Source organism: Aromatoleum diolicum (assembly GCF_012910955.1).
In the GTDB taxonomy this organism is placed as follows: Bacteria; Pseudomonadota; Gammaproteobacteria; order Burkholderiales; family Rhodocyclaceae; genus Aromatoleum; species Aromatoleum diolicum.
In genome coordinates this window covers 1-48,681 of the sequence record NZ_WTVQ01000036.1, presented here as the reverse complement: position 1 = coordinate 48,681, position 48,681 = coordinate 1, and the positions used below count along the sequence as shown (strand labels likewise).

General features: G+C 63.3%; 42 protein-coding genes and 1 tRNA gene. 18 read left to right on the top strand and 25 right to left on the bottom strand.

The window, feature by feature from the left end; translation table 11 throughout:
• Positions 1-242: 242 nt before the first annotated feature.
• The 4 genes from aceA to clpS form a co-directional block, all read right to left on the bottom strand.
• Positions 243-1,544 (bottom strand): isocitrate lyase, encoded by a 1,302-nt coding sequence (gene aceA, locus GPA25_RS17940; protein WP_169261781.1) that lies wholly within the window; start codon positions 1,542-1,544, stop codon positions 243-245.
• Positions 1,545-1,952: 408 nt separating this feature from the next.
• Positions 1,953-2,432, bottom strand: a complete 480-nt coding sequence (gene rraA, locus GPA25_RS17935; protein ID WP_169261780.1) for a ribonuclease E activity regulator RraA — start codon at positions 2,430-2,432, stop codon at positions 1,953-1,955.
• A 168-nt stretch (positions 2,433-2,600) separates the two neighbouring features.
• A complete protein-coding gene (gene clpA, locus GPA25_RS17930) occupies positions 2,601-4,877 on the bottom strand; it encodes an ATP-dependent Clp protease ATP-binding subunit ClpA (protein ID WP_169261779.1) in 2,277 nt (758 codons plus the stop codon).
• A 2-nt stretch (positions 4,878-4,879) separates the two neighbouring features.
• Complete coding sequence (gene clpS / locus GPA25_RS17925) at positions 4,880-5,188, bottom strand: ATP-dependent Clp protease adapter ClpS (RefSeq protein ID WP_169261783.1); 309 nt, start codon at positions 5,186-5,188, stop codon at positions 4,880-4,882.
• A gap of 29 nt (positions 5,189-5,217) precedes the next feature.
• Here clpS and GPA25_RS17920 point away from each other — a divergent pair, with 29 nt between their 5' ends.
• Together GPA25_RS17920 and GPA25_RS17915 are read left to right on the top strand one after the other, a co-directional pair.
• Positions 5,218-5,418 carry a hypothetical protein gene (locus GPA25_RS17920; protein ID WP_169261778.1) on the top strand — a complete coding sequence of 67 codons (201 nt, stop codon included), beginning with the start codon at positions 5,218-5,220 and terminating at the stop codon, positions 5,416-5,418.
• 172 nt (positions 5,419-5,590) lie between these two features.
• The gene (locus GPA25_RS17915; RefSeq protein ID WP_169261777.1) at positions 5,591-5,794 is read left to right on the top strand and encodes a cold-shock protein; all 204 of its coding nucleotides are present in this window, start codon (positions 5,591-5,593) and stop codon (positions 5,792-5,794) included.
• A 135-nt stretch (positions 5,795-5,929) separates the two neighbouring features.
• Here the strand turns inward: GPA25_RS17915 and rpmG are convergent, their stop codons facing one another.
• The 3 genes from rpmG to radC form a co-directional block, all read right to left on the bottom strand.
• A complete protein-coding gene (gene rpmG, locus GPA25_RS17910; protein ID WP_169261776.1) occupies positions 5,930-6,097 on the bottom strand; it encodes a 50S ribosomal protein L33 in 168 nt (55 codons plus the stop codon).
• A gap of 41 nt (positions 6,098-6,138) precedes the next feature.
• Positions 6,139-6,375 carry a 50S ribosomal protein L28 gene (gene rpmB / locus GPA25_RS17905; RefSeq protein ID WP_015434856.1) on the bottom strand — a complete coding sequence of 79 codons (237 nt, stop codon included), beginning with the start codon at positions 6,373-6,375 and terminating at the stop codon, positions 6,139-6,141.
• 121 nt (positions 6,376-6,496) lie between these two features.
• On the bottom strand, positions 6,497-7,174 hold the full coding sequence (gene radC / locus GPA25_RS17900) for a RadC family protein (RefSeq protein WP_169261775.1): 678 nt from the start codon (positions 7,172-7,174) through the stop codon (positions 6,497-6,499).
• Between the two features lie 48 nt (positions 7,175-7,222).
• Here radC and coaBC point away from each other — a divergent pair, with 48 nt between their 5' ends.
• The 3 genes from coaBC to GPA25_RS17885 are packed head-to-tail and all read left to right on the top strand — an operon-like array spanning position 7,223 to position 9,296.
• On the top strand, positions 7,223-8,437 hold the full coding sequence (gene coaBC, locus GPA25_RS17895; RefSeq protein ID WP_169261774.1) for a bifunctional phosphopantothenoylcysteine decarboxylase/phosphopantothenate--cysteine ligase CoaBC: 1,215 nt from the start codon (positions 7,223-7,225) through the stop codon (positions 8,435-8,437).
• On the top strand, positions 8,424-8,873 hold the full coding sequence (dut, locus tag GPA25_RS17890) for a dUTP diphosphatase (protein WP_169261773.1): 450 nt from the start codon (positions 8,424-8,426) through the stop codon (positions 8,871-8,873). Before coaBC ends, dut begins: the two co-directional genes overlap by 14 nt.
• On the top strand, positions 8,874-9,296 hold the full coding sequence (locus tag GPA25_RS17885; protein ID WP_169261772.1) for an NUDIX hydrolase: 423 nt from the start codon (positions 8,874-8,876) through the stop codon (positions 9,294-9,296).
• Between the two features lie 15 nt (positions 9,297-9,311).
• On the opposite strand, the gene GPA25_RS17880 is transcribed toward GPA25_RS17885, so the two are convergent.
• Both GPA25_RS17880 and GPA25_RS17875 read right to left on the bottom strand, forming a co-directional pair.
• Positions 9,312-10,589 carry an NAD(P)/FAD-dependent oxidoreductase gene (locus tag GPA25_RS17880; RefSeq protein WP_169261771.1) on the bottom strand — a complete coding sequence of 426 codons (1,278 nt, stop codon included), beginning with the start codon at positions 10,587-10,589 and terminating at the stop codon, positions 9,312-9,314.
• Positions 10,590-10,605: 16 nt separating this feature from the next.
• The gene (locus GPA25_RS17875; protein WP_169261770.1) at positions 10,606-10,914 is read right to left on the bottom strand and encodes a c-type cytochrome; all 309 of its coding nucleotides are present in this window, start codon (positions 10,912-10,914) and stop codon (positions 10,606-10,608) included.
• A 213-nt stretch (positions 10,915-11,127) separates the two neighbouring features.
• Here GPA25_RS17875 and soxY point away from each other — a divergent pair, with 213 nt between their 5' ends.
• Positions 11,128-11,595: a thiosulfate oxidation carrier protein SoxY gene (gene soxY / locus GPA25_RS17870; RefSeq protein WP_169261769.1), complete on the top strand. Its 468-nt coding sequence runs from the start codon at positions 11,128-11,130 to the stop codon at positions 11,593-11,595.
• 28 nt (positions 11,596-11,623) lie between these two features.
• Positions 11,624-11,935, top strand: a complete 312-nt coding sequence (soxZ, locus tag GPA25_RS17865) for a thiosulfate oxidation carrier complex protein SoxZ (protein WP_169261768.1) — start codon at positions 11,624-11,626, stop codon at positions 11,933-11,935.
• 6 nt (positions 11,936-11,941) lie between these two features.
• Here the strand turns inward: soxZ and aceK are convergent, their stop codons facing one another.
• Positions 11,942-13,717, bottom strand: coding sequence for a bifunctional isocitrate dehydrogenase kinase/phosphatase (aceK, locus tag GPA25_RS17860; protein WP_169261767.1), 1,776 nt, complete (start codon positions 13,715-13,717; stop codon positions 11,942-11,944).
• Positions 13,718-14,042: 325 nt separating this feature from the next.
• On the opposite strand from aceK, the gene GPA25_RS17855 reads away from it, so the two are divergent.
• Both GPA25_RS17855 and icd read left to right on the top strand, forming a co-directional pair.
• A complete protein-coding gene (locus tag GPA25_RS17855; RefSeq protein ID WP_169261766.1) occupies positions 14,043-16,280 on the top strand; it encodes an NADP-dependent isocitrate dehydrogenase in 2,238 nt (745 codons plus the stop codon).
• 334 nt (positions 16,281-16,614) lie between these two features.
• Positions 16,615-17,859: an NADP-dependent isocitrate dehydrogenase gene (gene icd / locus GPA25_RS17850; RefSeq protein ID WP_169261765.1), complete on the top strand. Its 1,245-nt coding sequence runs from the start codon at positions 16,615-16,617 to the stop codon at positions 17,857-17,859.
• A 102-nt stretch (positions 17,860-17,961) separates the two neighbouring features.
• On the opposite strand, the gene GPA25_RS17845 is transcribed toward icd, so the two are convergent.
• The 5 genes from GPA25_RS17845 to GPA25_RS17825 all read right to left on the bottom strand — a co-directional run bounded on the left by GPA25_RS17845 (position 17,962) and on the right by GPA25_RS17825 (position 23,148).
• The gene (locus tag GPA25_RS17845; protein ID WP_169261764.1) at positions 17,962-18,222 is read right to left on the bottom strand and encodes a DUF4212 domain-containing protein; all 261 of its coding nucleotides are present in this window, start codon (positions 18,220-18,222) and stop codon (positions 17,962-17,964) included.
• 24 nt (positions 18,223-18,246) lie between these two features.
• Positions 18,247-20,298, bottom strand: a complete 2,052-nt coding sequence (gene fusA, locus GPA25_RS17840; protein WP_169261763.1) for an elongation factor G — start codon at positions 20,296-20,298, stop codon at positions 18,247-18,249.
• A gap of 76 nt (positions 20,299-20,374) precedes the next feature.
• Entirely contained in the window at positions 20,375-22,000 is a 1,626-nt protein-coding gene (locus tag GPA25_RS17835) for an MFS transporter (protein WP_169261762.1), read from the bottom strand.
• Positions 22,001-22,060: 60 nt separating this feature from the next.
• The gene (locus GPA25_RS17830; RefSeq protein WP_169261761.1) at positions 22,061-22,792 is read right to left on the bottom strand and encodes an LrgB family protein; all 732 of its coding nucleotides are present in this window, start codon (positions 22,790-22,792) and stop codon (positions 22,061-22,063) included.
• Entirely contained in the window at positions 22,789-23,148 is a 360-nt protein-coding gene (locus GPA25_RS17825; protein ID WP_169261760.1) for a CidA/LrgA family protein, read from the bottom strand. The genes GPA25_RS17830 and GPA25_RS17825 overlap by 4 nt, the downstream gene beginning before the upstream one ends.
• Before the next feature lie 390 nt (positions 23,149-23,538).
• Between GPA25_RS17825 and GPA25_RS17820 the strand changes: the two genes are divergently transcribed.
• Positions 23,539-25,614: a TonB-dependent receptor plug domain-containing protein gene (locus tag GPA25_RS17820; protein ID WP_343034992.1), complete on the top strand. Its 2,076-nt coding sequence runs from the start codon at positions 23,539-23,541 to the stop codon at positions 25,612-25,614.
• Positions 25,615-25,904: 290 nt separating this feature from the next.
• Positions 25,905-27,989 (top strand): TonB-dependent receptor plug domain-containing protein, encoded by a 2,085-nt coding sequence (locus GPA25_RS17815; RefSeq protein ID WP_169261758.1) that lies wholly within the window; start codon positions 25,905-25,907, stop codon positions 27,987-27,989.
• Between the two features lie 45 nt (positions 27,990-28,034).
• Here the strand turns inward: GPA25_RS17815 and GPA25_RS17810 are convergent, their stop codons facing one another.
• Positions 28,035-28,973 carry a nucleoside recognition domain-containing protein gene (locus GPA25_RS17810; protein ID WP_169261757.1) on the bottom strand — a complete coding sequence of 313 codons (939 nt, stop codon included), beginning with the start codon at positions 28,971-28,973 and terminating at the stop codon, positions 28,035-28,037.
• A gap of 139 nt (positions 28,974-29,112) precedes the next feature.
• Between GPA25_RS17810 and GPA25_RS17805 the strand changes: the two genes are divergently transcribed.
• A complete protein-coding gene (locus GPA25_RS17805; RefSeq protein ID WP_169261756.1) occupies positions 29,113-29,538 on the top strand; it encodes an acyl-CoA thioesterase in 426 nt (141 codons plus the stop codon).
• 106 nt (positions 29,539-29,644) lie between these two features.
• Here the strand turns inward: GPA25_RS17805 and GPA25_RS17800 are convergent, their stop codons facing one another.
• The 3 genes from GPA25_RS17800 to GPA25_RS17790 are packed head-to-tail and all read right to left on the bottom strand — an operon-like array spanning position 29,645 to position 33,316.
• Positions 29,645-31,822 carry a malate synthase G gene (locus tag GPA25_RS17800; RefSeq protein ID WP_169261755.1) on the bottom strand — a complete coding sequence of 726 codons (2,178 nt, stop codon included), beginning with the start codon at positions 31,820-31,822 and terminating at the stop codon, positions 29,645-29,647.
• A gap of 13 nt (positions 31,823-31,835) precedes the next feature.
• Positions 31,836-32,612, bottom strand: coding sequence for a sulfite exporter TauE/SafE family protein (locus tag GPA25_RS17795; RefSeq protein WP_169261782.1), 777 nt, complete (start codon positions 32,610-32,612; stop codon positions 31,836-31,838).
• Entirely contained in the window at positions 32,609-33,316 is a 708-nt protein-coding gene (locus tag GPA25_RS17790) for a haloacid dehalogenase type II (RefSeq protein ID WP_169261754.1), read from the bottom strand. The genes GPA25_RS17795 and GPA25_RS17790 overlap by 4 nt, the downstream gene beginning before the upstream one ends.
• Positions 33,317-33,487: 171 nt before the next feature.
• On the opposite strand from GPA25_RS17790, the gene GPA25_RS17785 reads away from it, so the two are divergent.
• Entirely contained in the window at positions 33,488-34,393 is a 906-nt protein-coding gene (locus GPA25_RS17785) for a LysR family transcriptional regulator (RefSeq protein WP_169261753.1), read from the top strand.
• Positions 34,394-34,423: 30 nt separating this feature from the next.
• On the opposite strand, the gene GPA25_RS17780 is transcribed toward GPA25_RS17785, so the two are convergent.
• Positions 34,424-36,037, bottom strand: coding sequence for a bacteriohemerythrin (locus tag GPA25_RS17780; RefSeq protein ID WP_169261752.1), 1,614 nt, complete (start codon positions 36,035-36,037; stop codon positions 34,424-34,426).
• A gap of 241 nt (positions 36,038-36,278) precedes the next feature.
• Between GPA25_RS17780 and GPA25_RS17775 the strand changes: the two genes are divergently transcribed.
• Together GPA25_RS17775 and GPA25_RS17770 are read left to right on the top strand one after the other, a co-directional pair.
• Positions 36,279-36,354, top strand: a tRNA-Thr gene (locus tag GPA25_RS17775).
• Between the two features lie 269 nt (positions 36,355-36,623).
• Entirely contained in the window at positions 36,624-37,106 is a 483-nt protein-coding gene (locus tag GPA25_RS17770) for a YbaK/EbsC family protein (RefSeq protein WP_169261751.1), read from the top strand.
• 22 nt (positions 37,107-37,128) lie between these two features.
• On the opposite strand, the gene GPA25_RS17765 is transcribed toward GPA25_RS17770, so the two are convergent.
• Positions 37,129-39,987, bottom strand: a complete 2,859-nt coding sequence (locus GPA25_RS17765; RefSeq protein WP_169261750.1) for an nSTAND1 domain-containing NTPase — start codon at positions 39,985-39,987, stop codon at positions 37,129-37,131.
• A complete protein-coding gene (locus GPA25_RS17760) occupies positions 39,984-41,462 on the bottom strand; it encodes a TIR domain-containing protein (protein WP_169261749.1) in 1,479 nt (492 codons plus the stop codon). The genes GPA25_RS17765 and GPA25_RS17760 overlap by 4 nt, the downstream gene beginning before the upstream one ends.
• Positions 41,463-42,182: 720 nt before the next feature.
• On the opposite strand from GPA25_RS17760, the gene GPA25_RS17755 reads away from it, so the two are divergent.
• Genes GPA25_RS17755 through GPA25_RS17745 form a run of 3 tightly spaced genes read left to right on the top strand, consistent with a single transcriptional unit; the run spans position 42,183 to position 46,146 of the window.
• A complete protein-coding gene (locus tag GPA25_RS17755) occupies positions 42,183-44,588 on the top strand; it encodes a putative bifunctional diguanylate cyclase/phosphodiesterase (protein ID WP_169261748.1) in 2,406 nt (801 codons plus the stop codon).
• The gene (locus GPA25_RS17750) at positions 44,585-45,457 is read left to right on the top strand and encodes a hypothetical protein (RefSeq protein ID WP_169261747.1); all 873 of its coding nucleotides are present in this window, start codon (positions 44,585-44,587) and stop codon (positions 45,455-45,457) included. The genes GPA25_RS17755 and GPA25_RS17750 overlap by 4 nt, the downstream gene beginning before the upstream one ends.
• Before the next feature lie 38 nt (positions 45,458-45,495).
• Complete coding sequence (locus tag GPA25_RS17745) at positions 45,496-46,146, top strand: hypothetical protein (protein WP_246265822.1); 651 nt, start codon at positions 45,496-45,498, stop codon at positions 46,144-46,146.
• A 182-nt stretch (positions 46,147-46,328) separates the two neighbouring features.
• On the opposite strand, the gene GPA25_RS17740 is transcribed toward GPA25_RS17745, so the two are convergent.
• The 3 genes from GPA25_RS17740 to GPA25_RS17730 all read right to left on the bottom strand — a co-directional run bounded on the left by GPA25_RS17740 (position 46,329) and on the right by GPA25_RS17730 (position 48,446).
• On the bottom strand, positions 46,329-46,715 hold the full coding sequence (locus GPA25_RS17740; protein WP_169261745.1) for a hypothetical protein: 387 nt from the start codon (positions 46,713-46,715) through the stop codon (positions 46,329-46,331).
• Between the two features lie 235 nt (positions 46,716-46,950).
• The gene (locus GPA25_RS17735; RefSeq protein ID WP_169261744.1) at positions 46,951-47,757 is read right to left on the bottom strand and encodes a hypothetical protein; all 807 of its coding nucleotides are present in this window, start codon (positions 47,755-47,757) and stop codon (positions 46,951-46,953) included.
• The gene (locus tag GPA25_RS17730; protein WP_169261743.1) at positions 47,754-48,446 is read right to left on the bottom strand and encodes a hypothetical protein; all 693 of its coding nucleotides are present in this window, start codon (positions 48,444-48,446) and stop codon (positions 47,754-47,756) included. The genes GPA25_RS17735 and GPA25_RS17730 overlap by 4 nt, the downstream gene beginning before the upstream one ends.
• Positions 48,447-48,681 lie beyond the last annotated feature (235 nt).

Here is a 48,681-nt window from a genome sequence, read left to right as displayed (position 1 = left end):
GGACGCGGCGGCAAGGGGCCCGACCGCATGGAGCGCGGGATGAAGCCCGGCGCCACCAGCTGAGTCCGCGGCACGACAACTACGAAGGACGGGCCGCTGGCTTCCGTGGCTTGCCCCGCAGCGTAACTGTCGAATGAGGATGCCGCGGTTCCCTGCGTTGGTACCATGAAAAAGGCCGCGCCTTGTGGGCGCGGCCTTTTGCTTTGGGGGGGCCTGATGGCGGCCCGCCCAATTCAACGTGGTCAGTGGAACTGTTCTTCTTCGGTCGAACCCGTCAGAGCGGTCACGCTGGACACGCCACCCTGAATCACGGTGGTGACATCGTCGAAGTAACCGGTGCCGACTTCCTGCTGGTGCGACACGAAGGTGTAGCCACGGTCGCGCGCAGCGAACTCGGGCTCCTGGACCTTCTCGACATAGGCCGACATGCCACGGGCAACGTAGTCCTGCGCCAGATCGAACATGTTGTACCACATCGAATGGATACCGGCGAGGGTGATGAACTGGTACTTGTAGCCCATCGCGCCCAGCTCACGCTGGAACTTGGCGATGGTCGCGTCGTCGAGGTTCTTCTTCCAGTTGAACGACGGCGAGCAGTTGTAGGCCAGCATCTTGCCCGGGTGCTTGGCATGCACGGCGTCGGCGAACTTGCGTGCGAACTCCAGATCCGGCGTGCCGGTCTCGCACCACACCAGGTCGGCGTACTCGGCGTAGGCCACCGCGCGGGAGATCGCCTGCTCGAGACCCTTCTTGGTCTTGTAGAAACCTTCGGCGGTGCGCTCACCGGTCAGGAAGGGCTTGTCGTTTTCGTCATAGTCGCTGGTCAGCAGATCGGCGGCTTCGGCGTCCGTACGAGCAATCACAAGGGTCGGCACGCCGCACACATCGGCTGCCAGACGTGCCGCGATCAGCTTCTGCACGGCTTCGGCAGTCGGCACCAGCACTTTGCCGCCCATGTGGCCGCACTTCTTCACGGAAGCCAGCTGGTCCTCCCAATGCACGCCGGCTGCACCGGCGCGGATCATCGCCTTCATCAGCTCATAGGCGTTCAGCACGCCACCAAAACCAGCTTCGGCATCGGCAACGATCGGCGCGAAGTAATCCACGTAGCCCTTGTCACCCGGATTGACGTTCTTCGACCACTGGATCTGGTCAGCGCGCTGGAAGGTGTTGTTGATGCGCTCGACCACCGTCGGCACCGAGTTCACCGGGTACAGCGACTGGTCCGGGTACATCGCGGCGTAGGAGTTGTTGTCGGCGGCAACCTGCCAGCCCGACAGGTAGATCGCCTTCACGCCGGCCTTGACCTGCTGCATCGCCTGACCGCCCGTGAGCGCGCCGAGGCAGTTCACGTACGGCTCGTTGTTCACCAGGTTCCACAGCTTCTCGGCGCCGGCACGGGCCAGCGAGTTCTCGGGCTGGATCGAACCACGCAGACGGACGACATCGGCAGCCGAGTAGGTGCGCTTGATGCCTTTCCAGCGGGGGTTTTCGGCCCAGTCTTTTTCGATGGCGGCAATTTGCTGTTCGCGGGTCAGGGTCATGGCAAGTTCCTTTTTGGCTGACAATATATAAGCGTGAATCAACGCATTTTCTCGCCCGGCCGTGCTTGCAGGGGCCGGGTCGAATCTCTCGCTTTCGATGCGCGCCGTGTGATGAAGACGAGCTCGAATGGGAAAGAGTATAGGAAGGTTTTCGCTCTGCAGCAATAAGTCTTATATAAGATATAAGAAATTATTTGAAGCAATAAAATCAGTTAGTTACGATTTTTATTTCACTATACAAAATAGCAATTGGCTTTGTGAAATGAAAAACTGTTGCGCTGCGCAAGGCGTGCCCCCGTTTCTTCGCTTCCTGGAGCACGCGTTGCCGCAGGCACGGGACTTGGTGGCTGACGACGGTCGGGGGGTGTCTCCGCCGGCGCTACGCGGTCGATGCGATGGCAAGCAGCGTTACAGCAGTGCAGTCTCGGAAACAACGACGCCGTCCTCGTCCGCATAGACGTACTGTCCGGGCGCGAAGGTGACCGCACCGAAGCTCACCGCGATATTCGCATCGCCGGCCCCCTTCTTTATGCTTTTCTGCGGATGTGTGCCGAGCGCGAAAACCCCAAGATCCATCGTGCCGATCGCCTTGGAGTCTCGGATGCAGCCGTACACGATCACTCCCGCCCAGCCGTTCTTCACACCCAGCAGTGCGAGTTGGTCGCCGACCAGGGCGCAGCGCATCGAACCGCCGCCGTCCACCACCAGCACTTTGTCGTGACCGGGGCTTTCGAGCGCCGTACGCACCAGCGAGTTGTCCTCGAATACTTTCAATGTCGCGATCTGCCCGCCAAAGGCGGTGCGTCCGCCATAGCTGCGGAACATCGGGCTGACAACGCGGAGTTTTCCCTCGTGAGCGTCGCAGAGGTCGGCGGTCTGGATTTCCATGCTTTGCTTCCTTTTGTCTGAATTTGAACGCGAGATGAAAAACTTACGGCCCTCGGCGATCGTCGCGATACCGCCGGACCGGAAGGAGGCAGGGACAATAAACCAGCCGACGATACAAAAAAAGGCAGCCCACAGGCTGCCCCTTTGTATCGACTTGATCCGCGTGCGTCAGACCGTGGCCGTTTCCATCTGGTCGAACACCAGCTTGACCTTGCCATCCTCTCCCAGGTCGATGGTCACTTTGCCGCCATGCGCGAGTCGCCCGAATAGCAACTCGTCGGCAAGCGCCGAGCGGATGGTGTCCTGGATCAGCCGTGCCATCGGGCGTGCTCCCATCAGCGGATCGAAACCTTCCGCCGCCAGCCAGCCCTTCAGCTCGTCGGTGAAATGCGCTTCGACCTTCTTCTCATGCAACTGTGCTTCAAGTTGCATCAGGAACTTGTCGACCACGCGCAGGATGATCTCGTTGTCGAGCGCCTTGAACGAAATGGTCGCGTCCAGCCGGTTGCGGAACTCGGGCGAGAACATCCGCTTGATCTCGGCCATCTCGTCGCCGGCCTCGCGTTTTGCCGAAAAACCCATCACCGATTTGTTTATCGTCTCGGCGCCCGCGTTTGTCGTCATGATGATGATGACGTTGCGGAAGTCCGCCTGACGGCCGTTATTGTCAGTGAGCGTCCCGTGGTCCATCACCTGCAGCAGGATGTTGAAGATGTCCGGATGCGCCTTCTCGATCTCATCGAGCAGCAGGACGCAGTGCGGCTTCTTCGTGATCGCTTCGGTCAGCAAGCCGCCCTGATCGAACCCGACATATCCTGGCGGCGCGCCGATCAGGCGGCTTACCGCATGGCGCTCCATGTATTCCGACATGTCGAAACGCACCAGTTCGATGCCCATGATAAAGGCCAGTTGCCGTGCGACCTCCGTTTTGCCGACGCCGGTGGGGCCGGAGAAGAGGAAGCTGCCGATCGGCTTCGCCGGATTGCCGAGGCCGGAGCGCGACATCTTGATCGCCTTCGCCAGCGCATCGATAGCGGCTTCCTGGCCAAAGACCACATTCTTCAGATCGCGTTCGAGGTTCTTCAGCGCGGTCTTGTCGTCATTGGACACAGTACGCGGCGGAATGCGTGCAATTTTCGCGACGATATCCTCGATCTCGGTCTTGCCGATCGTCTTGCGCTGCTTCGACTTCGGCAGAATGCGCTGTGCGGCGCCTGCTTCGTCGATGACGTCGATGGCTTTGTCGGGCAACTGCCGGTCATTGATGTAGCGTGCCGAAAGCTCCGCAGCCGAGGTCAGCGCGGCAGTCGAATACTTGACGCCGTGATGCTCCTCGAAGCGGCTCTTCAGTCCTTTCAGGATCTCTACCGTTTCGGCCACCGAGGGCTCTGTGACGTCGACCTTCTGGAAGCGCCGCGACAAGGCGTGGTCCTTCTCGAAAATCTGGCGGAATTCAGAGTAGGTCGTGGCACCGATGCACTTCAACTGCCCCGAGGACAGTGCCGGCTTTAGCAGGTTCGATGCATCCAGCGTACCGCCCGACGCGGCACCAGCGCCGATCAGCGTATGGATTTCATCGATGAACAGGATCGCATTGCGCGTCTCGCGCAGCTGTTTCAGCACCGCCTTGAGTCGTTGCTCGAAATCGCCCCGGTACTTCGTGCCGGCAAGCAGTGCGCCCATGTCCAATGCATATACCTGGGCGCCATCCAGAATTTCCGGAATCCGGCCTTCGACAATGCAGCGCGCCAGACCTTCGGCGATCGCGGTTTTGCCCACACCGGCTTCGCCCACTAGCAGCGGGTTGTTCTTGCGTCGCCGGCACAGGGTCTGGATCACCCGCTCGAGTTCGCGTTCGCGCCCGATCAAGGGGTCGATCTTGCCGATCAGGGCCTGCTGGTTGAGGTTCTGAGTGTAGTTCTCGAGTGCGCCATTGGCCTGCGCGCTTTCCGATTCCTGTTCGCCCTGCTCGGATTCGCTCTTGCTCGCGGGCGGTGTCGGGCCTTGCTGCGGCGCCTTCGAAATCCCGTGCGAAATAAAATTCACCACATCCAGGCGCGAAATGTTCTGGCGCTGCAGGAAATAGACTGCGTGCGAGTCCTTTTCGCCGAAGATCGCGACCAGTACGTTCGCGCCGGTGACTTCTTTCTTGCCCGACGACTGAACGTGCAGGATCGCGCGCTGGATCACGCGCTGGAAGCCCAGAGTCGGCTGAGTGTCGATCTCGTCCGTGCCTTCGACCTTGGGGGTGTGCTCGTTGATGAAATTGGTTAGTTCCCGCCGCAACTCGTCCACGTTGGCCGCGCAAGCGCGCAGGACTTCGGCTGCCGACGGGTTGTCGAGCAGGGCCAGCAGCAGGTGTTCAACGGTAATGAACTCGTGCCGCTTCTGTCGTGCTTCGACAAAGGCCATGTGCAGGCTGACTTCAAGCTCTTGCGCGATCATTCTCAATTTTCCTCCATCACGCATGCCAGCGGGTGCTGGTGCTGACGGGCGAAGGACACGACCAGTTCCACCTTGGTCGCCGCGACGTCCTTTGCGAAGACGCCACATACCCCCATGCCCTCTCTGTGGACTTGGAGCATGACCCGTGTAGCCCGTTCGCGGTCCATGCCAAAAAATTTCTGCAGCACGACGATGACGAAGTCCATGGGCGTGAAATCGTCGTTCAGCAAAAGCACCTTGTATAGTGGCGGGGGCTTGGTGCGAGAGCGCTCCGCCTCGAGTATGTACTCGCCCTGCTTTTGTGTGGCCATGAGTTTCATTCTAATGAAGTCGAAGCAGAGTGCAACAGCAGCAAGGGGTTTGGCTTCCGTTGATTCTGGTGCGCAAAAACAACGGCGCGAATATTGCGCTGCAAACCGAGGTCTGGCGGTGTATGTGCCTTGGATTTATTTGCATGGTGCAGCAGGGCGCTACGCCGCAGTGGAATTGGTTGTTGCAATGCGGCATTCATGAGAAAACGAAAATGTTGACGCTGTGCTGACAAATGCGTAAAAGCAAAACCGTGCGAAATGCAAAGTTCAACGCGCTGGTCCTGGAGTCTTGGCTGCGCCTGTGGTCTGGCTTGGCAGTACTGGTAACGCTTCGCTCGGCATGGATGCACTGAAGGGGGAAACCCCGCATCGTTTTAAGTAATCTTCAAGGATTAAGGCAACATGGCAACTGGTACCGTTAAGTGGTTCAATGACTCGAAGGGCTTTGGCTTCATTACTCCGGACGACGGTAGCGAAGATCTGTTCGCTCACTTCTCCGCGATCACCATGAGCGGGTTCAAGACTCTGAAAGAAGGCGAGAAGGTCTCCTTCGATGTTACTCAGGGTCCGAAGGGTAAACAGGCCTCTAACATCCAGAAGGCTTGATGTCCCTTTAATCCGGATTGCCGCTTCGCGTCAGCGGAATGGCTTCCGGAAAAACAAGAGGCCGCCGGATCACTCCGGCGGCCTCTTGTTTTGGGTGTTGCGTCCCTGGAGCAGGCCGAAGCCTGCAGGCGGGGATTACTTCAGTTTGATTTCCTTGTACAGAACGTGCTTGCGCGCGACCGGATCGTACTTGTTGAACTCAAGCTTGTTCGGGGTGGTGCGCTTGTTCTTCGAGGTCGTGTAGAAGTGACCGGTACCTGCGGTCGACTCCAGTTTGATTTTTTCGCGGCCGCCTTTAGCCATTTGAATCTCCGTTCAGTTGCTGCGCGCTTGTGGCGCAGTGCTTAGATCTTCTCGCCGCGGGCGCGCAGCTCGGACACGACCACGTCGATGCCCTTCTTGTCGATGGTGCGCAGGGCTGCATTGGATACGCGCAGGCGGATCCAGCGGTTTTCGGATTCGCTCCAGAACCGGCGGTTTTGCAGGTTCGGGAGGAAACGACGCTTGGTTTTGTTGTTAGCGTGGGAAACGTTGTTTCCCACCATCGGTGCTTTACCGGTCACTTGACAGACGCGAGCCATACGATGCTCCAGGGAATTCGGATTGCGGAAAACCGTGGATGATAGCGCAGACATACGTCGATGGGCAAGACAAGCTTGCGTTTTTCCGATGATTTTCCGCGGTTTGTTGTTCGTGCAAAGCTTAAAGCAGTCCGCGCTCGGCGAACGACAGCGGGCGGGCGTGGGCGGTGACGATGAAATGGTCCAGAATCCGCACATCCACGAGATCGAGCGCCTGCTTGAGGTTGCGCGTGAGTAGCTCATCGGCGGTGCTTGGTTCACTGGCGCCGGAGGGGTGATTGTGGGCGAGAATCACCGCGGCGGCGTTGCGCGTGAGTGCGAGCTTGACGACCTCGCGCGGGTATACGCTGGTCTGTGTCAGGGTGCCGCGGAACAGCTCGACAGCTTCGATCAGGCGATTGCGTGCGTCGAGCAGGAGCACGCAGAAGACTTCGTGCGGCAGGCTGCCGATGCGTAGTCGCAGCCAGTCGCGCACGGCCGAAGGGGAATCGAATACGTCGGTGGTCGTCATCTGCTCGGTGAGCGCGCGCCGCGCCAGTTCCATCACTGCCTGCAGTTGGGCATACTTCGCCAGCCCCATGCCCGGGATTGCGGCAAACTCGTTTGCCGGAGCGGCGCACAGGCGCGTGAGCGAGCCGAAGCACGCGAGCAGGTCGCGGGCGAGATCTACCGCGCTTTTCCCGCGGATGCCCACGCGCAGGAATAGCGCCAGGAGCTCTGCGTCGGAAAGGGCTTCGGCGCCGCGGCCGAGCAGTTTCTCGCGCGGTCGCTCGTCTGCCGGCCAGTCTGTGATTGCCATATCGGGAGGTGCTCGTGAGATGAATCATTTAATTGTAAGGCATATGTCATGCGCGAATTGAAGGGACGCAAGCTGGTGCTCGGGGTGACCGGCGGAGTCGCCGCGTACAAGTCGGCGGAACTGGTGCGCTTGCTCGGCAAGGCGGGCGCCGAGGTGCATGTGGTGCTGACCGATGGCGGGGCGCGTTTCGTGACGCCGGTGACCTTCCAGGCCCTGTCGGGCAATCCGGTGTGGTCGGACCTGTGGGATGCGCGCATGGACAACAACATGGCGCACATCGACCTGACGCGGGGGGCGGATGCGGTGCTGATCGCGCCGGCCACCGCCGACGTGTTGGCGAAGCTGGTGCAGGGGCGGGCGGACGATCTGCTGAGCACGCTGTGCCTGGCGCGTGAATGTCCCTTGTTGGTGGCGCCGGCGATGAATCGGCAGATGTGGGAGCACCCGGCGACGCAGCGCAACGTGGCGCAGCTGGCCGCCGACGGCGTGACCATGCTCGGACCGGGGGCGGGAGACCAGGCTTGCGGCGAGGTCGGCATGGGACGGATGCTCGAGCCCGAAGAGCTGTTCGAGCATGTGCTCGCATTTTTCCAGCCGAAGTTGCTGGCCGGTCGCAAGGTGGTGCTGACCGCGGGACCGACCTTCGAGGCGATCGATCCGGTGCGCGGCATTACCAATACGAGTTCGGGCAAAATGGGCTACGCGCTGGCGCAGGCTTGCGTGCGGGCGGGGGCTGAGGTCGTGCTGGTGAGCGGTCCGACCGGGTTGCCGGCCCCCTTGGGGGCGGATCGCGTCGATGTGCGCAGTGCGCTGCAGATGCGCAATGCGGTGATGGCAGCGCTATCGGGCGCGGATGTCTTCATCGGCGTCGCCGCGGTAGCCGATTACCGCCCGCTTGAGGCCGCTGAGCATAAGGTCAAGAAATCGTCGGCGGAGCTGACGCTGACGCTGACGCCGAATCCGGACATCCTTGCCGAAGTTGCCGCGCGACCGGCTGCGCCGTTCTGCGTCGGGTTTGCGGCCGAGAGCCGCGATCTCGACGCCTATGCCGAAGGCAAGCGACGGGCGAAGCGCCTGCCGATGCTTGTCGGCAATCTGGTGCAGGATGGACTGGGCGGCGACGACAACCAGGTGATCCTGTACGACGATGCGGGTCGCCACCCGATCGAACGCGCGCCAAAAACCGAGGTGGCGCAGAAGATCGTCGAACATCTGGCCAAGTTACTGACAATGTCTGGGAACAGAAAACATGCATCGAATTGACGTCAAGATACTCGACGAGCGTCTGCGCAGCCATTCGCCGTCCTATGCAACGCCCGGGGCTGCGGGCCTCGATCTGCGCGCTTGCGTGAATGCGCCGATCAGTCTCCATCCCGGCGATACGGCGCTGATTCCCAGCGGGCTGGCGATCCACCTTGCCGACCCGGGGCTGGCGGCGATGGTGCTGCCGCGTTCCGGCTTGGGGCACAAGCATGGAATTGTGCTCGGCAACCTCGTCGGTCTGATCGACTCGGACTACCAGGGGCAGATATTCGTCTCGGTGTGGAATCGCGGGCGCGAAACCTTCACGGTGCAACCGATGGAGCGCATTGCGCAACTGGTCGTGGTGCCGGTGCTGCAGGTCGGTTTCAACGTGGTCGACGAATTCGCGGCGAGCGATCGTGGCGACGGTGGCTTTGGCAGCACGGGCAAGCACTGAATGCATCAGGGCGTTCCCGTCGGGGTGCATGTACTGGTCGAGCGGGATGGTCGCATCCTGTTGATGCGGCGGGCCGGGACGGGCTTTTTCGATGGCTTGTATAGCCTTCCCGGCGGACATGTGGAGCCGGGCGAGTCATTGCGGCAGACGGCGGTGCGCGAAATGCTGGAGGAAACGGGCCTGCGGATCGATCCGCAGGCGCTGGCGAATGTCGGGGTCGTGCATCGCCTGTCGGATACCAACCGGATCGATTTTTTCTTGCGCGCGACCGCTTGGTCGGGGGACCCGGAGGTGTGCGAGCCGGACAAGTGCGATGCCCTGGGCTGGTTCGATCGCGCGAGCCTGCCGGCCGAAACCGTTGCGTATGTACGCGAGGCGCTGCGGGCGGGGCCAGGGCCGTGGATGCTCGAGCTCGGCTGGTGAGCGTCGGTTGACGCGTCAGTCGAGCATGTCGGTGCGGATATTCTGCGCCCACGCGAGAGCGTAGCGGCCTTCGGCTTCGTTGGCTGCAGCCGACAACCCGCCCGCGCCGGCGACCGGGAGAAAGGTCTTCTCGCCTGCGTCATAGCGATGCACCGAGCTGATGTGCGCCACGTTACGGTCGTCGACAAAGCTGTAGCAGGTGTTGATCAGCATCGGTGCCGAATCGGGTGTGCGCCCGGCGAGAAGCTCGATGATCGCCGCAGCGGCGAGCTTGGCCTGCTGATTTGCGATGTGGCCGGACTTGGGCATCGTCGGCGCGGGGAAGGTGGCGTCGCCGAGCACATGCACGCCCGGTGCGCCGCGCGCTTCCATCGTCAGCCAATCGACATCCACCCAGCGCCCGTTGACGAGTTCGATGCCGAGTGCATCGACGAGGCGGCCGGCACGCATGGGGGGAATGACGTTGAGGACGTCGCCGCGGATGGTGTCGAACTCCAGTTCTGCGCGAAGGCCTTTCGCGTCGACCGACACGAGCGTGCTGTCCGGCCGGTATTCGATGATCTTGCGGTAGAGACCGTCGAACGCGTGCGCGAAAAGCGCCTTTTTCGACTGGATTTCGCTGTTGGAATCGAGCACCAGCAGTTTCGCGCGCGGCTTGTGCGTCCGTAGATAGTGGGCCACGACGCAGGCGCGTTCGTAAGGACCGGGCGGGCAGCGATAGGGCGTCTTGGGAATGTGGAGGGCAAAGACGCCGCCATCCGGCATCGCTTCGAGCTGACGTCGCAGAAGTTTCGTCTGTGGGCCGGCCTTCCAGGCGTGGGGGATGCGCTCGGCATTGCCGGCGAGCCCTTCGACCTGTTCGGGCATGAAGTCGACGCCCGGCGACAGCACGATGCGGTCGAAGCCGAGTCGTTCCCCGCCGGCCAGATGCACGCGGCGCTTGTCCATGTCGATGCTGATCGCTTCCCTGATCACGACTCGCACGCCCCAGCGTTTGCTCAGCTTGTCGTAATCAGCGGTGATGTCGGCCATGTTCTTGAGGCCGGCGATCACGAGATTCGAGATCGGGCACGACACGAAGTGCGCCTCGCGTTCGATCAGCGTGACCGCGATGCGGCCCTCGCTCCACATTCGCAGGTATTTTGCCGCCGTTGCGCCGCCGAATCCGCCGCCGATCACAATGACATGGGGCGTGCCGTGCGCGGGTGTGGCGGCGCAGCCGGCAAGGCCGCTCCACGCGGGGGTGCTTGCCGCCAGACTGAAAGCCTTCAGGAACTTGCGTCGGTTCATCATTGCTCGGTTGCGCTGCTCAGGGGTGTGCGGCGAAATACGTGGCGATCAGCTCGAGTTGTTCCTCGGTGTAACCACGCGCGATCTGGTGCATGACCGTGGCCGCACGCTCACCCGTGCGGAAGGCGTGGAGTTTCTGCAGCAGCTCGGCTTTGGTCTGGCCCGCGAGACGGGGAAGGGGGGACGCATCGTGGCTGTCGGCGGCATGGCATGTAGTGCAGTTCGCCGCGAGATTGCGTGCATGCCCGGTGCAAGCAGCGTCCGGCGTGCTCGCATGGGCAGCGGCAGCGAGCAGACAGAGCGCGGCGAGGGTAAACTGGCCGGTCACGGGAGTCCTCCATGCGGGGGCGTTGCGGTGCCAAGGGGCACGCGACAGGAGCGTGGATGGCGGCGCGGCAGTATATCGCGGGCGGGCGCGAGCGGTCGCCACGAGTGATTATCGCTTGTGCGATTGCCGGTGGCATCCGGTTCTTCGATGCAGGATGGGCAGGTTTCGGTGGTGAGTGACGGATTGGCTGGCACGACAGCAAGCGGGGGCAGGATGGATCGGCAGCGCAGGAATGCCCTGAAGGCCGGCGGCGGTATCGGACTCTGGGCGATGCTCGTGGCGACGGGGCTGGTGACACCGGCTGCGGCGCGTGCTGCGCGTGACGATGCCGTGTTTGATGCCGACAGTCTCGACGGCGCGTTGAGGGCGCTCGGTGCGCAGGCGGCGCGCGACAGTGAGGAGATCCGCATTGTCTTGCCCGATGTCGCCGAGGATGGCCGGGCGGTGCCGCTCGGGGTGTCGAGCAGACTGCCGCGCACGGAGCAAATCGTCGTCGTGATCGAGGAAAATCCCTACAAGGTTGCCGCGAGTTTTGTGCTGTCGGCATCGATGCTCCCCGAGGTGCACACGCGGGTGAAGATGAGCCGCTCGACCGCCGTGCATGTGCTGGTAAAGGCAGACGGGCAGTTTTTCGTCGCCCGGCGCGATGTGAAGGTCACCGTGGGGGGGTGCGGCGTATGACCGTTGGCAGCATCAGGGGGGCGTGGCGATGACGAGTCCGACGCGCATTCGCGCGGTTCGCGGGGATGGCGTCACCGAGCTGCGGATGCTGTTGTCCCATCCGATGGAAAACGGCTTGCGCAAGGACGCCGAAGGGAATCGGGTGCCGGCCCACTTCATCACCGAAGTCAGCGTGCGACACAACGGCAAGGTGGTTCTCGCCGCCGCCTTCGGCCCCTCGATGTCGACGAACCCCTACCTGGCGTTCAGTATCGCGGGGGGCGCGGCCGGCGATGAAATTGCGGTGAGCTGGCGCGACAACCTTGGCGAGGCGCGCAGCGACGCGGTCCGCATCGCCTGAACGCGGTCAGGCAGCCTGGTCTTCCGTTTCCACCCGGGTGGCGATCATGTGGCAGAAGCGCAATTCTTCCGGGTAGGGGAAGAAGTCTTCGACGTAGCCGCTGCGGATCGAAGCCTGCGCTTTCTGCCAGAACCTTGCGTCGAGCAGGTCGCGGTGGTGCTTGAGGAAAGCCTTGCGTACGCGTGGCGCGCCGAGCAGGAACGTGGCGAACTCTTCCGGAAAAACGTCCATGTGGCTGGCCGAATACCATGGCTCGCTGGACATCTCCATTTCGGGGAACGGTGCTGGCGGGATGTGACGGAAGTTCATGTCCGTCATGTATTCGATTTCGTCGTAGTCGTAGAACACCACGCGGCCGTAGCGCGTGACGCCAAAGTTCTTCCACAGCATGTCGCCGGGGAAGATATTGGCGGTGGCGAGTTCGCGGATCGCGTTGCCGTATTCGCGCACGGCTTGGTCGACCTGCTCGTCGTTGGAGCGTTCGAGATAAATGTTGAGCGGCGTCATGCGGCGCTCGATGTAGAGGTGCTTGATGATGACCGAATCACCCTCGATCTCGAACGAGGACGGTGCCAGCGCGCGCAGTTCTTCCAGCAACTCGGGGTGGAAGCGCGACAGCGGCAGTGCGGCGTAGGAAAACTCCAGCGTGTCGGCCATGCGTCCGACGCGGTCGACCTGCTTCACCATCAGATACTTGCGCTTGACCGTCGCGCGGTCCATGTTCTTCGATGCGCCGAACACGTCCTTGATGATCTTGAACACGTACGGGTAGGACGGCAGCGTGAACACCAGCATCACCATGCCGCGGATGCCCGGCGCGATGACGAACTGGTCGTTCGAGTGGCGCAGGTGTGCGATCAGGTCGCGGAAGAACATCGTCTTCCCCTGCTTGCCGAGGCCCAGCATGGTGTATAGCTCCGAACGGTGCTTGTTCGGCATGATCGAGCGCAGGAACTGCACGTAGCCGGACGGCACTTCCATGTCCACCATGAAATACGCGCGCGACAGCGAGAACAGCACCGAAATCCGCCACGGATCGAGAAGAATGGTGTCGATTTCCAGCCGGCCGGCGTCGTTGTGGCGTACCGCGAGTGCAAACGGATATTCCTGGTAGCCATTGACCACCTTGCCGATGATGTAGGCGGTCTTGTTGCGGTAGAAGGCAGAGTAGAGCACCTGGATCTGGCAATTGACCTCCATGTCGGGCCACTCGCCGAGGTGCTTGTAGGCGGTGCGCATGATCAGGTCGATGTCGCGGTCGAGGTCCTCGAAGGGGCGTTGCCAGTCGAAGTCCTCGATGATGCGTCGCACCGTCGCGCGCAGGCCCTCGTCCCGCGGGTAATAACTGCTGTACACCGGCGGGTAGGACTCGATGTATTCGGTCGACACCGCGGGGCGGGCGAACAGGTAGTCGTTGTTGAAGTAGGTGCGATGCAGGATCTTGCAGCACACCGAGTTGAAGAAGGTCTCGGCCAGTTCCGGCTGCTTGTGCCGGATCAGCATGCCGATGTAGTAGAGCTTGACTTGCTGCCAGGTGCTGTCGTCGAGCGAATCGGCGTCGAACTCCTCGTGCAAGCGTTTGACCGTTTCATCGACGCGGTCATCATAGAACTGCACACGATCACGCACGGCCGCGAGTTGCGCCTGCCACTCGGCAGCTTCGAAGCCTTCTTTGGCCCGTCGCGAGGTTTCGCGAAAGATTCGGTAGTGCTTGTTGAAACCTTCGATCAGGGCCTGCGCGATCGATTGGGCGACGAAATTTTCTCCGGGTACGGCGTCCATGCTTGCTCCTGTCCGGGTGCTGTTGCGGCCGGAGGGTGGTTCCGGCGTCGATGCCGGCTCGGCTTCCTGATCTTAGCATCTGCCCCGGCAGGCACTGCACCGTGCCCGGACTTGGTGCAATACGGCGACGTGGCGGCCGATCCCGCAGCGCTCGGCATTCGACGGCTGAACATCGTGGATTTGGCTGCGATCAAGCGCGACGGGAGGACTATAATTATGCGCCGCCAGAAAATGTCCGGGTGCGATCAAGCCCTTCACGGATGTGTCTCGGCTGGTCCTTGCATCCGCTCGGCTTCGCCTTACAAAGATAATGAGGGAGAAAGTTATGACAAATAAGAGTTCGACGATCATATACACGCTCACCGACGAGGCGCCATTGCTGGCGACTTACTCGCTGTTGCCGATTATTGAGACGTTTACCGCGCCGGCCGGCATCCACATCGCGAAGAGCGACATCTCGGTGGCGGCCCGTATCCTCGCCGAATTCTCGGACTATCTGACGGACGAGCAGAAGGTCCCGAACAACCTGGCCGAATTGGGCCGGCTCACGCAGGATCCGGACACCAACATCATCAAGCTGCCCAACGTCAGCGCCGCGGTGCAGCAGCTGACGGCCGCCATCGCCGAACTGCAGAAGAAGGGCTTCGCGATTCCGGATTACCCGGAGGCGCCGAAGACCGACGAAGAAAAGATCATCAAGCAGCGCTACGGCAAGGCACTCGGCAGCGCGGTCAACCCCGTGCTGCGCGAAGGTAACTCCGATCGTCGTGCGCCCGCCGCGGTCAAGCGCTACGCGCGCAAGCATCCGCACTCGATGGGCGAATGGAGTCCCGCCTCGCGCACCCATGTGTCGCACATGCGCCACGGCGACTTCTACCATGGCGAGAAGTCGATGACGCTGGACCGCGCGCGCGACGTCAAGATGGACCTGGTCACCAAGAGCGGCAAGAACATCGTGCTCAAGCCCAAGGTCTCGCTGCTGGACGGCGAGATCATCGACAGCATGTTCATGAGCAAGAAGGCACTGTGCGAGTTCTACGAAGAGCAGATGGAGGACGCGCGCAAGACCGGCGTGATGTTCTCCCTGCACGTCAAGGCGACGATGATGAAGGTCTCGCACCCCATCGTCTTCGGTCACGCCGTGAAGATCTTCTACAAGGAGGCCTTCGAAAAGCACGGCAAGCTGTTCGACGAGCTGGGCGTCAATGTCAATAACGGCATGTCCAACCTCTACGAGAAAATCGCCACCCTGCCCGAATCCAAGCGCGAGGAGATCATCCGCGATCTGCACGCGTGCCACGAACACCGTCCGGAGCTGGCCATGGTGGATTCGGCCAAGGGCATCACCAACCTGCACGCGCCGAATGACGTCATCGTCGACGCCTCGATGCCGGCGATGATGCGCCTCGGCGGCAAGATGTGGGGCGCTGATGGCCGGCCGAAGGACACCAAGGCAGTGATGCCGGAGAGCACCTTTGCCCGCATCTATCAGGAGATGATCAACTTCTGCAAGACCAATGGCAATTTCGACCCGACCACCATGGGTACCGTGCCCAATGTCGGGCTGATGGCGCAGCAGGCCGAGGAATACGGCTCGCACGACAAGACCTTCGAAGTTCCCGAAGACGGCGAGGCGCGCGTCGTCGATCTGGCCACCGGCGAAGTGCTGCTTACGCAGAACGTCGAGGAAGGCGACATCTGGCGTATGTGCCAGGTCAAGGACGCCCCGATCCGCGACTGGGTCAAGCTGGCCGTCGCGCGTGCCCGCAATTCCGGCATGCCTGCGGTGTTCTGGCTGGATCCGTATCGTCCGCACGAAGCCGAGCTGATCAAGAAGGTCGAGACGTATCTGAAGGATCACGACACCACCGGTCTCGACATCCAGATCATGTCGCAGATGCGAGCGATGCGTTACACCCTCGAGCGCGTCGTGCGCGGCCTCGATACGATCTCGGTGACCGGCAACATCCTGCGCGACTACCTGACCGACCTGTTCCCGATCATGGAGCTGGGCACCAGCGCCAAGATGCTGTCCATCGTGCCGCTGATGGCCGGTGGCGGCATGTACGAAACCGGTGCGGGCGGCTCGGCGCCGAAGCATGTGCAGCAGCTGGTCGAGGAGAACCACCTGCGCTGGGATTCGCTCGGCGAGTTCCTCGCGCTGGCGGTGTCGCTCGAAGACATGGGCATCAAGACCGGCAACGCCAAGGCCAAGTTGCTCGCCAGGACGCTCGACGAGGCGACCGGCAAGTTGCTCGAGAACGACAAGTCGCCCTCGCGCAAGACCGGTCAGCTGGACAACCGGGGCAGCCACTTCTATCTCGCCATGTACTGGGCCGAGGCGCTGGCCGCGCAGGACGAGGATGCGGAGCTGAAGGACCGCTTCGCGCCGCTGGCGAAGGCGCTGGCCGACAACGCGCAGAAGATCCTTGCGGAACTGAGCGCCGTGCAGGGCAAGCCGGTGGACATCGGCGGTTACTACTTTGCCGATCCGGCAAAGCTCACCGCCGTGATGCGTCCGAGCGCCACGTTCAATTCCGTCCTGGCGACAGTCGCTGCCTGATCGGCCGTGCTGTTCCCGCCGGGCCGTGCCTCGCGGTGCGGCCCGGCGGGATCTGGAAGGTAGAGCCAGCGCAAGCGCGCTGGCTTTTTTATGCCTCCTTCTTCGTGGCCGTGGGCTGTCGCGCGTCTGCCCACACGCATCGAATTCATTGCGGTGTAAGGAAGGTGTTGGGGATTTGGGCCATAATTGAAGTCTGGATTGGAGGGACGCATCATCCGCATTACATGAACCTGCAGGGGATTGGCATGCGAGACGGTCGCCCAAGCTGCAAGCCAAGGGTTTTCAGTGAAGAGCTGAATCAATCGAAGCGTGTCCACATAAAGAGGGAGTAGGCATGAGCACATCCAAGATCAAGGTCCCCGCCGGCGGCCAGAAAATTGTTCCCGGTCAGGCTATCCCCGACAATCCGATCATCCCGTTCATCGAGGGTGACGGCATTGGTGTCGACATCACTCCGGTGATGATCAAGGTCATCGACGCAGCGGTCGAAAAGGCCTACGGCGGCAAGAAGAAGATCCACTGGATGGAAGTCTACGCCGGTGAAAAGTCGACTCAGATCTACGGTCCGGATGAGTGGCTGTCGAAGGAAACCTTCGATGCGCTCAAGGAATACTCCGTCTCCATCAAGGGGCCGATGACGACCCCGGTCGGCGGCGGCATCCGTTCGCTGAACGTCGCGCTGCGCCAGGAACTGGATCTGTACCAGTGCGTGCGTCCGGTGCAGTATTTCAAGGGCGTGCCCTCGCCGCTGAAGAACCCCGAGCTGACCAACATGGTGATCTTCCGCGAGAACACGGAGGACATCTACGCCGGCATCGAGTGGCAGTCCGGTTCCGACGCCGTGAAGAAGGTCATCGAGTTCCTGCAGAAGGAAATGGGCGTCAAGAAGATCCGTTTCCCCGAGACTTCGGGCATCGGTATCAAGCCGGTTTCGGTCGAAGGAACCCAGCGTCTGGTGCGTGCCGCGCTCAAGTACGTGATCGCCAACGACCGCAAGTCGCTGACGATCGTGCACAAGGGCAACATCATGAAGTTCACGGAAGGCCTGTTCCGTGACGTGGCTTACGAAGTGGCACAGAAGGAATTCGGTGCGGAACCGATCGATGGCGGCCCGTGGTGCAAGTTCAAGAATCCGAACACCGGTCGCGAGGTGGTCGTCAAGGATTCGATCGCCGACGCGTTCCTGCAGCAGATCCTGCTGCGTCCCGCCGAGTACGACACCATTGCCACGACCAATCTGAACGGTGACTACATCTCCGATGCGCTGGCCGCGCAGGTAGGCGGCATCGGCATCGCGCCGGGTGCCAACATCTCCGACCAGTACGCCTGCTTCGAGGCGACCCACGGGACCGCGCCGAAGTACGCCGGTCTCGACAAGGTGAACCCGGGTTCGCTGATCCTGTCCGCCGAGATGATGCTGCGTCACCTGGGCTGGAAGGAGGCTGCCGACCTGGTGATCAAGGGCATGGAAGCCGCCATCACCGACAAGGTCGTGACCTACGACTTCGCCCGTTTGATGGAGGGGGCGAAGGAAGTGTCCTGCTCGGCTTTCGGCGATGCGATGATCGAGCGCATGTAATGCGTCTGAACGGGCGTCCCTGACAGGGCACCTGGCCTGAAAACCCCGCACTCTCGCGATGAGACGGCGGGGTTTTTTTCTGGTCGGAAGGTACGCGCGTGGTTAGCGTTTTTCGCCAATCTGGTACTTCCGGTCCAGATGGTTCATCGCCAGCACGTAGATACCGATAAGGATCGTGAAGGTGATGAGCGAGCCTTGGGCGAACATGTAGAAGCCCAGCGGAAAACCCATAAAGGAATACCGGTTCAGCTCGTCCGCATAGTAGCCGGCGACAAAGCTGACAAGAAACCACACCGACAGCAGCGAGAAGGTCAGCCACAGGTTGCTGCGCCAGTAGGCTCGATGCCGTTCGGTGAGTTTCATCGCGATGCGTGCTCCCAGTCGCGCTTATTGGCCATTGCCGTGGCTGGCGTGGGCCTTGGCGAGGCGCTGCTGGACGTCCTGGGGGGCCGGTTCATAGCCGCAGGCGCTGACGGCGAATTCGCTCTCGCCGGCGCAGATCGCCTTGAGACGCGCTTCGAAGCCATCCATCTCGGCCATCGGTACGATCGCAGTGAGGAGCGTCCAGCCGCTTGCGGGGCTTTCGGTGGTCGTCAGGTGTCCGCGGCGCCCGGCGAACTCGGCGCTGATCTCGCCGAAGTGGCTGTCCGCAACTTTCACGGTGACGCTCACCAGCGGTTCCAGGACCACCGGCCGCGCTCCGAGCAGCGCTTCAAGCGTGGCGTGCCGGCCCGCAGTGACGAAGGACACCTCATTGGAGTCGACGGCGTGGTGCTTGCCATCCACCAGCACGACGCGCACATCCTGTACGGGGAAGCCGGCCAGCGCTCCCTCGTGGAGTGCCTGACGCACGCCCTTTTCGACTGCTGGCAGGAAGTTTGTCGGAATAGCGCCGCCCTTGACCTCGCTCGCCAGTTCGGTGCCCGAACCGCGCGGGAGTGATTCGACGCGCAGCGCGACTTCCCCGAACTGGCCGGCGCCCCCGCTCTGTTTCTTGTGACGGTAGCGCGCTTCGGCGGCGCCGACGATGGTCTCGCGGTAGGGTACCGAGGGTGTGGCGGTTTCAAACTGCAGATTCCAGCGGCTGCGCAGTTGTTCCAGCACGATCTTCAGGTGCAGCTCGCCAAGGCCGCGCACGACGGTCTGGCGTGCCTGGTGATCGAAACCGACTTCGAGGCAGGGATCCTCGTCGAGCAGGCGGGTGAGCGCCTCGGCGAGCTTTTGCTCGTCACCGTGCTTCTGCGGGATCAGCGCGAGACCGAAAACCGGTTGCGGGTAACGCGGTGCGGGCAGGTGATAGCTGTCTTCGTCGTGCGAGTCGTGCAGCACCGCGTTGGGGTGGATGTCATCGACGCGTGCGACCGCGCAGATGTCGCCGGGGACGCCGAGCGGGGTTTCGACCTGGTTCTTGCCCTGCAGACGCAGCAGGTGGGCGACCTTGAATGACTTGCGGCTGTCGCCGAGGTAGAGCTGCGTATTCGGGCCGATCGTCCCCTGGTGGATGCGGAACAGTCCGAGCTTGCCGCGGTAGGGGTCGTTGGCGACCTGAAATACGTGGGCGATGACGTGGCCCTCGGGGTCGGGGGCGACGTCCACGGCCTGCGCGCTGGCGCCTTCGCCTTTGAGGAACTGCGGCGGGTTGCCCTCGGTGGGGTCGGGCATCAGCCGGCCGAAGATGTCGAGCAGTTCCTTGACGCCGGCTCCGGTCCGCGCCGACACGAAGCATACGGGGATCAGGTGACCTTCGCGCAAAGCCTGCTCGAAGGGGGCGTGGAGCTGCTCGGGGGCGAGCGATTCGCCCTGTTCGAGGTAGCTTGCCATCAGCGCTTCGTCGAGCTCGACCACCTGGTCGACGATGGTGTCGTGCGCGGCGGACACCGAGGAGAAAGCCGGTGCGAGGCTGCTGTCGGGGGCGAAGAAACAGTCGAGGACGCGCTCGCCACTTGCGGCGGGCAGGTTGATCGGCAGGCATTCGCGGCCGAAGGTGGCGCACAGGTCTTCCATCAACGTCGCAAGGGAGGCAGGGCTGGCAGTGTCGATCTTCGTGACGACGACGAGTCGGCACTTGTCGCGGGCCGCTTCCATCATGCGGCGGGTGCCGCTTTCGATGCCGGCCGTGGCGCTGACCAGCACCGCAGCCGTTTCGACGGCGGAAAGGGCGGGCAGGGCGCGGCCGGCGAGGTCGGGCAGCCCCGGCGTGTCGAGCAGGTTGATCCAGTGCCCGGCCCATTCGAGGTGCGCGAGCGAGGTGGCGAGCGAATGCCCCATGGCCTTTTCCTGGGGGTCGAAATCACCGACCGTGTCGCCGCGCTCGATGCTGCCGGCAGCGCCAATGGTGCCAGAGGCGACGAGCAGGGCTTCCAGCAGGGTGGTCTTGCCGCAACCGGCATGGCCGAGCAGGGCGAGGTTGCGGATGTCGTGGACCGAGGTGGGTGTCATGGCGTTGTCCTCCCGTTGCCGTTTTTCCAGAGTTTCCACCTGTCGTAGCGGGTGCGCAACGGTTTCGGCTGCATGCTCAGGCGCTGCGCAGGCCGAGCACGCGCGTCGTGCCGATTGCCAGCAGCGGGAGCGCGAGGCCGAGCAGCGTGACGGTGACGAGCAGCATGCCGAGTTCGGAGTAGTCGGCGGGTACCGAAACCGCGCCGCTGGCGGCATCGCGCACTTCCCGGCTGACGGTGTAGAACTGATTCAGGTACTTGGTACCGAGCTGCGAGGCGGACAGGGCGAGATTGGTGAAGGACGCCATCACTGCGAAGAAGGTCGCCTTCAGATGCGGCGGGGCGGAGTTGGCGATCCATGCGAGCATCGGCACCATCGAGACCTGCCCGAGCGGGGATTCGAGCGCGGTGTTGGCGATGGCGATGAAGCGCGCATCGACGATACCGCCGGTCATTGCCGCGGTCCATTCGTGCAGGCCGTGGAACATGCCGATGATCGGGGCTGACAGTAGCGTGGCAGCGAGGGTGAGGAAGATCACGATCTGCGCGATCGATTTTTCCGCCATGACGCGCCGGAAAAGGAACAGGCCGGCGAGGGTGAGCGTGCTGGTGATGAGGTCGAGGCGCGACAGGAAGCTCTGGTCGAAGCCCAGCACGTCGATCATCCACCAGCTGGCGCCGGCGCCCGGCCCGGGCATCGCACGAAACACGAAGATGACGATGACGGTGCCGAGCAGGGTGCGTCGCGCGTCCAGCGATAGTTCGCGCAAGAGGCGCGCGATCATGACGCCGATGATGATGAAGGAGCTGGCGAAGATGAGTTCCTGGCCGTAGGCGATGCCGGACAGGCCGACGCCGAGCGTGAGGGCGACGAATACGGCGCTGCCGCCGAGGATCCACCAGTTCGGCGCGGCCTTTTCTTCGGGGTCGTGGACCAGACGGGAAATTTCCGCGGGGCTGTGGCCGAGTGTCGCCAGACGCCTTGCTTCACGTCGCTTGAGCACACCTGCGAGCAGGACGCCGCTGATCGACAGTAGCGGGATGATCAGCGCGAGCTCGTAAATGCGCACGTAGATGGCGACCTTGGCGGACTCGGGCAGGGCTTCGGCGCCCTGGAACATCGCGACGTTGGCGAGCGACACCAGCACGGTGCCGCCGATGATGGCGACGCGGCCGAGCATCTGCATGGTGGTGTGCATCAGGCGCACGCTTTCCACCGGGTAGGGTGCGCCCTGCGCATCGATGCGTGGAACCGCCTCGACGGTCATCGCGTCGGCGACGGCGTCCTGCATGACATAGCCGACCGGCGCGAGCAGCGTCGAGAGTACGAACCAGGCCTCGGCCGGCATGATGTCGCGCATCGCATCCGGATGGCCGATCAGCCCGATCATGATGATCAGGCTGGCGGCGATCAGGCTCGCGCCAAGGTATACCAGCCCGGCCTTGTGCCGCCACAGCAGGTCGACGAGATGGCCGATGGGCATCTTGAGCGCCCACGGAATACCTGCCCAGAAGCCGAGCGCGGCGAGAAAGGCGGCAGAGAGGCCGAGGTAGTCCTTGACGAAGAAGGTGCCGACAATGCCGGTGAGTCCCGAAACGCCGGCGGCGACATACACCATCAGTGGTGGCAGGTAGGACCAACGCATCTCGCGGCCGAGTTCCAGGATGGTACGGTCGAACCAGCGTAGGAGCGCAGTAATCAAGATCGGGTCCTGGTGATGGTAAGGGTGGTGGTTGGCAGGGCAGGAGTTCGATGGCGCTCGTCAGCCGAGCAGGCTTTCGAGCCAGGGCAGGATCCAAGGCAGCGACACGGCGGTCAGCAGGCCGTTGAGTCCCATCGCCAGCGCGGCGAAGGCGCCGGCCTGCTCGCTGACCTGAAAGGCGCGCGCGGTGCCGATGCCGTGCGACGCGATGCCGATGGCGAAGCCGCGCACCGCGTGGTCGTCGATGCGCAGCAGCTGATAGACGTAGCGCGCGCCGACTGCGCCGACGATGCCCGTGCTCATGACCAGCACCGCGGTCAGCGAGGGCAGGCCGCCGAGACGCTCGGCGACACCCATCGCGATCGGCATCGTGACGCTCTTGGGCGCCAGCGACATCACGGATTCGCGGCTCGCGCCGAGGAGTGCCGCGATGCCCACGGCCGAGATCGCAGCGGTCAGCGAGCCCACCGCGAGCGTGACCAGCAGCGGCAGCAGCATGCCGCGCAGCCGTTCCCATTGGGCGTAAAGCGGAATCGCGAGTGCGACGGTCGCCGGGCCGAGCAGGAAATGCACGAATTGCGCGCCATCGAAATACGTTTGATAGGGGGTGTCGGTCAGCGTGAGCACCAGTACCAGCGCGGTGACTGCGATCATCACGGGGTTGAGCAGCGGATGGTGGTTGGCGCGCCGATAGAGCCAGAAGGCGCCCTGGTAGGCAAGCAGCGTCAGGGTCAGGCCGAGCAGCGGGGTCGCCGAGAGATAGACCCAGATTTCACCGAGCGCGGGCCTCATGCCTGCTCTCCCTTGCTTTTCGTCCGGCGCGCGAGGGTATTGAGCAGTAGCGCCGATACGGCAATCGACAACAGGGTGCTGAGCACCAGTGCGACCGTCAGGGGTAGCCACTCGTCGGCCAGGCGCTGGAAATGCAGCATTACGCCCGTTCCGGCCGGCACGAACAGTAGCGACAGATGCTGCAGGATGCCCGTTGCGGTGCCGCGCAGCTCATCGTTGGGTCCCTTGCGCAGGACCAGCGCGAGAAACATCAGCCCCATGCCGATCACCGGCCCGGGAATGGGCATTCCCAGCCCGCGGGCGAGTGCTTCGCCGATGAGCTGGAATACGAGAAGCAGGGTGAGTGCGCCGATCATCGGGTTGCCTGGTTCCTGTCGCGCTGGATGGGCACCATTCTAGTGTCTGGTGTGGTGCAAAGGTACGGGGACGGAAGCCGCATGGCGAGCTTGCGTAGTTGCCCATTCCGGGTAATGTCGCTCTCGCTGAAGTCACCGCTTCGGTCGAGTCTTCGTCCAGCCAGAATGGCACGGGAATAACAACTGCCGCTGCCATGGCAGGTATCCCGTCAGCACGTTCCGAGTGATAATACCAAAGCGATAGATTTTGGACGATTTGCGACTTCGCCGCGATGCCGTGCATACTCGCGTCCTTGCTTGAGCTGCGGGGTCGGCATGCGCGACGGTCGATCTCCGAATTGCATAGGATTCATGCTAGCGAGCGCGCGATTTTTTCTCTTGGTGTCGGTGGTGTCCGGGGCCGCCCTGGCCAGTGACGAGCCGCCAGCGGGCGGGCTGGCCGAGGATGCCTTTTTCGACCGATTGCCGGTGGTCCTGTCGGTCTCGCGGCTTGCTCAGCCGCTGGCAGACGCGCCGGGCTCAGTTACGGTCTTCGATGCCGATGCAATCCGGAGTTCCGGCGCGCACGATCTGGCCGACCTGCTGCGCATGGTGCCCGGCTTCCTTGTCGCGCATTCCGCGAATGGCGCGCCGAATGCGGTCTATCATGGCATGACCGACGAGAACCCGCGCGGGCTGCAAATCCTCGTGGACGGGCGCTCGCAGTACAGTCCGCTTTTTTTTGGCGGGGTGGCCTGGAACCTGATCGACGTTTCGCTCGACGACATTGAGCGCATCGAGGTGATTCGAGGCTCGAATTCCGCAGCCTATGGTTCCAACGCATTCCTCGGCGTTGTCAACGTCATCACGCGTGCGGCGGCCGATACGCAGTTGGTGCGTGTGCGCCTCGGCCAGGGCAACGACGGCGTTGCGGATCGCCATGCGCGCATCGGCATGCGCGTGGGTGACGCATTCGTGCGCCTGTCGGCGGAACGCATGCGTGACGAGGGTGTTATCGGTTTCAATGACAGTCGGCGCAACGGTCGCGTCAACCTGCGCGCCGATTTGCCGCTCGGATTTTCGGACGAATTGCAGTTCCAGGCAGGCGTCGTCGACATGACGCTGGATGCCGGGCAGCCAGGCGATACACGGGAACCGCCGCGCCAGATCCGCGCCGCCAAGGAATTCGTATCGGCGGGATGGTCGCACCACGCGGCAGATGGTGTCGGGCTGTCCGTCCGCTATACGCGGTCGCGGGAGCGCTACAAGGACTTGTTTTCTGCCTCCGAACCGGCGCTCGATGCGTTGGCCGCGCGGATCGGTTTGCCATCCCCGTATTTCGTCCTCATCGATCAGCGGATTCGAACGGTCCGGGACGAACTCGAGTTCCAGCATACCGTCGCTCCGACCGAGAGCACGCGCCTCGTTTGGGGGGTGGGGGCGCGCCACGACAGTGTTCGGGCCGAGCAGTTCTACGGGACGCACAAGGAGGTCAAGCAGCAGGTGCATCGCCTGTTCGGCAATATTGAATGGAGACCCGCCGCGTGGTCCGTAAACCTCGGGGCGACGTGGGAGAACGACTCCCTGTCCGATACCTCCCTCGCGCCGCGCCTTTCGGCGAGCTATCACCTGAGCCCGCAGCAGACGTTACGTGCCGGTATCACGCGAGCCCACCGCATTCCCACATTGACCGAGTCGCGCGCACGCACCGCTTACGGTGCCTTTGACTCGTCCCTGCTGGGCTCGCAGGCCGGGTTCGTGCCGGTTGAGATTACCCGTAATTCGAGTGGTGGCCTCGATCAGGAAACGATCGACGTGCAGGAAATCGGCTACCTGGGGGACTTCCGCGAGCAGCGGGTGTTTGTCGACGTGCGGGCGTTCCGCGAGCAGGTACGCGATCGCATCGTTCCTGCGATTCTTCCGCTGTCCGCCCCGAATTGCGATCTGCTTGGTTTGCTCGCGCGGGGCTGCGGCGAGGCGCGGGATTTCCTTAACGGGCAGGATGTAGACATCCGCGGGCTGGAGTACCAGGTGCGCTGGCGACCGCGCAGCGCTACCGAACTGACGCTCAACCAGACCTACATCGCGATCGATTCGCGGGCGAACTCCCGTCTCTACGTCCGCGACCCTGCGGCTGCGGTCGCTGCTGAACGCCACATGGACCGATCCGCGCCTGACGTGGCGACCATGTTGCGCTGGAGTGAGCGCTTCAAGCACGGTCTGGAGGCGTCGATCACGTATTACCGCTATGGACGCTTCCAATGGACGCCGGACTCCTCGGTCGGCCCGTTCGAGCGCACCGACCTGCGTCTGGCGTATCCCTTCAGGATGGCGCGCACCACTGGCGAGCTTGCGCTGACCGTGCAGGGTGTAGGTGCCCGGCGCGCAGAATACCGCGACGCAATGATCGGTTCGGGCAGGGCGACGGTGCCGGCATCGCAGTTCCTGCACCCACGCGGCTGGCTGAGCCTGGTGCTCGGGTTCTGATTCGCGGTCGGCGGTCGGAGCGGCCGAGAGACCGTTCCCCGGGTGGGGATGGCCTGCACGAAAAGTTCTGTCTTGCAAGGCCGAGTTGCCCGTTCAGGGAAGCGCTGCATTGCGGCGCCCCGTTTTTCTGGTTCAATGACGCTTGCGCTGCGTTGTGATGACATGTGGGCGCGAATTCGGCGTGTCGGCCCGCATCTGCAGGAGGCGTCAGCCCATGCTTCTGGCGTGCCGTGGTGCCGCACGCGCATGTATGAATCGAAGTCGAGCCGAATGTCGAACGGGGATGGAATATGAGGGTACGGGATGCGTCGCTGGCATGGATGATGATCGTCGCCGGGCCAGCGCTGGCCGCCGACGAGATCGGGCCACTGGCTCGCCTTGCCGAGGACCCATTTTTCGACCAGCTGCCGATTGTCCTGTCGGTGTCACGGCTGGCGCAGCCGCTGCAGGACGCGCCGGGCTCGGTCACGGTGATCGATGCGGAGACGATACGCAGTTCGGGGGCGCGCGATCTGGCGGATCTGTTGCGTCTGGTGCCGGGTTTCCTCGTCGCGCACTCCTTCAATGGGGCGCCCAATGCCGTCTACCACGGCATGACCGACGAGAACCCGCGGGGCCTGCAGATCCTCATCGATGGGCGTTCGCAGTACAGCCCGCTGTTCTTTGGCGGGGTTGCCTGGAACCTGATCGATGTCTCGCTCGACGAGATCGAGCGCATCGAAGTGATTCGCGGCTCGAATTCCGCGGCCTATGGCTCGAACGCCTTTCTCGGCGTCGTGAATGTGATCACCCATGCAGCCGCCGATTCTCAGGGTGTGCGTGTGCGCGTCGGCGAAGGCAACGACGGTGTTGCGGACCGCTACGCGCGTGTCGGCATGCAAATCGGTGATGCCGCGGTGCGTCTGTCGGCCGAGACGATGCGCGACAATGGGGTCAAGCATTTCGATGATCGGCGCCGTCATCAACGGGTCAATCTGCGCGCCGACGTTCCGCTCGGTGCCGAGGATGAACTGCAGATTCAGGCGGGCAATGTCGAAATGGGTCTGCGCACGGGCGAGCCGGACGCCACGACCAATCCCCCGCGTGAGCAGACGGCGACCAAGGAATTCCTGTCGCTCGGCTGGCAGCGAAACCTGGCCGACGGCGGAGCATGGTCCTTGCGCTATACGCGATCGAACGAGGTCTACGATGACGCGTTCGTCGCGCGGGATGGGGGGTTGGTTCTGCCGATCGATTACCACACGAGCACGACTCGCGACGAGCTCGAATTCCAGCACACGCTCGTGCCGACGACCGAAACGCGCCTCGTCTGGGGGGCGGGGGCGCGTTTCGACGCGGTGCGCGGACAGCAGTTCTACGGCAGGGATGGGGACGCCGTGCGGCAGACGGTGCATCGCCTGTTCGGCAATTTCGAATGGCGGCCGTCCGATGCATGGACCACGAACCTGGGCATGACCTGGGAGAACGATTCGCTCTCGGACACCTCGCTTGCGCCGCGCCTCGCGGTCAATTATCACCTGTCGCCGCGTCAGACGTTGCGTGCAGGCGTGTCGCGCGCGCACCGCATCCCGTCGCTGACGGAATCCCGTTCGCACGAGTATTACGGGGCGTTCGATACCTCTCGCGTGGGATTGCCCTTCGGCGTTCTTCCACTCGAAGTCGAACGCGACGCCAGCGGTCGCCTGGACAAGGAAGTGATCGACGTCCAGGAAATCGCTTATCTGGGCGATTTTCGCGAGCACGGGGTGTTCCTCGACGTGCGGGCGTTCCGGGAAAAAGTCAGGGACCGTATCCTCCCGGTGTCGCTGAGACTGGTACCGCCCAATTGCGAGGTGCTCGGCCTCGTCGACGGGGTTTGCGGTGCGTACAAGGATTACGTGAACGGCCAGAATGTCGAGATCCGCGGCGCCGAGTATCAGTTGCGCTGGCGGCCGCGCGCGAGTACCGAATTCACGCTCAATCAGACTTTTGTCAGGATCGACTCGGAAGCCAGTTCGGCGCTGCGTGCGATGAACCGTTTCACGGCCGCCGACGTCGAGCGCCACATGGAACATTCGGCGCCCGACCACTCGACGATGCTGCGCTGGACGCAGCAACTGCCCGGTGGGCTGGAAGCGTCGATTTCGCACTTCCGCTATGGCTGGTTCCAATGGACGCTGAATACGTCGGTGGATGCCTTCCAGCGCACCGACGTGCGTCTGGCCTATCCCTTCCGCGCCGGCCCGACGCGCGGTGAACTGGCGCTCACGGTGCAGGGCGTGGATGGACGCCGCGCGGAGTTTCGCCGGCGGAGCGCGGATCGCGACGATCCGGATTTCGCGCCCCCGCAGTTCCTCGACCCGCGCGGATGGGTGAGCCTCGCGCTGGAGTTCTGAGGACCGTTGCTGCCACGGGCGCCAGGCTCGACGTTACCGCTGGATTCAGCCCAGCAGGGCGTGGCCGACGCTGCGCACGAGGATGCCCACCGCCGCACCCAAGGCAGCCGGTTTCCACACCGCAGCCACCCGTTTGCCGGCGGAGATCAGCACCGCGAGGCCTGGCACGTCCAGCGGATGAATCAGGAAGCCGGCGCTGCGGTTGAGCAGGCCGACCGTGGCGCTACCGTCGCGCAGCATCTCGTCCATCACGCCCATCATTGCCGTGCCGCCGCCAACGTATTTCGTCAGTGTCGGCAGAATCAAAGCCGGGTCGATCGACACGGCGACCATTAGCGGTGCGAGGAGCCGGGTGAGCAGGTCGATCGTGCCGCTGGAGCGCAGCGCCATCACTGCGACGAGCGCCAGCACCAGCATCGGGATCGCGCCAACGGCGATCTTGAAGGCTTCCGCGCCGGCGCGGTTGATGACGTCGAGCACGCCCTTGGCATCTTCGGCGACGCGATGGTGCAGGGTTTCGTCGACCGGTCCTTCGACGGCAGAAAGTCCGCGTGCGAATCCGTGATAGGTGGCCGCGGCGGCGATCAGGCCGCCAACGGCCGACAGCAGCAAGGTGAGGCCGAAATCGAGCCCCATCGCGATCATCGGAAAGCTGGCGTTGGCCTGGGCCATTGCCATCACCATCGCCAGGGTTGCGGCAAGGTGGCGGTCGGAGGCGCCGCGACTCTCCATCATCGTCAAGGTCGCGACCGGCGCCGCAAAGCTGACGAAATTGATCTGCAGTGCCGCAAACACGCCGAGCCCGGTGAGGCCCGCCGGCCGCAGTACCGGGGCGAGCGCGTGCACGACACGGTCCAGCACGCCTTTGGCTTCCAGCAGGCGCATCAGCGACAGCATCACCACCATCACGGGCAGCAGCACGAAAAGCGCGAGTTCGACGGCCGAGCGGCCAGCGCGCAGGATGATGTCGGTGAGGATGTCCATGCGAATCAAGTGAATGTTGCGGTGCAGCGAATGATACCGCGAGTGCTGCGCTTTCCCTTGCGCATGTTGCCCGATTGGTGCGACCGGCCCTATCGTTCGGATTCCACAAACGGAAGATGTGAAAAAAAGGGAGACAGGAATGACGATGGTGGAGACGGCACGCGGCACGCTGCATGAATGGCAGCGGGATCACATGGGGCATATCAACGTGCGGGCCTACATGGAATTTCTCGAGGAGGCGTGCTGGCAGTTCTATTCGATGCTCGGCTTGACGCCATCGTTACTGCGCAGCGGGGCGGTCCATCTGGCAGCGGTGCAGCAGAACATCAGCTACCGCAAGGAGTTGTATCCGGGCGACACGATCGTCGTGCGCACCGGCGTGCTGGAGATGCGGGAGAAGGTGCTGCGCTTCCGGCACGAGTTGATCAACACCGAAACGGGTGATGTCTGCTCGGTGTGCGAATTCACCGTGGTCTGCCTTAATCCGGTGACGCGCAAGTCGCAGCCCTTTCCGCCGGAAGTTGTCGCACGAGCCGGCGAACTGAAGCTGCCGGCAATGCACTGAGCAAGCACGGGCGGATGGCGGAGATTGCCGAAACGGCGTCCGCCATCGACCGCTGCGTGGGGGCAAGAGACGACCGGGGGGCGTAACCCCGGCCGGCTTGCAATGATCAGCCGCGCGCCTTCTTCACCTGGCGCCAGTGGTGCAGCAGCGGTTCGGTGTAGCCGCTGGGCTGCGCGCAGCCCTTGAACACCAGATCCTTCGCAGCCAGGAAGGCGACCGACTTGTCGAAGTTCGGTGCCATCGGCTGGTACAGCGGATCGCCGGCGTTCTGCTGGTCGACCACGGCGGCCATGCGCTTGAAGGTCTCCATGACCTGGGCTTCGTTGGTCACGCCATGGCGCAGCCAGTTGGCGATGTGCTGGCTGGAGATGCGCAGCGTCGCGCGGTCTTCCATCAGGCCGATGTCGTTGATGTCCGGCACCTTGGAGCAGCCCACACCCTGGTCGATCCAGCGCACGACGTAGCCGAGGATGCCCTGGGTATTGTTGTCGAGTTCCTGCTGGATCTCTGTGGCGCTCCAGTTTGCGCTGGCAGCGACCGGCACGGTCAGCAGGCTGTTGAGCAGCGTGTCGCGTTCGGCGGCAAGGCTGATCTTCTCCATCTCCTGCTGCACGGCCTTCACATCGACCTGGTGGTAGTGCAGCGCGTGCAGCACGGCGGCGGTCGGTGACGGCACCCATGCGGTCGTTGCGCCGGCCTTCGGGTGACCGATCTTCTGTTTCAGCATCTCGGCCATCAGGTCCGGCATTGCCCACATGCCCTTGCCGATCTGCGCCTTGCCGCGCAGGCCGCAGTCGAGGCCGACCAGCACGTTCGCGCGCTCGTAGGCCTGGATCCACGCCGAAGCCTTCATGTCGCCCTTGCGGATCATCGGGCCCGCTTCCATCGCGGTGTGCATCTCGTCGCCGGTGCGGTCGAGGAAGCCGGTGTTGATGAAGGCGACGCGTGATTCGGCGGCCTTAATGCAGGCAGCGAGGTTCACCGAGGTGCGGCGCTCCTCGTCCATGATGCCGACCTTCATCGTGCTGGCGGGCAGGCCCAAGAGCTGCTCGATGCGGCCGAACAGTTCGTTGGTGAAGCCGGCTTCGGCCGGGCCGTGCATCTTCGGCTTGACGATATACATGCTGCCGGTGCGCGAATTGCCCTTGCGCGCGCGGTCGTGCAGCGAGATCAGCGTGGTCACGACGCCGTCCATGATGCCTTCGGGAATCTCGCCGCCGTCGGCGAGCAGGATCGCGGGGTTGGTCATCAGGTGGCCGACGTTGCGAATGAACAGCAGCGAACGGCCATGCAGACGCAGCGCGCCGCCGTTCGGTGCGGTGTATTCGCGGTCCGGGTTCATCTTGCGCACGACGGTCTTGCCGCCTTTATCGAAGGTCTCGACCAGAGTACCGTTCATCAGGCCGAGCCAGCTGCGATAGACGACCACCTTGTCTTCGGCGTCGACCGCGGCGGTCGAATCCTCGCAGTCCATGATCGTGGTGACAGCGGCTTCGACGACCACGTCCTTGATGCCGGCGGCGTCGGTCTTGCCGATCAGGTGGTTGCGGTCGATCTGGATTTCGAGATGCAGGCCGTTGTTCTTCAGCAGCACGGCCGACGGGGCCGCGGCATCGCCCTGGAAGCCCGCGAACTTGGCGGCGTCGGCGAGGCCGGTTTGGCTGCCGTCCTGCAGGGTGACGACCAGCTTGCCGCCGACGACCGCGTAGGACACAGTCTTGTCATGGCCGCCCTGGGCGAGCGGCGCGGCCTGGTTCAGCAGATCGCGCGCGAAGGCAATGACGCGAGCGCCGCGCGCCGGGTTGTAACCCGATCCGGCTTCCGCGCCGCCGTCCGACGCAATCGCATCGGTGCCGTACAGCGCGTCGTACAGGCTGCCCCAGCGCGCGTTCGCGGCGTTCAGCGCATAGCGCGCGTTCATGATCGGCACGACCAGCTGCGGGCCGGCCTGCTCGCTGATCTCGGTATCGACGTTGGCGGTGCTGACCTTGAACGGTGCCGGCACCGGCTGCAGGTAGCCAATCGACTCGAGGAAGGCACGGAAGGCCGCCATGTCCTGGATCGGACCGGGATGGGCGCGATGCCAGTTGTCGATTTCGACCTGCAGACGATCGCGCTCGGCGAGCAGGGCGCGGTTCTTCAGTGCCAGTTCGTTGGCGAGGTCGCTGAACCCCTTCCAGAATGCGCCGGCATCGATGCCGGTGCCGGGCAGGGCCTCGGTTTCGATGAAGCGGTGCAGTTGGGCGTCAACCTGCAGCTGGTGGCATTGGATTCTCGTGCTCATGATTCCTCGCTCTTTAGTTCAGATAAGTCTTGTAAAAATAGTAGGTGGTCAGGACGCTGCCCACCCCGATGATGAAACGTCGCAACCATACGGCCGGAACCTTGCGGGCTCCGACCGCTCCCCAATAACCGCCGATTGCCGCGGTGACGATCATGACAAGGGTGTGTGGCCAGCTGACTGCACCGGCCACTACGAAAGTGACCACGGCAACGCTGTAGATGATTGCCGACAGCCAGTTCTTGAGTGCGTTGATGTCGTGGATGTCACGATGCCCCTGGATGGCGAGCGCGGCGATCATCACGATCCCCATGCCGGCACCGAAGAAGCCGCCATACACCGACACCGCCAGCTGGAACAGCAGGCCGCCCGCGCTGCCGTGCGACGGACCGCTGTCGGCGCTTTGGCGCAGGCGCGCGAGCAGGGCGGAGATCTGTCCGCTGCCGGCGAACATCACCGTGGCGATCAGCAGCAGCCACGGGATCAGCATCGAGAAGGTGTCATCCCGGGTCGATAGCAGCAGCAGCCCGCCGGCAATGCCGCCGACCAGGGCAACCAGCGACAGCGCCAGCAGGCCCTTGCTGAAGCGCGCAAGCTCGCGCCGATAGGCCCAGGCGCTCGACAGGCTGGCCGGCCACAGCGCGACCGCATTGCTGGCGTTGGCGACGACAGGTGGCACGCCGACCGCGAGCAGCGCCGGGAACGAGAAAAACGTGCCGCCACCGGCAACGGAGTTCATCGCGCCGGCCATTGCGGCCGCAAGGCCGATGATGAGGATCTCGGACACACTCATTGGCGGGGGGGCGGTGCGCAACGCGACTGCACGAATTCGACGATGTCGGTCAGGCGCTGTCCGATTGCGGTGGGCGCGACCCCCAGCTCTTCGACGGGCAGTTGGGCACGATTGATCCAGAAGGTCGTGTAGCCGAACCAGGTTGCCCCGGCCGCGTCCCAGCCGTTCGACGAGACGAACAGGATTTCGCGCGCCGGGCAGCCGAAGGCATCGGGGCCCAGCTGATAGGCGGCATCGGCGGTCTTGTACTGGTGCACCGCATCCACCGACAGCACGTGATCGAACAGCCCGCTCATGCCGGCGCTCTTGATCGCCACGTCGAGCATTCCGGGGGTGCCGTTCGACAGCACCGCCATCGGCAGTCCCAGCGCGCGCAACGCCTTCAGCGCGCCGAGGTTTTCGGGGAAGGGCGACAGGCAGGCATACTGATTCATCAGCTGCCGGCGCTGCGCATCGTTCATCGCGATGCCGAGTTTCTTCGCCGAATACACCAGGCCGTCCTCGGTGACCTCGAGAAACGGCTTGTAGCGTCCCGACAGCGTGCGCAGGAAGGAGTATTCGATCTGCTTCAGGCGCCACAGTGCAGTCAGTGCCTCGCCCTTGCCGGGGAACAACTGCTCCGCGAGCGCGCCGACGGAATAGACGTCGAACAGCGTGCCGTAGGCATCGAAGGCGATCGCGCGAATACGCTCGGAGGGTTTCATTCGGGTTTCCTGGTCTTGTGCGCCTTGCGAGACCGCCATCGCTGCCGGCCACGGGGCGTCTACATATCGGGCGGCGTCTCCTCCACCCTTCGTTGATGATGAAGTGTATTGATATCTTCTATAAGACTGAATACCCTAATCAGTCAATTGATCTTGTACCAAAAGTAAATAATGGATGCCTTTAAGCAGGTCGAAAGCTTCGTCAGCGTCGCGATACGCGGCAGTCTCTCGGCTGCGGCCCGCGCCGAAGGCGTCACGCCAGCGGTTATCGGGCGGCGCCTGGACGCGCTCGAACAGCGGCTCGGCGTCAAGCTGCTGACGCGCACGACGCGCAGCATCTCGCTGACCTTCGAGGGCGCGGCCTTTCTCGAGGACTGCCAGCGCATCCTCAACGACCTCGCGAACGCGGAGGCGTCGGTGAGCCTGGGGGGCGTCAAGGCGAGCGGCCACATCCGCGTGTCCGCGCCCGCCGGCTTCGGCCGCCTGCACGTCGCGCCGCTGATGCGCGACTTCCTGGAGATGAATTCGGAGGTGTCCTGCACCCTCGACCTGACCGACCGGGTCGTGGATCTGGTCAATGAGAGCATCGACTGCGCGATCCGCATCGGCGAACTGCCCGATTCCAGCCTCGTGTCGATCCGTCTGGCCGACAATCGCCGCGTCGTTGTCGCCAGTCCCGCCTATCTGGCCCGCCATGGTTCGCCTGCGGTGCCGCAGGATCTCGCCGCGCATAATTGCCTGTCGCTGGGGCAGCAGCGTGGCTGGCTGTTCTGCAATGAAAAGGGCGAATCGATCAGCGTCAAGGTCAGCGGCCGTCTGGAGTGCAACGACGGCGCGGTGCTACACGAATGGGCGCTGGCCGGTGACGGTCTCGCCTGGCGTTCGCGCTGGGAAGTGGACGCCGATCTGCGCGCCGGGCGCCTGGTGTCGGTACTCGACGAGTTCGCCGCGCCGACGATGGGTATCTATGCGGTATTTCCGCAGCGTAAGCGCCTCGCGCTACGTGTTCGGCTGCTCATCGACCACCTGAAGAATCATTACGGCCGTCCCGACTACTGGGCCACGCCGCCCGCCTGAGCGGCTGGCAGTGTCGGGGCCTTGTCCGGATCAGGCTGCCTGCTTGAGTCCGCGCGCCAGTGCCTTGTCGGTCTTCATGATGTGATTGACCAGCCAGTCGCGCAGAAAACTCAGCAACTCTGACGACAGCGCGGCGCCACTGTCGAAGCGCGCCTTGCGGGCCAGCACGTCATTGACCAGCTTCTTGTGTTCCTGTTGATGCTTGAACAGGTCCGGGTAGCCGGCCTTTTTCATCAGATTCTCTTCGAACTCGAAGTGGAATGTCGTGTACCGGATGAGTTCCTCCAGCACCGCACCAATTCCGGCACGTGCTTCGCCGCGCTGCATCGCTTCGTTGAGGCGGTTTGCGATGTCGATGAGCTTGCGGTGCTGTTCGTCGATCTCGGGATAACCGGTCGCCAGCGCCCCGTTCCACGTCATCACGGGCGAAATGGTGGTCCGGCCCGGCTTTGTGCGCTCGCTCGACGGATTTCCGAGGTGGGTGAAGAAGTCGAGCCGGCGCAGCAGGCTGGCGGAACTATTCTCGAGGCTTTCCGACGTCGCGGAGGTCTCGCGGATGATGGTTTCGGTTTTCTCTGCCGCCGCGATCATGTTCTCGACTCCGGCGACGATTTCCTTGGCTTGCGCACTTTCCTTGGCGGTCGCCTCGGCCAGTTCGGAAATCTTCGTCAGCGTGCCGTGCGCTTGCTCCTTGATCTGCCGCAGCATCTGCGCTGCGTCTCTCGCCTCGTCGACACCGCTTTCAAGCTCCGGCGAAACAGACTCCATCTGCGCCACCGCCGCTTTCGTGTCGGTCTGAATGGTGGCGATCATCTTGGAGATCTCCGCGGTTGCGCCGGCCGTACGTTCGGCCAACTTGCGCACCTCGTCGGCGACCACCGCAAACCCGCGCCCCTGCTCGCCCGCCCGCGCCGCTTCGATCGCCGCATTCAGCGCAAGAAGATTGGTCTGGTCGGCGATCTCCTTGATGATATTGGCGATGCTGCCGATCTCCTTGGTACTTTCGACCAGCGAACCGATCTGCGCCGCCGAGCAATTGACCGACTCGACGATGCGCGCCATCTTCTCCGACGCGCCCGCTACCAACCGTTCGCCACTTAGCGACAATTCGGCGACCTCGCGCGAGTCCGCCTCGGTTTCCGATGCCAGTCCCGACACCAGGTCGATGTTGCGATCGATCTCGCGGATCGCGGTCTCGACTTCGCGATTGGTGCTCGCCTGCAATTGCAGCGTCAGTGCCATTTCCGTCGTCTGGGCGGAAATCCGTCGCACACCTGCCGTCATCTCCGCCGCATCGCCGGCGACCCCGTCGATCACGCCGCGCAGCGACAGCTGGACGGCGCGTACCGATGCGGACAGGCTGCCGGCCGGGGCATCGGTCGGCGTGCTGAGCAGTTGCCCCTCGGACAATCCAGTCAACAATCGATCCACCTCGGGCATGTCACCACCGAGCCGACGCAGCGCGCCCGTGCGGGCCATGAACTGGATTGCCGCAAGAGCGAGGCCCATGGCGATCACGATCAGCCAGGCGTAGGCGCCCGCGTCGGGAACAAAGCGCAGAACCAGCGCGGCCGTAATGCCGAGTGCAAGGCTGAACCACACTGGAAACATCAAGCCGGTACCGAGTTTTGAGTTGTCTTTCATTGATGGCTCTTGGATAGATCAGGAACGGATTAAGTGCGCCATCAAGCTTCTGGTGTGGCTCGGCGGAGTATAACCTTCGTCATAGTTGTGGCGGCCGTGAAATGTTTAACGGCGGAGGTGCTCGCGCGTTCGCCGCCGCTTCACGTACTGGTCTGTCACCGCCGGAATCGGGAAAATTCGCTGCCCGCGTGCAGCAGGGACTTGAAGCCCGCCCAACCCTGCGGTATATTCCGCCCCCTTAGCTGTTGTAGCTCAGTTGGTAGAGCAACTGATTCGTAATCAGTAGGTCGGAGGTTCGATTCCTCTCAACAGCACCATAGATTCAAGCACTTGGGCCAATCCTTCGGGGTTGGCCTTTTGCTTTGTGCGCTTTGGTTGCCAATCTGTGACGTCCCGCGCCACTTGGCACCGCTTGGCGCTGGCATGGACACCAGTTACAAACGTGCAGGAAGCGGGCCCTCCGGGGGCGGCCAGCCACCTCGACGCGCCAGGGGGGCCTGGGAGGCCATAGCCGATGCAACTTTGATGGTGTGGCCGCTACCCGACTCACGCGCTACCATCGCAGCTTTTGCCTTCCCCTGTTCCCATGAAGCCCGCCCAGCACCCCACGGCCCTGCGCACCTTGCAGCTCCTGATCGACGCCGGTATCGATACCCAAGTCGTCGAGTTCGAACAACCCACGCGGACCAGTGCCGAGGCAGCTGCAGCAATTGGCTGTGCGGTTGCCGAGATTGCCAAATCGATCGTTTTTCGTGGCAGGAATAGCGGCCGGGCGATCATCGTGGTTGCAAGCGGAGACAATCGGGTCAGCGAAACCAAGGTCGCCGAGAAGGTGGAAGAACCACTCGTCCGCGCAGACGCGGATTTCGTGCGTGCAGCCACTGGTTATGCGATTGGCGGTGTCGCGCCGATCGGGCATTCGCAGCCCGTGAAGGTGTTGCTCGATAAGGATCTTCAACGCTTCGAAACCGTCTGGGCCGCAGCGGGGACGCCATTTTCGGTGTTTCCCCTCAGACCGCAGCAACTTCAAGGTCTGACCGGAGCCGAGTGGGCCGACATCAGGCAATAAGCGTGTCCGGGCGCCCGGTGTGTCAGCGCGTGCAGGGCTGCGCGGCTTCGGGCCTGAAGCAGGCCCCCGCAGGCATGAAACGGCGCCATTCGGCTTCGGTCAACGGCCGGGCGGCGCGCTCGCACAGCGCCTGTGCCAGCACTTCGGCGCGCGTCGTCGCGAGCTTGCCGGCCGCGGCGGCGCCGGGGTCGATCAGGCGGCGCGCGGCTTCGCCATCTAGCCGGTTCAGTACCTGCCACAGGGTGTTGTAGACCGCCGGTCGCGCGGGGTCGTCGGCGTCGTAAGGCGCCCAGTGCCAGGCCTTCACCGCGAGCATCGCTGCCAGATCCACGGGCTGTGTCGGGTTGCGGCTCGCTTCGAGCAGGCGTTCGACGTGCGGCGCGAGCGTGGCCGCGAGGCGCTCGTTGTCGGCGCGCAGTCCCTGCGCCATCGAGTTCGCACTGCCGATCGCCGAGGCCTCCGCCACCGCACCGCGTTCGAGTTCCGCGTGTGCTACGCGCGCCGCCTCGACCGCGGCGTGCTTCGCGTTATTGCGTTGTTCGCCTGCCTGGACCCGATCTGCGAACGTCGTGCGCTCCGCTTCGGCGCGTTCGGCAGCCGCTTGCAGCGCCTCGTGCCGGCGCGTGAGTGCGCCGAACTCCGCCTGCAGCCTCGCGATCTCCTGCCGCAGCGCGTCCTGCTGGCTGTCGAGCAGGACGTTTTCGCGCTCCAGCCAGCCGGCCTCGTCCTGCAGCTTCGCCTTTTCCTCGACCAGCGCAGCGAGCTCACGCGTGAGTTCGTCGATCTGGCGACGCAGCGTGTCCGGGCTGGCGGGGTCGGGCGGCAGCGGCGGTTTCGGCGGCGGCGGAGCCGCACCGATCAGCATGTCCTGCGCGGTTCCCACGCTGCGGCTCGGGGCCGCCATCGTTGCGCTAAGGACGTGTTCGCACGGTTCGGTTTCGCTCAGCCGCTGCCTTAGCGCGGTGCTGCGCGCGTGCAAGGCGTCCAACTGCGCGCGCAGCGTCGCGGTCTGCGTCTGAAGCAATGGCAACACCTGCTGCAGCGCGCGCGTGCGCGCCTGAAGAGCGCTTTCCGTGGTGATGAGGGACGCGAACTCCTGCTCGAGCTCCTGGCTGCGTTTGCGCAGCGCGTCGCGCTCGAGCTCGATCCGTACGATTTCCGACTCCAGCCTGCGATTGTCCTCACGCAGCGTCGCGACGTCGGTCTCGAGTCCGCGTCTTGTCTGTTGCAGACTTGCGACCCCTGACTTCAGTGTCGCGTTGCGCTCCCGCAACGCCTGAACCTGGGCAGTCTGCGCGTGCCGGCTCGCTTCGGCCTGCGACTTCGCTGCGACCAGGACATCCAATTGCGCCTGCAGTGCGACTTTCTGACGTCGTTGACGCTCCGCTTCGGCGGCAAACCAGCCGATCGCGAGCAGCACGACAAGTGCGACCGCGGCGACCGCAAGCCCGAGCTTCAGGCGGTGCACCCGCCGACTGCGCTGCAGAAAACGCATCGCACGATCGAATTCGGAGTGCTCCACGCCGGCCCACGCGGCGCTTGGGCGAGTCTCGCGTGCCCAGCGCAGCCCGAGCGACAGTTCCGGCGGTCGCCACAGGCTGGCCTCGCCGGCGGCGTGCTGGGCGGCGCTGCGTGCGAGCCGCCGATAGATGTCGATCGCGCGCGCCTCGTCGCGCACCCAGCCGACAAGGCGCGTCCATAAGCGCATCAGGCTCTCGTGCGAGATGTCGACGACGGTCTGCGGCGTCAGCCGTATACCTGCAGCGGGTTGCAGGAAGGCGCGTCCCGGGGCGCGGAGGCGGTCGACGACGCGCTCGATCTCTTCCAGACCCGCGCCGCAGACTTCCATCAGCTGCGCGACCGCGGTCGGCCTGCGCACGCCGCGGCCGTCCGGAGTGGTTTCGGTCAGCGTCTTGAACAGGCGCTCGGCGATCGCGCGCTCGCGAGCGCCGTCGAGCTCCGCATAGGCTTCGTCGGCGTGGCGCGACAGCGCCGCGGCCATCGTGCCGATCGCCTCGTAGTGGCGCAGGTCCAGTGCTTCGCCATCGGCGTGGTCGCGCGCCCACGCGTCCCAGGTGCGCATCAGCGCGTGCTGCAGCACCGGCAGGCGGTCGAGGTTGGTACCGACCTCGTTCAGCAGTCGCGCCAGAAGGCGCGGTGCGACCGTTACGCCGCTCACCGCCGCCGGCCCCGTGATCGCGGCGCGCAGCGCATCGCGCGACATGCGCGGGATCAGGTATTGGCCGGCGTTGATCGCCTCGGGCAGACCTTCGAAGGCGATGCAGTCGCCGATGAACTCGGAGCGCATCGTCAGCACGACGTAGATCGGCGCGGCCGGGTTGTGCGCGGCAGCGAGCAGCAGCTTGACGTAGGCGGCCGCCTCGTCGCCGGCCTGCAGCGGCCAGCTACTGCGGAAGCGGAACAGCTCCTCGAACTGGTCGATGACCACGAGCAGATTCTCGCCCGCCGGCAAGCCGGCCTGGCGCACCGCTTCGGCCAAGCCGAGGCTGCTGTCGCGCAGCGTCACCTCGAGCAGGGTGCGCCGCGTGTCGGCGTGCGTGGTCACGGGTCCGAGCACCTCGGGGCGGTCCAGTGCTTCCGCCAGTCGCCCGATCGGATCCTCGCCGGGGCGGGCGATGGCGATGCGCCAGCTGCTACCGGCGCCGGCCATGAAGCCGGCGTGCAGCGACGGAATCAGCCCCGAGCGCACCAGAGACGACTTGCCGCTACCCGAGCTGCCGATCACCGCCAGGAAGCGCGCGGTGCGCAGGCGCCGGCGCAATTCGTCGGTCTCGCGCTCGCGGCCGAAGAACAGGGCGGTCTCGTCGGGCTCGAAGGCGCGCAGTCCGGGGTAGGGGTTGAGGCGCAGCGCGGCGCTCATGCGGCCACCGCCGCGCCACGTGCGAGTTGGGTGAAGGGATCGAGCGCGGCGGGGGCGAAGCCGTTCGGCATCGCGATCATCATTGCGTCGTGCGTCAGCAGGCGTTCCTTGGCCGGGGTCGCCGGCGGGGCGACGACAATCGCGGCCGCCCGCAGCGGCGCCGCACGCCCGAGCGTCGCGATGCGTCGCAACTCGCCGAGCTTTTGCCGTAGCCACAGCTCGCCGCCGGCGCCGTAGTAGATCAGCAAGGCGTTGCAATCGCGCAGCTGGGCCTCGTGGTCCTCGCGCAACAGTGTTTCGTCTCCCTCAAAGGCCGGCAGCGTTGGTTCGAAGCCAAGTGCAAAAAGATGTTGCTGGAGTGGTTCGACGGCGTCGAGGTCGCGCACGTCGCACACGAGGTAGATGCGCGCGGGCGCTCCCGGCACGGGAGCTGCCGCGGCAGGCGGGGATTGTTCCGCTGCTTGCAGGCAGGCGAACGCGACGCTCTTGAGCTCCTCGAACGGGGTTTCGAGCAGGTCCGAACCCGGTCCGGGCGCCGGGTCGTCGCGCAGCGCGTCGAGGAAGGCGCGCTGACGTGGATCGTCGCTCGCGCTGCCGGGGGCGATCCATACCAGCCGCCGCAGGCCACCGGCGCGCGCACGGGCTGCACTCAATTGGGTCTGCAGTGCGGGCTCCGACTCGACCGCAGCTTCGGGCACCACGCCGTAGACCGCGCCGACGAGGTGGATCGCGACGCGGCAGCGCTCCAGCTGTGCGGCGATGCTTTGCTCGAACGCTGCTGCCAGCAGCGGCAGCTCCTGATCCGGCAGCACGCCGTAACCGTGGCGCAGCAGCTCGCGACGAAGTGCGTCGCGCTGCGGCTGCAAGTCCGACGTGGTGGTCGCGAGATAGACCATCGGCTTGTCCGCCGCCGGGGCGGCCTCGGGATGTTCGAGCCGCGTCAGCAGGTCGGCAAGGTCGTAGGCGAGGTCGTTCAGCCGAACCCAGAAGTCGCGCTCGGCGTCAGGACCATAGACCTTGTTGAATTCCAGGGGGCGTCCGCTGCCCGGTTGCAGGCGGTAGAACTCGTAGCCGAGCAGCGGCTGCAGCGGTGGCGGCATGCGTGTTTGCTCGACGGGCGTCTTCACCACCTTGAACACACGCGCCTTGCTGCCGACCACCGGGCCGCCGGTGTGCTCGGTGGCCTGCCAGAAGCCGGTCAGTTCGCGACGGCACCAGTCGGACTCGACATAGCGTGGCGTGATCACCGACACCAGGACCGCGGCATGTTCGAAGCGCTCCAGCAACTCGTCGGCGAAGACGTCGTTGCCTTGCAGCTTCGGGTCGCGCCAGATCTTCGGCGGCTTGCCTAGAACTTCGCCGAGCCGCTTGCTAAGCGCCTCGTGGAACTCCGACACCCAGCCCTGCGACCCGGCCGTCAGCGCCTGGTTGTCCAAGTGCGCATAGCTGATGAAAACGTCGCTATCGAAAGTCATCGCTGATTCGCGGCACCGCGCGCCTCCCATGCAGAAGCAGTCAGCGCTGGGTTGTTGAGTGCCCGATCCTGGCGTAAGAACTCGTGCTGGATGCACCCGACGTCACTGCTCGTCGCGACCTGATCGGCCGTCGTCAAATGACCTCGATATTCAAACTAGCTGTCAGTTGTGCTCGCGCGCTACCGGCGTTTGGCATCGGCCGCGGTGAAGCAAATATCCGGTTCGAACATCAAAAAAATTTTTTCCGGGTAATGCGGTAAGCATTGGTGCCGTTTTCAGTGTTATAGACCAATTAGCCGGCGGCCGGATACCCATCACCGCGAAATTTCAACTGGAGCGAGGTCCGAATTTTGCCGTCAGCTGCCGCGTGCCGGTACGTCTCCTGCAGGCCGTAGCCGTAACGTGATCGGTGTATCGATGGAGGAGGGACATTGACATGTCACCAGTGCGTCCGGCGGTGATCAAATTCGCGCCCAAGCCGGAGGATGGTGGTAGCCTAGAACCGACGCAGGACGATGATCCCGACGGTACGGCGCATGCCGGGATCGCCCGACCCAAGGTGCGAGCACCGCTTCGGCTAGTGCTTCGCTCGAGTACTGACCCCGAACGATGGTCGGCCAAATGCCTTCCTGGAAACGGATACCGCTCATCAGCGCCATCGGTCCTTTGCTGTCCGGCGTAAGTTCTGCCCTCGGCGGCGTTTTGGCTCGCCCTGGAAGCATGGCGACCGTCGTCGCGCATCAGGTTATCGTCTTTGTCGCGCTGCTGCTGATCGCGATTCAGTTGGTTATTTTTCTGGCGATCGACAGTGCCGTTTCGGCCAACGCATTGCAGAAGATCAGGGAAGAAATTCAGGTCGGGGAGCGCATCTTTCTTCGTCTCCTGGCCGGGCGCTCACAGCAGCTGATTACGGCGGCAAGCATTCTGACGTCCGACTTCGCCTTCCGTCAGGCGCTCATGACGGGAGATCGCGCCACGGTGGCGTCCGCCCTGAATAATCACGGATCGCGGATCGGTGCGGCGAAGATGATCCTGGTTGCGCTCGATCACAAGGTGCTGGCCGATGCATCCGTGTCCGGTGAGGCGTCGGCGGAAAGCCTTTTCGTATTTCCCGAACTGGTGAACGAGGCGGCGGCCAGCGGCAATGCATCCGCCATCAAGTTGATGGATGGCGTGCCCTATCAGCTCGTCGTGGTGCCCGTATTTGCGCCTGCACCGGTCGGCTGGGTCGTTCTCGGCTTCAGTGTCGACGCTAGGCTCGCAGCCGAACTCGGGGCGCTCACTTCGCTGGATGTCTCGTTTGCGACCTGGCAGAAGGGCAATGGTTGGCAAGTCGCAGCGAGCACCATGAGCCCGGAGTCGCGGGAACGTCTCCTCGGCGTGCTCCGGCAGACCGCGCCGGAGAGTGCTGCGGCCAGCATCCCCGACCTGTCCGGAGACCATCACGTCGCATCGGCATCCACGCTTGCCCTCGGCCCCGACGGCGGCGTCGTTGCCGTATTGCAGAGATCGCTCGCCGAGGCGATCGCACGATTCAGTACGTTGAGGATGACCTTGCTGGCCTTGGCTGCGCTGAGCCTGGGGGGCACGATCATCGGCAGCGTCATGATTGCCCGCAGCATTTCGAGGCCGGTTACCGCGCTCGTGGAGTTCGCCCGGCGGCTCGAACGTGGCGATTATGAGCAGGGTCCCCCGGAAACCCGCGCCGACGAGCTCGGTGAACTCGCTTCGGCATTCAACAACATGCGGCTGGCGATTTCGGCGCGCGAGCAGCAGATCAAGGCCATGGCCTATCATGACGCGCTCACGGGCCTCCCCAATCGGGCTTTATTCAATGACCGGCTGCATCAGGCAATAGGGGTTGCGAGGCGGCTCAGTCACCCGGTGAGTGTGATGCTCATGGATCTGAACAGGTTCAAGGAGGTGAATGACACGCTCGGTCATCACGTCGGCGATCTGCTGCTGCAGGAAGTCGGCATGCGCCTGCGAGGCGCGCTCGCCCGTGCCTCGGATACGGCGGCGCGGCTCGGCGGTGACGAGTTCGCAGTGCTCTTGCCTGCAGCGAGCACCGACATGGCAGAGGAGGTCGCACGAAAAATCCTGCGCGCGCTGGAAGATCCCGTCGTCTTCGAAAAGCGTCTCCTGGACGTGGAAGGGAGCATTGGTGTCGCAACCTTCCCCGAGCATGGGGAAGATCCGCATGTGCTCATGAGCCATGCCGATGCCGCTATGTATCATGCGAAACGAAAGCGTCTGGGATGTGCAGCGTATGACGCGAAACTCGATGTCGAGCCCGAAATCGACAGTCGGCTCGCCTTGTCCGCAGAATTGCGCCGCGCCGTTGAGAACAACGAATTCGTCCTGTACTACCAACCACGCGTGAATCTCGCCAACGGCCATGTCCGCGAGGTCGAAGCGCTGGTTCGCTGGCAACATCCGGACCGTGCATGTCTTCTGCCGGACGAATTCGTCCCCTTCGCGGAACAGACCGGATACATCCGTGACATCACCCACTGGGTCGTGGGCGCCGCGTTCGCGCAAACCGTCCGCTGGCGTGCCCAGGGACTCGCGATTGCGGTTTCAATCAATCTTTCGGTGCGAGATCTGCTCAGTGCAGGACTCCCCGAGCGGTTTGGCGAACTGCTGCAGCGTCACGGCGCGTCCCCCGACTGGTTCACACTGGAAATCACGGAAAGCGCCATCATTGACGATCCCGAACGCGTTCTCGACACGTCAGCCCAGCTTCACAAAATGGGGTTCAGTCTGTCGATCGACGACTTTGGTACCGGCTATTCTTCACTGGCCCTGATCAAGAAGCTACCGGTGGGGGAGCTGAATATCGACCGTTCCTTTGTCACGAATATGGCCACTAGTCCGGACGACATGAGCATCGTGCGTTCCGTGATCGACCTTGCTCACAACATGGGCCTCCGGGTGGTGGCTGAGGGCGTGGAGTCTGCGCCGGTACTTGAACTGCTCGGCCGGATGGGTTGTGATGCTGCGCAGGGTTACCATATCTGCAGGCCAGTGCCTGGTGGGCAGCTGGAAGAATGGCTTGCGAGTCGCGAGGAGTCAGACCATCAGGCCGGTTTCGCAGCGCGCCGGTCCGAGGAGGAGGGGCAATGACGGTATGGAAGTGGGTACTGCCGTTCGTGTGGGGGCTGCATGCCCTGGACGCTTCTGCCGGATGGCTTGACGAGGTCGGTCTCGAGCTGCGCTTTGACGACAACCTCACACGGGCGCAGCTCGACCGGGATATCAAGAGCGATACCGCCTTGGTCGTATCCGCCGCGGCTGGCACGGGGTATCAGCTGACCGACAACGGCCGGTTGTCGCTGACCCTCACTCTGTCGGGTTCGGCATACCAGCGCTACGAAGGTTTGAACAACCTTAACGCCGGCCTCGAACTGGCATACCGCTGGAAATTCGGGCTCGGTCCCTACGTTCCGGAGTTGCGCTTGTCCGGCTCTGCGACTCGCCTCGACTACCGCGATGCGCCGCGCGATGGCTGGCTATATCTTGGGGAAATCGCTATCGCCAAGCGATTGTCGGACAGATCAGGAATACGGATGTCATACCGGGTGGAACAGCGCGAGTCCGACACGGTCGCCGATCGTCTTCGGCCTGCGATAGCCGCGGACGTGTTCGATCTCACGAGTCAAAACCTGAGTTTCGGTGGCGATTATGCCATTCATCCGGAATATGTATTTTCCGCTGCCTATACCATTCGAGACGGGGATATCGTCTCGACGACGCGACGCAATCTTCCAGTCTTCCTCGCATCGAGCGCGATTGCCGCAGATCCCGTATTCGGCTCGGGGAGGTTTGCTTACAAGATGAAGGCCATCACCCGTAGCCTGAGTCTGGGCGTAAGCCGGGTCGTCGGCGGGCAGGCCTCCTTCACCCTTGGCTACGAATATCTGGACAGTCGTGCAAAGGGCGGGATCGACTACGAGGCAAACCTCGTTCGCGCCACCTATCTTTACCAGTTCTGAAAGATATGAAAAACACCTTGCGCGAACTGAGAGTCCGGATGGCACATGCCGGTTTCGCATTGACCTTCTGTCTGAGCCCTGTCGGGGCGCACGCCGGAGAAATTCACGCCCTGGTGCGGGACAAGACGGGAAAGGGAGTCGTCGATGCCGTCGTCGTTGCCCTGCCCGCAAACAGGAGCGCGGGGAACGCCGGCGGCGCAAGCGCGACGATCATCGTGGACCAGGTCAACAAGGAATTCATCCCGTACGTACTACCCGTGCAGGTCGGTACAGCGGTCAATTTCCCCAACAAGGACAACATCCGCCATCACGTCTACTCCTTCTCGCCGGCGAAGAACTTCGAACTACCCCTCTATATGGGAACTCCCGCCTCGCCGGTCCTTTTCGACAAGCCGGGCGCCGTGGTTCTCGGATGCAACATCCATGACTGGATGATCGCCTACGTCTACGTCTCGGACAGCCCCTACTTTGCCAAGACCGGTGCCGACGGCAAGGCAAACCTGACGGAACTCCCGCCCGGGGATTACACCCTCCGTGCCTGGCACCCGCGCCTGGCGGGAAAGGAAGAGGCGACCGAACGGAAAGTGGCGGTCTCGCGCACCGGGGCGGTCGAAGCCACATGGGACATCGGGCTCACTCCCGAATTCCGCATCCGCCGGGCGCCGATCCCCGGACAGCGTGGCTATTGATTAACGCGATCGGGTTTAGTCAAACTGAATGCCGTATACGCCGGAGGAGGCGAAGCTCACTGCTTCATCTATGCTCACTGCGTCGACGGTGTACTGAATATTTTGAGCAACGTTTGTCATATATCCCCACAAGGGAAAGAACCGGGATTGTTCATCGTCGGTCATCCATTCCCACGTCGAACTCACATGAGACCGGAGTCGCGGTCGTAGTCGAGTATTGAGCGTGCCCAGCCGGTTTGCCTGCCCGGCTCCCAATACTTCGGATCGAGTCGTCCTGGCTTTGGAGCCCGGTCAAAGTTTTTCTTCGCCGGTCCCATGAAGAGTCTGTAATGCACCGGGTCGTCGCGCTGTACCACGGGCCTGGCGAGCGCGGTGTAGAGTAACTCGAGCCATTTCTCGTGCAGACGGAGCAGAAACTCGTGGTAGTCGAACGAGGCAAAGCGCTGCTTGAGCCAGGCCTTGCGCAGTGCGGCATGGTCCGTCCGCACGACGTTTTGTTCTGCACGGCGTGCCCTGGAATAGGCCATTTGTTTTGCGATGATTCCCCGAAGTTCTGTCTCGGTCATCATGATCTGGGTGTCGCGGGCGGAACGGCTGTATTGAGGGGGATGACTTCAAGATAGGGACCGTCCTTGGGGACGGTGTTGCCCACCGCAGGGTCGAAGTCGGGGAAATTGCTGGGTTTGCGTTCGCTTACGAATCCGTGCGTCGTGAGCGGTTCCGGCCGCTCACGGTGGAAGAGGTGGTCCGCGCTGCCGTAGCGGCCCAGAGGTGGATTCTCTGCGGGATAAGGGGGACATGCCGCTAGAGCGTTGGCGCCGCCTGATCCGGCGACCACTGCCAGAAGGTGTCGCCGTAATCACCGCCGAGCGCGGGCATGATCTCGCCGAGCTTAAAGTAGCGCCGGCTTTTCGCCAGGGCCGGCGAGAACCACCAGCCCGCTTCGGGGCAGGGTTGTCCGGCGGGGACGTTGGCGCGCGGGGCCAAGACCGAGCCTTGCGCGGCAGCAATAACTGCAGCCGGCAGTTCGTCCATCCAGTTGGCGGGCCAGTCGATGGGGCCGGTATATAGTTCATCAAGCAGAATATCGTCGTTGCCTCTCCTGCGAATAAACCAAGTGCCGTCGACCGTTTGCCGAATGTTATCGGCGACCTGGCTCATATATCCACCCAAAGGAAAGAACCGGGATTGTTCGTCGTCGGTCATCCATTCCCACGTCGAACTCACATCGAGACCGGAGTCGCGCTTGTAGTCGAGTATCGAACGCGCCCAGCCGGTTTGCTTGCCCGGCTCCCAGAATTTCGGATCGAGTCGTCCGGGCTTTGGCGCCCGGTCAAAGATCTTCTTCGCCGGGCCCATGAAGAGCTTGTAATTCACCGGGTCGTCGCGTTGCACCTCGGGCCTGGCGAGCGCGGTGTAGAGTAACTCGAGCCATTTTTCGTGCAGGCGGAGCAGAAACTCGTGGTAATCGAACGAGGCGAAGCGCTGCTTGAGCCAGGCCTTGCGCAGCGCGGCATGGTCCGTCCGCACGACGTTCTGCTCTGCACGGCGTGCCCTGGAATAGGCCATTTGTTTTGCAATGATTTCCTGAAGTTCTGTCTCGGTCATCATGATCTGGGTGTCGCGGGCGGAATGGCTGTGTTGAGGGGGAGGACTTCAAGATAGGGACCATCCTTGGGGACGATGTTACCTACCGCAGGGTCGAAGTCGGGGAAATTGCTGGGTTTGCGTTCGCTTATGAATCCGTGTGCCTTGAGCAATTTCAGCTGCTCGCGGTCGAAGAACTGCTGCGGCTTGCCGCCGGGCAGATACCACTTGTCGGCTATCTTCTTTCCTCCTTCTAGCTCGATTTCATATACCTGAGAGGCGGCGGGGCCCTCCCAATATTTCAGATTTTCTGCATAGGGGACGGGGGTTCCGGCAGCCTTTTCCTGCAGGGCGTGGAGTTCTTTCCAAACGGCGTGTCCGGAGGGCGGTACGTGCAGTTCGACGTATTCGCCATCGGTGTTCCAGGGCTCCTTCACCGACGAACCCGCGCGCAGGTCGTGGCCGTCGATCGGCAATTCACGGTTGTAATAGGAACCAGTGTCCATGTGTGGTTTGTCATGGGCCACGACGCGCTTGAGGGTCCAAGAGCTGCCGGCTGGGGACAACGCTGCGCGGATGTCGTCGGAAAAGTTCGCATAGTCAGTCGCATACTCACCGGGTTTGTATTCCTTGGCCAGATCAGGCCAGCCTTGCTTGATATGTCCTCGACCTATATCAATCCAGACGGCGCGTTCTAGTGCCGGATTCTCCACCTGTGTCTCGCCATACTGACTACAAAGGGACTTCCCACTTCCGCCCGCGGCATTGGCCGCCCGGCATCGAAGTGCCAAGATTGAATTGCTGAAGTTCAATCTGAGATCGCGAAAGGGGAAGTCCAAATGAATACTACGACGGTCGGCGTGGATCTGGCAAAGAACGTGTTCGTCGCCTGTGTGGCGGACGGCGCGGGCCGGGTGATCGAGACGCGCGAGTTCAACCGCGCCGGGT

Bases quoted from the DNA above. Each gene is read 5' to 3' on its own strand.
- icd (WP_169261765.1), top strand. From the start codon at position 16,615: ATGAGCACATCCAAGATCAAGGTCCCCGCCGGCGGCCAGAAAATTGTT.
- GPA25_RS17825 (WP_169261760.1), bottom strand. From the start codon at position 23,148: ATGATCGGCGCACTCACCCTGCTTCTCGTATTCCAGCTCATCGGCGAA.
- GPA25_RS17800 (WP_169261755.1), bottom strand. From the start codon at position 31,822: ATGAGCACGAGAATCCAATGCCACCAGCTGCAGGTTGACGCCCAACTG.
- GPA25_RS17760 (WP_169261749.1), bottom strand. From the start codon at position 41,462: ATGACTTTCGATAGCGACGTTTTCATCAGCTATGCGCACTTGGACAAC.
- GPA25_RS17885 (WP_169261772.1), top strand. From the start codon at position 8,874: ATGCATCAGGGCGTTCCCGTCGGGGTGCATGTACTGGTCGAGCGGGAT.
- radC (WP_169261775.1), bottom strand. From the start codon at position 7,174: ATGGCAATCACAGACTGGCCGGCAGACGAGCGACCGCGCGAGAAACTG.
- soxZ (WP_169261768.1), top strand. From the start codon at position 11,624: ATGACGAGTCCGACGCGCATTCGCGCGGTTCGCGGGGATGGCGTCACC.
- GPA25_RS17805 (WP_169261756.1), top strand. From the start codon at position 29,113: ATGACGATGGTGGAGACGGCACGCGGCACGCTGCATGAATGGCAGCGG.
- GPA25_RS17915 (WP_169261777.1), top strand. From the start codon at position 5,591: ATGGCAACTGGTACCGTTAAGTGGTTCAATGACTCGAAGGGCTTTGGC.
- clpA (WP_169261779.1), bottom strand. From the start codon at position 4,877: ATGATCGCGCAAGAGCTTGAAGTCAGCCTGCACATGGCCTTTGTCGAA.
- GPA25_RS17880 (WP_169261771.1), bottom strand. From the start codon at position 10,589: ATGATGAACCGACGCAAGTTCCTGAAGGCTTTCAGTCTGGCGGCAAGC.
- rpmB (WP_015434856.1), bottom strand. From the start codon at position 6,375: ATGGCTCGCGTCTGTCAAGTGACCGGTAAAGCACCGATGGTGGGAAAC.
- soxY (WP_169261769.1), top strand. From the start codon at position 11,128: ATGGATCGGCAGCGCAGGAATGCCCTGAAGGCCGGCGGCGGTATCGGA.
- GPA25_RS17740 (WP_169261745.1), bottom strand. From the start codon at position 46,715: ATGATGACCGAGACAGAACTTCGGGGAATCATCGCAAAACAAATGGCC.
- rraA (WP_169261780.1), bottom strand. From the start codon at position 2,432: ATGGAAATCCAGACCGCCGACCTCTGCGACGCTCACGAGGGAAAACTC.
- GPA25_RS17755 (WP_169261748.1), top strand. From the start codon at position 42,183: ATGGCGACCGTCGTCGCGCATCAGGTTATCGTCTTTGTCGCGCTGCTG.
- GPA25_RS17765 (WP_169261750.1), bottom strand. From the start codon at position 39,987: ATGAGCGCCGCGCTGCGCCTCAACCCCTACCCCGGACTGCGCGCCTTC.
- GPA25_RS17790 (WP_169261754.1), bottom strand. From the start codon at position 33,316: ATGAAACCCTCCGAGCGTATTCGCGCGATCGCCTTCGATGCCTACGGC.
- clpS (WP_169261783.1), bottom strand. From the start codon at position 5,188: ATGGCCACACAAAAGCAGGGCGAGTACATACTCGAGGCGGAGCGCTCT.
- GPA25_RS17845 (WP_169261764.1), bottom strand. From the start codon at position 18,222: ATGAAACTCACCGAACGGCATCGAGCCTACTGGCGCAGCAACCTGTGG.
- coaBC (WP_169261774.1), top strand. From the start codon at position 7,223: ATGCGCGAATTGAAGGGACGCAAGCTGGTGCTCGGGGTGACCGGCGGA.
- rpmG (WP_169261776.1), bottom strand. From the start codon at position 6,097: ATGGCTAAAGGCGGCCGCGAAAAAATCAAACTGGAGTCGACCGCAGGT.
- GPA25_RS17815 (WP_169261758.1), top strand. From the start codon at position 25,905: ATGAGGGTACGGGATGCGTCGCTGGCATGGATGATGATCGTCGCCGGG.
- GPA25_RS17830 (WP_169261761.1), bottom strand. From the start codon at position 22,792: ATGAGGCCCGCGCTCGGTGAAATCTGGGTCTATCTCTCGGCGACCCCG.
- GPA25_RS17785 (WP_169261753.1), top strand. From the start codon at position 33,488: ATGGATGCCTTTAAGCAGGTCGAAAGCTTCGTCAGCGTCGCGATACGC.
- GPA25_RS17770 (WP_169261751.1), top strand. From the start codon at position 36,624: ATGAAGCCCGCCCAGCACCCCACGGCCCTGCGCACCTTGCAGCTCCTG.
- GPA25_RS17855 (WP_169261766.1), top strand. From the start codon at position 14,043: ATGACAAATAAGAGTTCGACGATCATATACACGCTCACCGACGAGGCG.
- dut (WP_169261773.1), top strand. From the start codon at position 8,424: ATGCATCGAATTGACGTCAAGATACTCGACGAGCGTCTGCGCAGCCAT.
- aceA (WP_169261781.1), bottom strand. From the start codon at position 1,544: ATGACCCTGACCCGCGAACAGCAAATTGCCGCCATCGAAAAAGACTGG.
- GPA25_RS17750 (WP_169261747.1), top strand. From the start codon at position 44,585: ATGACGGTATGGAAGTGGGTACTGCCGTTCGTGTGGGGGCTGCATGCC.
- GPA25_RS17795 (WP_169261782.1), bottom strand. From the start codon at position 32,612: ATGAGTGTGTCCGAGATCCTCATCATCGGCCTTGCGGCCGCAATGGCC.
- GPA25_RS17735 (WP_169261744.1), bottom strand. From the start codon at position 47,757: ATGATGACCGAGACAGAACTTCAGGAAATCATTGCAAAACAAATGGCC.
- aceK (WP_169261767.1), bottom strand. From the start codon at position 13,717: ATGGACGCCGTACCCGGAGAAAATTTCGTCGCCCAATCGATCGCGCAG.
- GPA25_RS17810 (WP_169261757.1), bottom strand. From the start codon at position 28,973: ATGGACATCCTCACCGACATCATCCTGCGCGCTGGCCGCTCGGCCGTC.
- GPA25_RS17780 (WP_169261752.1), bottom strand. From the start codon at position 36,037: ATGAAAGACAACTCAAAACTCGGTACCGGCTTGATGTTTCCAGTGTGG.
- GPA25_RS17745 (WP_246265822.1), top strand. From the start codon at position 45,496: ATGGCACATGCCGGTTTCGCATTGACCTTCTGTCTGAGCCCTGTCGGG.
- fusA (WP_169261763.1), bottom strand. From the start codon at position 20,298: ATGACACCCACCTCGGTCCACGACATCCGCAACCTCGCCCTGCTCGGC.